This is a genomic window from Streptomyces cyslabdanicus (assembly GCF_052663305.1).
Window position 1 is genome coordinate 1 of sequence record NZ_JBQRUW010000035.1, and the last position, 57,671, is coordinate 57,671.

At 72.3% G+C, this 57,671-nt stretch carries 43 protein-coding genes (1 of these 43 running past the window's edge); 32 read left to right on the top strand and 11 right to left on the bottom strand.

Annotation, left to right across the window (positions count from 1 at the left end):
* The first annotated feature begins 469 nt into the window (after positions 1-469).
* From ACTYVM_RS20515 to fxsT, 9 genes are all read left to right on the top strand, one after another.
* Entirely contained in the window at positions 470-859 is a 390-nt protein-coding gene (locus ACTYVM_RS20515) for a cell division protein SepF (protein ID WP_445527304.1), read from the top strand.
* 49 nt (positions 860-908) lie between these two features.
* Entirely contained in the window at positions 909-1,304 is a 396-nt protein-coding gene (locus tag ACTYVM_RS20520) for a nucleotide pyrophosphohydrolase (RefSeq protein ID WP_445527305.1), read from the top strand.
* 181 nt (positions 1,305-1,485) lie between these two features.
* Complete coding sequence (locus tag ACTYVM_RS20525; protein ID WP_445527369.1) at positions 1,486-1,992, top strand: DUF6099 family protein; 507 nt, start codon at positions 1,486-1,488, stop codon at positions 1,990-1,992.
* 42 nt (positions 1,993-2,034) lie between these two features.
* Positions 2,035-2,958, top strand: a complete 924-nt coding sequence (locus ACTYVM_RS20530) for an LLM class F420-dependent oxidoreductase (RefSeq protein ID WP_445527306.1) — start codon at positions 2,035-2,037, stop codon at positions 2,956-2,958.
* A gap of 238 nt (positions 2,959-3,196) precedes the next feature.
* Entirely contained in the window at positions 3,197-4,681 is a 1,485-nt protein-coding gene (locus ACTYVM_RS20535) for a 3' terminal RNA ribose 2'-O-methyltransferase Hen1 (RefSeq protein ID WP_445527307.1), read from the top strand.
* Positions 4,678-7,302, top strand: a complete 2,625-nt coding sequence (locus tag ACTYVM_RS20540) for a polynucleotide kinase-phosphatase (protein WP_445527308.1) — start codon at positions 4,678-4,680, stop codon at positions 7,300-7,302. Before ACTYVM_RS20535 ends, ACTYVM_RS20540 begins: the two co-directional genes overlap by 4 nt.
* A gap of 184 nt (positions 7,303-7,486) precedes the next feature.
* The gene (locus ACTYVM_RS20545) at positions 7,487-9,034 is read left to right on the top strand and encodes a VMAP-C domain-containing protein (RefSeq protein WP_445527309.1); all 1,548 of its coding nucleotides are present in this window, start codon (positions 7,487-7,489) and stop codon (positions 9,032-9,034) included.
* Complete coding sequence (locus tag ACTYVM_RS20550) at positions 9,031-10,152, top strand: AAA family ATPase (protein ID WP_445527310.1); 1,122 nt, start codon at positions 9,031-9,033, stop codon at positions 10,150-10,152. Before ACTYVM_RS20545 ends, ACTYVM_RS20550 begins: the two co-directional genes overlap by 4 nt.
* Entirely contained in the window at positions 10,153-14,778 is a 4,626-nt protein-coding gene (gene fxsT, locus ACTYVM_RS20555; protein ID WP_445527311.1) for an FxSxx-COOH system tetratricopeptide repeat protein, read from the top strand. It abuts the gene before it with no gap.
* 171 nt (positions 14,779-14,949) lie between these two features.
* Here the strand turns inward: fxsT and ACTYVM_RS20560 are convergent, their stop codons facing one another.
* Positions 14,950-16,275: a cation:proton antiporter gene (locus ACTYVM_RS20560; protein ID WP_445527312.1), complete on the bottom strand. Its 1,326-nt coding sequence runs from the start codon at positions 16,273-16,275 to the stop codon at positions 14,950-14,952.
* A gap of 183 nt (positions 16,276-16,458) precedes the next feature.
* Here ACTYVM_RS20560 and ACTYVM_RS20565 point away from each other — a divergent pair, with 183 nt between their 5' ends.
* The 13 genes from ACTYVM_RS20565 (at position 16,459) to ACTYVM_RS20625 (ending at position 30,495) form a co-directional block, all read left to right on the top strand.
* Positions 16,459-17,652: an RBBP9/YdeN family alpha/beta hydrolase gene (locus ACTYVM_RS20565; protein WP_445527313.1), complete on the top strand. Its 1,194-nt coding sequence runs from the start codon at positions 16,459-16,461 to the stop codon at positions 17,650-17,652.
* Positions 17,649-18,758, top strand: coding sequence for an effector-associated domain 2-containing protein (locus ACTYVM_RS20570; protein ID WP_445527314.1), 1,110 nt, complete (start codon positions 17,649-17,651; stop codon positions 18,756-18,758). Before ACTYVM_RS20565 ends, ACTYVM_RS20570 begins: the two co-directional genes overlap by 4 nt.
* Before the next feature lie 108 nt (positions 18,759-18,866).
* Positions 18,867-19,103 (top strand): hypothetical protein, encoded by a 237-nt coding sequence (locus ACTYVM_RS20575; protein ID WP_445527315.1) that lies wholly within the window; start codon positions 18,867-18,869, stop codon positions 19,101-19,103.
* Positions 19,104-19,176: 73 nt separating this feature from the next.
* The gene (locus tag ACTYVM_RS20580; protein WP_445527316.1) at positions 19,177-20,931 is read left to right on the top strand and encodes an aKG-HExxH-type peptide beta-hydroxylase; all 1,755 of its coding nucleotides are present in this window, start codon (positions 19,177-19,179) and stop codon (positions 20,929-20,931) included.
* 79 nt (positions 20,932-21,010) lie between these two features.
* The gene (locus tag ACTYVM_RS20585; RefSeq protein WP_400026880.1) at positions 21,011-22,234 is read left to right on the top strand and encodes an arginine deiminase; all 1,224 of its coding nucleotides are present in this window, start codon (positions 21,011-21,013) and stop codon (positions 22,232-22,234) included.
* Positions 22,235-22,369: 135 nt separating this feature from the next.
* Positions 22,370-22,966, top strand: a complete 597-nt coding sequence (locus ACTYVM_RS20590) for a helix-turn-helix domain-containing protein (protein WP_445527317.1) — start codon at positions 22,370-22,372, stop codon at positions 22,964-22,966.
* Positions 22,967-23,102: 136 nt separating this feature from the next.
* Positions 23,103-24,224, top strand: a complete 1,122-nt coding sequence (locus tag ACTYVM_RS20595) for an ABC transporter substrate-binding protein (protein ID WP_445527318.1) — start codon at positions 23,103-23,105, stop codon at positions 24,222-24,224.
* A gap of 3 nt (positions 24,225-24,227) precedes the next feature.
* Positions 24,228-25,106, top strand: a complete 879-nt coding sequence (locus ACTYVM_RS20600) for an ABC transporter permease (RefSeq protein ID WP_445527319.1) — start codon at positions 24,228-24,230, stop codon at positions 25,104-25,106.
* Entirely contained in the window at positions 25,103-25,894 is a 792-nt protein-coding gene (locus tag ACTYVM_RS20605) for an ABC transporter permease (protein WP_445527320.1), read from the top strand. Before ACTYVM_RS20600 ends, ACTYVM_RS20605 begins: the two co-directional genes overlap by 4 nt.
* A complete protein-coding gene (locus tag ACTYVM_RS20610) occupies positions 25,884-27,056 on the top strand; it encodes an ABC transporter ATP-binding protein (RefSeq protein WP_445527321.1) in 1,173 nt (390 codons plus the stop codon). Before ACTYVM_RS20605 ends, ACTYVM_RS20610 begins: the two co-directional genes overlap by 11 nt.
* A complete protein-coding gene (locus ACTYVM_RS20615) occupies positions 27,053-28,456 on the top strand; it encodes an NAD(P)/FAD-dependent oxidoreductase (RefSeq protein ID WP_445527322.1) in 1,404 nt (467 codons plus the stop codon). Before ACTYVM_RS20610 ends, ACTYVM_RS20615 begins: the two co-directional genes overlap by 4 nt.
* A 15-nt stretch (positions 28,457-28,471) precedes the next feature.
* On the top strand, positions 28,472-28,852 hold the full coding sequence (locus tag ACTYVM_RS20620) for a cupin domain-containing protein (RefSeq protein ID WP_445527323.1): 381 nt from the start codon (positions 28,472-28,474) through the stop codon (positions 28,850-28,852).
* Positions 28,849-30,495 carry an amidohydrolase gene (locus tag ACTYVM_RS20625; RefSeq protein WP_445527324.1) on the top strand — a complete coding sequence of 549 codons (1,647 nt, stop codon included), beginning with the start codon at positions 28,849-28,851 and terminating at the stop codon, positions 30,493-30,495. The genes ACTYVM_RS20620 and ACTYVM_RS20625 overlap by 4 nt, the downstream gene beginning before the upstream one ends.
* A 9-nt stretch (positions 30,496-30,504) precedes the next feature.
* Here ACTYVM_RS20625 and ACTYVM_RS20630 read toward each other — a convergent pair whose 3' ends face one another.
* The 4 genes from ACTYVM_RS20630 to ACTYVM_RS20645 all read right to left on the bottom strand — a co-directional run bounded on the left by ACTYVM_RS20630 (position 30,505) and on the right by ACTYVM_RS20645 (position 36,547).
* Complete coding sequence (locus tag ACTYVM_RS20630) at positions 30,505-31,725, bottom strand: cytochrome P450 (RefSeq protein WP_445527325.1); 1,221 nt, start codon at positions 31,723-31,725, stop codon at positions 30,505-30,507.
* Positions 31,726-31,756: 31 nt separating this feature from the next.
* Positions 31,757-32,983 carry a cytochrome P450 gene (locus ACTYVM_RS20635; RefSeq protein ID WP_445527326.1) on the bottom strand — a complete coding sequence of 409 codons (1,227 nt, stop codon included), beginning with the start codon at positions 32,981-32,983 and terminating at the stop codon, positions 31,757-31,759.
* Between the two features lie 34 nt (positions 32,984-33,017).
* On the bottom strand, positions 33,018-36,032 hold the full coding sequence (locus ACTYVM_RS20640) for an amino acid adenylation domain-containing protein (RefSeq protein WP_445527327.1): 3,015 nt from the start codon (positions 36,030-36,032) through the stop codon (positions 33,018-33,020).
* 128 nt (positions 36,033-36,160) lie between these two features.
* On the bottom strand, positions 36,161-36,547 hold the full coding sequence (locus ACTYVM_RS20645) for a pyridoxamine 5'-phosphate oxidase family protein (protein ID WP_445527328.1): 387 nt from the start codon (positions 36,545-36,547) through the stop codon (positions 36,161-36,163).
* Positions 36,548-36,852: 305 nt separating this feature from the next.
* On the opposite strand from ACTYVM_RS20645, the gene argF reads away from it, so the two are divergent.
* Entirely contained in the window at positions 36,853-37,860 is a 1,008-nt protein-coding gene (gene argF / locus ACTYVM_RS20650) for an ornithine carbamoyltransferase (RefSeq protein WP_445527329.1), read from the top strand.
* Positions 37,861-37,972: 112 nt separating this feature from the next.
* Complete coding sequence (locus tag ACTYVM_RS20655; protein ID WP_445527330.1) at positions 37,973-39,424, top strand: amino acid permease; 1,452 nt, start codon at positions 37,973-37,975, stop codon at positions 39,422-39,424.
* Here the strand turns inward: ACTYVM_RS20655 and ACTYVM_RS20660 are convergent.
* The gene (locus ACTYVM_RS20660; protein WP_445527331.1) at positions 39,384-39,809 is read right to left on the bottom strand and encodes an ATP-binding protein; all 426 of its coding nucleotides are present in this window, start codon (positions 39,807-39,809) and stop codon (positions 39,384-39,386) included. The genes ACTYVM_RS20655 and ACTYVM_RS20660 overlap by 41 nt on opposite strands.
* Positions 39,810-40,141: 332 nt before the next feature.
* Here ACTYVM_RS20660 and ACTYVM_RS20665 point away from each other — a divergent pair, with 332 nt between their 5' ends.
* Positions 40,142-40,969, top strand: coding sequence for an enoyl-CoA hydratase family protein (locus ACTYVM_RS20665; RefSeq protein WP_445527332.1), 828 nt, complete (start codon positions 40,142-40,144; stop codon positions 40,967-40,969).
* A gap of 18 nt (positions 40,970-40,987) precedes the next feature.
* Positions 40,988-43,255: a bifunctional salicylyl-CoA 5-hydroxylase/oxidoreductase gene (locus tag ACTYVM_RS20670; protein WP_445527370.1), complete on the top strand. Its 2,268-nt coding sequence runs from the start codon at positions 40,988-40,990 to the stop codon at positions 43,253-43,255.
* 38 nt (positions 43,256-43,293) lie between these two features.
* Here ACTYVM_RS20670 and ACTYVM_RS20675 read toward each other — a convergent pair whose 3' ends face one another.
* Both ACTYVM_RS20675 and ACTYVM_RS20680 read right to left on the bottom strand, forming a co-directional pair.
* Complete coding sequence (locus ACTYVM_RS20675; protein ID WP_445527333.1) at positions 43,294-44,115, bottom strand: PaaX family transcriptional regulator; 822 nt, start codon at positions 44,113-44,115, stop codon at positions 43,294-43,296.
* A 157-nt stretch (positions 44,116-44,272) separates the two neighbouring features.
* Positions 44,273-45,904 (bottom strand): AMP-binding protein, encoded by a 1,632-nt coding sequence (locus tag ACTYVM_RS20680; RefSeq protein WP_445527334.1) that lies wholly within the window; start codon positions 45,902-45,904, stop codon positions 44,273-44,275.
* Between the two features lie 123 nt (positions 45,905-46,027).
* Here ACTYVM_RS20680 and ACTYVM_RS20685 point away from each other — a divergent pair, with 123 nt between their 5' ends.
* The 4 genes from ACTYVM_RS20685 to ACTYVM_RS20700 all read left to right on the top strand — a co-directional run bounded on the left by ACTYVM_RS20685 (position 46,028) and on the right by ACTYVM_RS20700 (position 48,945).
* The gene (locus ACTYVM_RS20685) at positions 46,028-47,167 is read left to right on the top strand and encodes an acyl-CoA dehydrogenase family protein (protein ID WP_445527335.1); all 1,140 of its coding nucleotides are present in this window, start codon (positions 46,028-46,030) and stop codon (positions 47,165-47,167) included.
* A gap of 79 nt (positions 47,168-47,246) precedes the next feature.
* Positions 47,247-47,651: a RidA family protein gene (locus tag ACTYVM_RS20690; RefSeq protein WP_445527336.1), complete on the top strand. Its 405-nt coding sequence runs from the start codon at positions 47,247-47,249 to the stop codon at positions 47,649-47,651.
* 125 nt (positions 47,652-47,776) lie between these two features.
* A complete protein-coding gene (locus tag ACTYVM_RS20695) occupies positions 47,777-48,202 on the top strand; it encodes a DUF6299 family protein (protein WP_445527337.1) in 426 nt (141 codons plus the stop codon).
* 194 nt (positions 48,203-48,396) lie between these two features.
* A complete protein-coding gene (locus ACTYVM_RS20700; RefSeq protein WP_445527338.1) occupies positions 48,397-48,945 on the top strand; it encodes a hypothetical protein in 549 nt (182 codons plus the stop codon).
* A 184-nt stretch (positions 48,946-49,129) separates the two neighbouring features.
* Here the strand turns inward: ACTYVM_RS20700 and ACTYVM_RS20705 are convergent, their stop codons facing one another.
* From ACTYVM_RS20705 to ACTYVM_RS20715, 3 genes are all read right to left on the bottom strand, one after another.
* Entirely contained in the window at positions 49,130-49,888 is a 759-nt protein-coding gene (locus ACTYVM_RS20705) for a DUF899 family protein (RefSeq protein WP_445527339.1), read from the bottom strand.
* A gap of 100 nt (positions 49,889-49,988) precedes the next feature.
* Positions 49,989-50,882, bottom strand: coding sequence for a hypothetical protein (locus ACTYVM_RS20710; protein WP_445527340.1), 894 nt, complete (start codon positions 50,880-50,882; stop codon positions 49,989-49,991).
* 313 nt (positions 50,883-51,195) lie between these two features.
* Positions 51,196-52,725, bottom strand: coding sequence for a helix-turn-helix domain-containing protein (locus tag ACTYVM_RS20715; RefSeq protein ID WP_445527341.1), 1,530 nt, complete (start codon positions 52,723-52,725; stop codon positions 51,196-51,198).
* Positions 52,726-53,225: 500 nt separating this feature from the next.
* Between ACTYVM_RS20715 and acnA the strand changes: the two genes are divergently transcribed.
* Positions 53,226-55,943: an aconitate hydratase AcnA gene (gene acnA / locus ACTYVM_RS20720; RefSeq protein ID WP_445527342.1), complete on the top strand. Its 2,718-nt coding sequence runs from the start codon at positions 53,226-53,228 to the stop codon at positions 55,941-55,943.
* 465 nt (positions 55,944-56,408) lie between these two features.
* Positions 56,409-57,671: the 5' end (the start) of a GH92 family glycosyl hydrolase gene (locus ACTYVM_RS20725; RefSeq protein ID WP_445527343.1), read on the top strand. It continues 2,025 nt past the right edge of the window; the window shows 1,263 of its 3,288 coding nt (coding positions 1-1,263); the start codon lies at positions 56,409-56,411; its stop codon lies beyond the right edge, outside the window.

A 57,671-nucleotide genomic window follows, 5' to 3' on the forward strand; every position in this document is an offset into this window, starting at 1 on the left:
CCCCCCCCCCCCCCCCCCCACCGGCGGTTCGCGATCGGCGCGAGCGCGCGCGGAGGCCACCGGAAGCGGGCCTCCGCGCGCTCACCCCTTTGTGGGCGCCGCCAGTCGGACATCCTGATTCGGCACTCGTACGGCCGGTTCCGGGGCGGACACCACCGACAGTGTCCGCCGACCGGGTGCCTCCAGCTGTTGCTCTGCCAAGTGCACGACATACGACGGTAATCAGGTCCGGTGAGCGGCGTGCTGCGCGTGGTGAAGAGCGCGGTGTGAACGCGGTAAGAAGCCTCTTTCGGGAAGGAACCGGTCAGGCGGGGCGCTGCGGACGAACCCTGTCGGTCGAGGCGATGTCCCTTTCGGACACCCTCAGGACCTCTGGTCGCGCACCGTGTCGCTGTTGGGCCGAAAGGGTGACGTGGCGTAAGAATTGGCTGGTGCAGGTGAAGGAAGCGAGACAGGGCGGGGGGAGCCGGTGAACCGTCAGGACGTCACCGATGAGCAGTGGGAGGGGCTCGCCCAGGTGGTTCCGCTGCGGGGCCGCGACGCCTGGCCGTCCGCGGTGGACCACCGCGTGCCCCCGGAAGCGACGACGGAGGCGCGCCGCCGCTTCGTCGTCCTGCGGGTCAACGTGTTCGCGGACGCCCGTGACGTCGCCGAGACCCTGATGGCGGGCATCCCGGTCCTCCTCGACCTCACCGGCGCCGAGGGCGAGGTCGCCAAGCGGGTCCTGGACTTCAGCACCGGCGTCGTCTTCGGCCTGGGCAGCGGGATGCACCGCGTCGACCGCAACGTGTTCCTGCTCACGCCGCCCGGCACCGAGGTGGGCGGACTCGTGCCGGGCGCCGCGGTTCCGGGCAGGTGAGCCCCGGCGCCGCGAAGGTGCGGGAGCCGTGGATGGTAGACCTGGTGGCGTGACTGAGGAATCCGAGCATCCGGATCTGGCGGGGTTGCAGCGGCGGCTGGCGGAGTTCGCCGCGGCGCGCGACTGGCAGCCGTACCACACACCGAAGAACCTGGTCGCCGCGCTCAGCGTGGAGGCCTCCGAACTGGTCGAGATCTTCCAGTGGCTGACCCCGGAGGAGTCGGCCGGCGTCATGGCGGACCCCACGACCGCACACCGCGTGCGCGACGAGATCGCGGACGTTCTCGCGTATCTGCTGCAACTGTGCGAGGTGCTCGGCGTCGATCCGCTGGCGGCACTGGCGGCGAAGATCGACCGGAACGAGCGGCGTTTTCCGGTGCCGGGGAAGTCGGCGGACTCGGGGGACCTGGGAGGCTCGGGGGAATCGACGGAATCGGGGGAGTGAGTGGCGAAGGCCACCCTCCGTCGTCACTCTCCGAAATCGTTCACCCAGCCGAAACCGATTTGTTGTCCGCAGATTTCCGTCTTCCTCTGGCTTTTCGTCCCATGCACCCTCACTCTGGGTAGTGAACAAGGGAGTTCGGGCGGACGTGCGAACAGCACGTCGGGACAGACAGGGGCAGCGCATGGACGCGGTGCGGCTCATCCTGGCGAGCAGGCGTGCCCTGGCGGGGGGCGGCGAGGCCCCCGCCATCCTGGCCGAGGTCTGGCAGGCGCATGCCCTGGCGCAGGCGATCGGCAGCCGCCTCGCCGTCTCCGGACCGCCCGAACTACGGGGCGAGGCACTGGGGCTGACCGAACTGGCGGGCCGGGGCTGCGGGGTCCTCGACGCGCCGGACCTCGATCCGGAGGACTTACGGGCGGCTCGGCTCACCGAACTGGACGACGCCCGGAAGGCGTTGCTGAGCCTGGACGCCCTGCTCGGCGATGCCGGCATCGCGCTCGTCGGCATCGCGAGCTCGGCCGCCGACGAGGCCATGTACTGGCAGTGCATGGAGGCGATCGACGCGGCGGACGAATCCCGGGACCGGATCCGCGAGATGGTGCGGAAACTGGCCGCGCGGGAGGAGGCGCCGCCGGAGCCGGAGGCGATTTCACCCGACCGGGGGCGGGAGGGCGGGGGGCCCCGGTGAGGCCCCCGCGCCCGCGCGTCCGACGGCGTGCAGGATGGGGGCATGGATCTTCGCATCTTCACCGAGCCCCAGCAGGGCGCGACCTACGACACCCTGCTCACCGTGGCCAAGGCGACCGAGGACCTCGGGTTCGACGCCTTCTTCCGCTCCGACCACTTCCTGCACATGGGCGACGTGGACGGCCTGCCCGGACCCACCGACGCATGGATCACCCTCGCCGGACTCGCCCGCGAGACCAGGCGCATCCGGCTCGGCACGCTGATGACGGCCGCCACCTTCCGGCTGCCCGGCGTGCTCGCCGTCCAGGTCGCCCAGGTGGACCGGATGTCCGGCGGCCGGGTCGAACTGGGCCTGGGAGCGGGCTGGTTCGCCGAGGAGCACCAGGCGTACGGCATCCCCTTCCCGAAGGAGAAGTTCGGCCGTCTGGAGGAGCAGCTGGCCATCGTCACGGGGATGTGGGCGACCGAGGTCGGCAAGACCTTCGACTTCCGCGGGACCTACTACGAGCTCACCGGGTCGCCCGCGCTGCCCAAGCCCGCGCAGACGAAGATCCCGGTGCTCGTGGGCGGCCTCGGAGCCACCCGCACGCCGCGGCTCGCCGCGCAGTACGCCGACGAGTTCAACGTCCCGTTCGCCTCGATCGAGGACAGCGAGCGGCAGTTCGGCCGGGTCCGGACCGCCGCGGAGGCGGCCGGCCGGCGCCCCGACGACCTGACGTACTCCAACGCCCTCGTCGTCTGCGTCGGCCGGGACGACCGGGAGGTCGCCCGCCGTGCCGCCGTGATCGGCCGCGAGGTCGACGAACTGAAGGCCAACGGCCTGGCAGGCTCCCCGGCCGAGGTCGTCGACAAGATCGGCCGCTACGCCGCGATCGGCGCGAGCCGGATCTACCTCCAGATCCTCGACCTGTCCGACCTGGACCACCTGGAACTGATCTCCACGCAGGTGCAGTCGCAGCTGTCCTAGCGCCCGGTGCGCCCGGTGCGGTCACTGCGGTCAGTCGGGCCGGCGGCGCGGGCGACACGACACCCCGTCAACGGCGCCCCGGGCCACGGGAGGTGGCCGGTGAATATTGGAAGGCGCTGGTCCGGCCCCCTGTGCGAAGGTGAGGGCGTCGTCCTGCCGAGCCCCCGGGAGCACCGTCCTCGGGGGCTTCGGCGTACCCGGCACCGCAGCCGTCCGTCCAGCCGGAGAGGCCCTCCGCATGTTCCTGACCATCACCACCACCGGTACCCCCGAACACCCGGCGACCGACCTCGGTTTCCTGCTGCACAAGCACCCGGACAACGCCCAGGCGTTCTCCACCTCCTACGGCACCGCGCACGTCCTCTACCCGGAGGCGGATGATCGGCGCTGCACGGCGGCGCTGCTGCTCGAGGTCGACACCGTGGCCCTGGTCCGGCGGAGCAAGGGCAAGGGACGCGGCGGCGCCCCCGACGCGGCGCTCGCGCAGTACGTCAACGACCGCCCCTACGCGGCGTCCTCGCTGCTCGCCGTGGCGCTGAGCGGCGTCTTCTCCAGCGCCCTGCGCGGGGTGTGCCGCGCGCGTCCCGAACTCCCGGCACGGCCCCGCCCGTTGCGGATCGAGGTACCGGCGCTTCCGGCCCGCGGCGGCCCCGCCCTCGTGCAACGTCTGTTCGCCCCGCTCGGCTGGACGGTCACCGCCGAACCGGTCGCGCTGGACGCGGAGTTCCCCGAGTGGGGCGACTCGCGGTACGTGCGGCTCGTGCTGGAGTCGGAGGCGATCACCCTGGCCCAGGCCCTGCGCCACCTCTACGTCCTGCTCCCCGTCCTCGACGACGCCAAGCACTACTGGGTCGCCCCGGACGAGGTGGACAAGCTGCTCCGAGCGGGCGAGGGCTGGCTGCCCGCGCACCCGGAGCAGAAGCTGATCACCAGCCGCTACCTCTCGCGCCGCTGGTCGCTGACCCGGCAGGCGATGGAGCGCCTGGAACTGGTGCGGCTGGCCGAGACCGACGACAGCGGGGTCGAGGAGCTCGACAACGCCGTGGCGGCGGAGACCGAGACGGAGGAGAGGCCGACGCCGCTGGCCGTGCGGCGGCGGGACGCGATCGTCGCCGCGCTGCACGAGCGCGGCGCCGCCCGGGTCCTCGACCTCGGCTGCGGGCAGGGCCAGTTGGTGCAGGCGCTGCTGCGGGACGCGCGGTTCACGGAGATCGTCGGCGTCGACGTGTCGGTACGGGCCCTCGCCATCGCCGCCCGGCGGCTGAAACTGGACCGGATGGGGGAGCGGCAGGCCGCCCGCGTCACGTTGCGGCAGGGCTCGCTCGTCTACACCGACAAGGAGCTGAAGGGCTACGACGCCGCCGTGCTGAGCGAGGTGATCGAGCACCTCGACCTGCCCCGGCTGCCCGCCCTGGAGTACGCGGTGTTCGGCGCGGCCCGCCCCCGCACCGTCCTCGTGACCACCCCGAACGTCGAGTACAACGTCCGCTGGGAGACCCTCCCCGCCGGGCACGTCCGGCACCGCGACCACCGCTTCGAGTGGACCCGCGAGCAGTTCGGCCGGTGGGCGCACGCCGTGGCCGAACGCCGCGGCTACGACGTCGAGTTCCGCCCCGTCGGCCCCGACGACCCCGAGGTCGGACCGCCCACCCAGATGGCGGTGTTCACCCTCAAGGCCACCAAGGACAGCAGAGACGGCGAGAAGGAGGCGAAGGCGGCATGACCGAGACACGGACCGGGACACGGACCGAGACGCAGGCCGGGACACAGAGCGACACACAGACCGGCACACCGGGCGGGACACGGACCCCCACCACACGAGGACGCGTCCTGCCCGTGACCGACCTCTCCCTGGTCGTCCTCGTCGGCGCCTCCGGCTCGGGCAAGTCCACCTTCGCCCGGCGCCACTTCAAGCCCACCGAGGTCCTCTCCTCGGACTTCTGCCGCGGCCTGGTCTCCGACGACGAGAACGACCAGGGCGCCACCCGCGACGCCTTCGACGTGCTGCACTACATCGCCGGCAAGCGCCTCGCGGCCGGCCGCCGTACCGTCGTCGACGCCACCAGCGTGCAGCAGGACGCCCGGCGGCAGCTGATCGACCTGGCGAAGAGCCACGACGTGCTGCCCATCGCCATCGTGCTCGACGTGCCGGAGGAGGTGTGCGCCGAGCGCAACGCGGCCCGCGCCGACCGGGCCGGCATGCCCCGCCGGGTGATCCGCCGGCACACCCGCGAACTGCGGCGCTCGCTGCGGCACCTGGAGCGCGAGGGCTTCCGCAAGGTGCACGTGCTGCGCGGAGCCGAGGAGGTCGAGAACGCGTCGGTCGTCACGGAGAAGCGCTTCAACGACCTCACCCACCTCACCGGCCCGTTCGACATCATCGGCGACATCCACGGCTGCTCCGCCGAACTGGAGTCGCTCCTCGCCAAGTTGGGCTACACCGACGGAACGCACCCCGAGGGCCGTACGGCGGTCTTCGTCGGCGACCTGGTCGACCGCGGCCCGGACAGCCCGGGCGTGCTGCGCCGGGTGATGTCCATGGTGGAGGCGGGCGACGCGCTGTGCGTGCCGGGCAACCACGAGAACAAGTACGGGCGCCACCTCAAGGGCCGCAAGGTCCAGCACACCCACGGACTCGCCGGGACCGTCGCGCAGATGGAGGGGGAGAGCGAGGAGTTCAGGGCGCGGGTACGGGAGTTCATCGACGGCCTGGTCAGCCACTACGTCCTCGACGGCGGCCGGCTGGTGGTCAGCCACGCCGGCCTGCCGGAGAAGTACCACGGCCGCACCTCCGGCCGGGTGCGCTCGCACGCGCTCTACGGCGACACCACCGGGGAGACGGACGAGTTCGGGCTTCCGGTGCGCTATCCGTGGGCGGAGGACTACCGCGGCCGGGCGGCCGTGGTCTACGGCCACACCCCGGTCCCGGAGGCCACCTGGCTCAACAACACGATCTGCCTGGACACCGGCGCGGTGTTCGGCGGCAGGCTGACCGCGCTGCGCTGGCCGGAGCGGGAACTGGTCGACGTACCGGCCGAGCGGGTCTGGTACGAGCCGGCCAGGCCGCTGCGCACCGAGGCGCCGGGCGGGCACGACGGGCGTCCGCTGGACCTCGGTGACGTGCACGGCCGCCGGGCCGTGGAGACCCGGCACGCCGGGCGGGTCGCGGTCCGCGAGGAGAACGCGGCGGCGGCCCTGGAGGTCATGAGCCGCTTCGCGGTCGACCCACGGCTGCTGCCGTACCTGCCGCCCACCATGGCGCCGACGGCGACCTCCGGGGTCGACGGCTACCTGGAGCACCCGCGGGAGGCGTTCGCCCAGTACCGGGAGGACGGGGTGGCCCGGGTCGTGTGCGAGGAGAAGCACATGGGCTCGCGGGCGGTGGCCCTGGTCTGCCGGGACGCGGAGGCGGCGCGCGCCCGGTTCGGCGTGGATGGCCCGACCGGGTCCCTCTACACCCGCACCGGCCGTCCCTTCTTCGACGACCCGTCGGTCACCGAGGAGATACTCGGCCGGCTGCGCACGGCGGTCACCGAGGCGGGCCTGTGGGCGGAGCTGGACACCGACTGGCTGCTGCTCGACGGTGAGCTGATGCCCTGGTCGCTGAAGGCCTCCGGGCTGCTGCGCTCGCAGTACGCGGCGGTCGGCGCGGCCTCCGGCGCGGTGTTCCCGGACGCGCTGGCCGCCCTGGAGGGCGCCGCGGCACGCGGTGCCGACGTGGCGGATCTGCTGGAACGCCAGCGCGGGCGGGCCGCCGACGCGGCCGCGTTCACCGCCGCCTACCGCCGTTACTGCTGGCCGACCGACGGTCTGGACGGTGTCCGCCTGGCACCGTTCCAGATCCTGGCCGTGCAGGGCCGCAGCCTGGCCGGACTGCCGCACGACGGGCAACTGGCGCTGCTCGACCGGCTCGTGGAGCACGACGCCACCGGTCTGCTCCAGACCACCCGGCGCCTGTACGTCGACGTGGCGGAGCCGGAGTCGGTGCGGGCGGGCGTCGACTGGTGGCTGGAGATGACCGGCCGTGGCGGCGAGGGCATGGTCGTCAAGCCGCTGGGCGCGCTGGTGCGCGGCGAGACGGGCCGTCTGGTGCAGCCCGGCATCAAGTGCCGCGGCCGGGAGTACCTGCGGATCATCTACGGTCCCGAGTACACCCGCCCGGACAACCTCGCCCGCCTGCGCCACCGCTTCCTGAACCACAAGCGCTCCCTGGCGGTGCGCGAGTACGCCCTCGGTCTTGAGGCCCTGGACCGCCTGGCCGACGGCGAACCGCTGTGGCGGGTGCACGAGGCGGTGTTCGGCGTGCTCGCACTGGAGTCGGAGCCGGTGGATCCGCGTCTGTGAGGCGGCCGGCCGCGGGGCGGTGGCCGCCGTGCCGGCCGGCGGCTGGTTCCGGCCGGCGCCGCCCCCTGGGCGGGGCCTGGCCGGACAGCTGGATTCCGTTCCCATCCGTCCCTGGTTAACCGCTGGTTGCCGTGCTAGCTTCGCTGGTTGGTCCGGCAAACGTACCGACTCAGGGGGAAAGTCGGTGAAGACAGGCGCGGAGTTCGGCGAGCATGAGGACGATCCCGGGCGTGCGCGAGGCCTTGAGCTGCTCTTACGTCTGACCGACGCGTTGTGCGAACTGGGCTGCATGGAGGACGCGCAGGGACGCGTGCAGTTCGCCGCCGTGCTGGGCGACCAGCTGCACCGGCAGGTCGACGTGCGTGGCGTGCGACTGCGCGAGGACGTGGCGACCCTGGTGCGCGTGGCGCTGAGCGTGTCCGGCGGGGAACACGTGCTGGTGGGCGTGGTCCGCATCCTCGAAGGAGCCGCCGCGGGGGACGAACTCGACCGGCTGATCGCCCCGGCGGCCCCCATTCCGGGGCCCCAGACACCGCCCGGCCCTCTGTCCCGGGACGACGAGAAGAGCGCCCGTATCGCCCTGGCCCGGGGTGGACTCCCCTCGGTCCGGCTGCGTGACGAGCTGGTCGGCGAGCTGGGCGGCCTCGACCTCCCCACCGGGCTCTCGCCCGACCAGTTGTTCACGCATCTCCTGGAGTGGAACGCGCAGCCCGACCAGCTGCCGCCCACGGTGCTCCTGCTGGACCGGGCGGCCCGGCTCGCCGGGACCCCCGACCACCGCGCGGCGCTGGCCGGATGGGTCGACGACTGGGCCGCGCGGTCCGGGCACACGGCCGAGGTGGCGGCGCGTCGCGCCGAACGCGCCACCGTGGTGAACGACCCCGACATTCCGCGCTGTCTGGTCGTCGCGGTCGAGCCGGCCGGGGACGGCACCCTGGACGTTGTCGTACGGACCTGGCTCAACTCCGCGCCCGGCCACTGGAATCCGCAGCCCGCCGAGCCGGTCATCACAACCCTGGAGGGCCTCGGGCCCGCCGTCGAACGCTCGTTGCGGCAGGGCGCCCGCCTGTGGACGGATCAGTACGAGACCGGCAGCAGCGGGGGGCAGCAGCCGCCGTACGTGGAGTTCGTCCTGCCGTACGACCTCCTCAATCACGATGTGGCCGGGCTGACGCTTCGCATCGGTGACGGCAGGCCATTGCCGCTCGGGCTGAGGTACGGGGTGCACCTCCGAAGCCTGGAACGGATGCGCACCGACGACGAGCAGGTCCGCCACCAGTGGCAGGAGCGCTGGCGGATCCTGCGCACGAACGGCGTCACGGTGCACGGCTGGAGCGAACCGGACGGCCGGCGGATCGACGCGTGGCAGACCGCGCTCGCCGGGGAGGCAAGGCATACGGCCGTGGTACTGGACGCCCCGGCCGGCGAGAGCGCGCTGGCAGCGCTCAAGGCGGCCATCGCCGAAGGGATCGGGCTCGCGGTCTGGGACCGCAGAGGAAGCTTCGCCGAGGAGAGGCGCGAAGTGGTGACAGCGGTGTTCGCGTCGGTGCCGGTGCCGGCCAGGATCCCGACGGCCATCCACCGGCTCCGCAGACAGGCAGAACTCAACACACGCGGTCAGCACCTCCTGCTTGGCCGACATATCGGTTTTTTTTGGGACGATCCCACTCGAGTCGTCGACATCCACACCACCGGCACAGGCGATCTCGCCACCGAGGAGGCACCGGCATGAGCGCGAACGAGCAGGCGCACCCGGACGACTGGCGTGTGTTCCATGCGGCCGGCGGGGCGCCGGACAGCCCACCCCGGCTGCCGCCGGCACCCCCCTGGCGCCGCTTCCGCGGCGGCCCGCCCGAGCAGGTGCCCCCGGACGACCATGAGGCCGCGCTGCGCCGTCTGGGCCGCGACGACGACAGCGTGCAACTCGGGCAGGACGAGATCGACATCGTCAACGGGGCCCTGGTCCTGCGCAGGCCCCTGTTGATCACTGGGCCGCCGGGCATCGGCAAATCGACCCTCGCCTATCTGCTCTCCCGGGAACTCGGGCTGGGGCGCGTCCTGGAGTGGAGCATCGTCAGCCGCACGACCCTGCGCGACGGTCTGTACATCCACGACGCCATGGGGCGAGCCCAGGCCATCGCCGCCTGGCAGGCCGGGGTGCGGCACTCGACGGACCCCGCGCGGCGGGACGATGCCGGGGAGGAGCAGCCGGGCGACGCCGACCGCGCCGAGGCCGCCGTCAACACGGCGACCGATGCGACGGAACGTCAACTTCTCCCAAAGCTGGGTGACTTCATCACCCTCGGTCCTCTGGGTACCGCGCTGCTGCCCTACGATCGTCCGCGAGTCCTCCTTGTCGACGAACTCGACAAGAGCGACATCGATCTACCGAACGACCTGCTGCACGTCCTGGAGAACGGAAGCTATGACATCCCCGAGCTGGTGCGCGCCGCCGCTGACGCGGCGTACGTCCACACCAGCGATCCTTCAGGCCGCGCCCTCGTGCGCGGCGGGCATGTCGAGTGTGCGGAGTTCCCGGTCGTGGTGATCACCAGCAACGGGGAGCGCGAGTTCCCGGCCGCCTTCCGTCGCCGTTGCATCCCCCTGGAGATGCGCGCCCCCTCCAGGGAGCGGCTCCTGGGCATGGTCGAGAGGCACTTGGGGATCCGGTCGCCCGGGGCCGAGGAGATGGTGGACCTGTACGTCCAGCGGGTCCAGGCGGGCGGAACCCACTCCGTGGATCAGTTGCTCAACGCTGTCCAGATGACTACGGCGGGTGGTTTTCAGGCCGATGGTGATGGGCGTAAGCTCGTGGAAATGCTCCTCCGCGACCTCGCGAAGGGCCGCTGAATGACCGGCTTCCCCCAGGAGCGCGCATCCGGACCCGGCGACGGCTACCCCGTATCGGGGACGTCGCCTCCTTCGGCGTTCCCCGAGCCCGCCAGGCAAGCGAGCGAGTACGTCGCCGCCGATCGGGCTGTCCGGGGACCAGACCCGTACACCGGCGCGCGGTCGCTCTCCGGGGAACACTCCGGGCCGCACTGGCAGGAACTCGCCGACGCCGTCTGGCTCGCCGCCCACTGGGCCCGGCACAGCCGTCCCGCCACTCAGGAGGGCACGGGCGTGCGAGGTCCCGCCGACGGCCGCACCCACCCGTTCACGACTGGCCCGGAGGCGGCCGGGGACCAACGGGAGCCGGAGTCGTCCCGCACGGCCGTTGACCGGTCCTCCGCCCAGGACGCGGCGCTCGCGGGCGCGGGCTCCCAGGACCGAGGCGGCGTCCCCGGCGTGCGGACCGGGGCCGACGAGCCGACCGTCCGTACCGGACCGCGCGGTGCCGGTGTCCCCTTTCACGCTCCGCCGGCCGTGCCGCCGGACCCGGAGAACCTGTTACCCGACCCCGACGGCTGCCTCACGCTGCACATGGGCCCGCCGCTGCTTCCCGGGGCCGAACAGGCCCACTCGGGCACCGGCCGCCGCACGGCCCTGCTCGCTCGCGCCCTGCACCGGCTGGCCCGCCGCATCCCGTCCCGCGACACCTTGGAACTGGACGAGGAGACCACCGCCGAGCGAGGGGTCGTCGACGGCCTGTGGATGCCCTTCCTGCGGCCCGCCCGCACCTCGGGCTTCGACCTGGTGCTGCTCACCGACAGCGCTCCCACCATGCGGGTCTGGGAGGACACCGTCGTCCGCCTCGCGGAGGCCGCCGAGTACAGCGGAGCCTTCCGGGCCGTGCGCACCGTCGCGGTGGACGTGCCGCGCACTGGTGCCGCCACCCTGCGCCGGGGCACCGGCCGGGCCGCCGCCGACCCCTCCGAGTTGCTCGACGGGCGCGGCGGCCGCGTCTTCCTCGTCGTCACCGACGGACTGGCCCACGGCTGGGCCGCCGCCACCGCTGACGAACTCCTCGGCCGCCTGGCGCACTCCGGCCCGACGGCCTTGGTCCACCTCCTGCCACCCCATCTGCGCCACCGCACCTCGCTGTACCCCTACCAGGCGGTCCTGGAGGGCGGCGGGTTCGGTGCCCCCAATGACAGCCTGGGACACTGGGCGCCGCCCGGCGGCCCCGACCCGCTGCGGCCGCTGCCCGACACCGGCGACGGCTCCGTCCCCGTACCGGTGCTGTCGCTGAAGCCCGGTTCCCTCGCCGCCTGGGCCGACCTCGTCACCTCAGAACGCGGAGTGCGCCGCGAGCTGCCCGTCGTCCTGGCCGGCACCCTCACCAAGGGCTCGCCCGCACCCGGACTGCGCGCTCCGCGCTTCCCCCGCGCGGCCGCCGCCGCGGTCCGCCGCTTCTTCACGCTCGCGACCCCGGCCGCGCGCCGCCTCGCCACCCAACTGGCAGCGGTTCCCTTCGAGTTCGAACTCGTGGAACAACTGCGGCGACGCGCCATGCCGGAGACCGGCCCCGACCATCTCGCCGAGATCCTGATGGGCGGCCTGATCGACTGGGACAGCGGTGGTGAGGGTCGCCCCGAGTTCGCCGACGGCATCCGCGAAGCACTGCTCGCCACCACAACCCGCAGCCAACTTGCCCGTACCGTCAGCCTGGTGGGCGATCTGCCCGCCGCGGGCGAGAGGGGTGTCGCTCTGCGCGCCGCGCTGCGCGACCCCGGTGGGACCAGACTGCCCGACCCGGCGGAGCGCGGGTGGGCGCGCAGTGAACTCGCCGTGATGCGGGCGCTTTCGGGGCCGTACTCCGAACGTGCCAAACGCATCGAACCGAACCTGATCTCCCGGCTCGCGCCCGCACCAACCCGTACGGCCGAACGAGCAGGTGCCGGATTGCTCTCCGGTACGCCCGCTGAGGTGAACCGGTCGGCCGCAGGGGTCTTGGAAGACGGTGGAGAAGGCAGTGATCCAGCGTCGAACGCCCCTGAATCACCTGGAGAGACCGTGGCGAGCCCGGTAACCGAAACGTCCGAACACGAAACCTCGGAGGCCCAGCAGTCCATGCAGCCCACCACGACCGCGAGGCCGGCCGCTCGTATGGTGAACGTTCCCATGCGGAACAACTCGTTCGTCGGCCGCCAGGCGCTGCTCAGTACCGTGGAGGAGCAGCTCGCAGCCCAGGACACGGCCGCCGTGCTGCCCCACGCGCTGCACGGGCTGGGCGGCGTCGGCAAGTCGCAGCTGGCACTCGAGTACGTCTACACCCACCAGCACGACTACAAGGTGATCTGCTGGATCGCCGCCGAGCGGGAGAGTCTCATCCTGACCTCGCTGTCCCAGCTGGCGGCGCAGCTCGGACTCGCCCCGGCAGGACAGGACGGCAGTACTCCCACCGCCAACACCGCGGTGCCCGCCGTCCTGGAGGCGCTGCGTACGGGGGCGCCCTACGACAACTGGCTCCTCGTCTTCGACAACGCCGAGCAGATCGAAGTGGTGCGCAAGTACTTCCCGAGCAACGGGCCCGGCAAGGTGATCGTCACCTCTCGCAACCGCGCCTGGGAACGGGTGGCCACCCCGCTGCCGGTGAACGTCTTCGAGCGCGGGGAGTCGATCGAGCTGCTGCGGAAGCGCTCGCCCGACCTCACCACGCAGGAAGCGGACCGGCTGGCCGACGCCCTCGGTGACCTCCCGCTCGCGGTCGAGCAGGCGGGCGCCTGGCGAGCGGTCTCCGGCATGCAGGTCGACGATTACCTCGACCTGCTCGCGCAGCGCCGCCCGGAGATCCTCGAACTCGACCCGGCCCCCGACTACCCGGTCTCCGTCGCCGCTGCCTGGGACATCTCACTTGATGATGTCCAGGACCGGAACCCGGGTGCCCGGCAGTTGCTGGACATCTGCGCCAGCATGGCGCCCGAGCCCATTCCCCGGTCCATGCTGCGCGGCAGCCGCGGGGTGAGTATCACGCCCGAGGTGGACCCGCTGCTGCGCGAGCCGATCAAACTGAACCGCGCCATCCGCGACCTCACCCAGTTCTCCCTGGTCCGGGTCGACCCACGCTCCAACACGCTGCAGATGCACCGCCTGCTGCAGACGGTGCTCCTGGCCAAGCTGAGCGCCGAGGAACGCCGGGCCATGCGGGAGGCGGCCCACCAGCTGCTGTCCGCGGCCAAGCCGGGCCAGCCCTCCTTGCCCCTCGAATGGCGCGCCTACCAGGAGCTGCTGCCTCACGTGCTCACCTCGCAGGCCGTGACGAGCGCCGACAAATGGGTCCGCGAACTCGTTTTCGAGACCTCGCTGTTCCTCTACTACTGGGGCGACCACGCGGGTGCCGCGGCGCTTGCCCGGCAGGCCTACAACGCCTGGCTCGCGGCCTCCGGAGAGGAGGACATCGACGTCATCCGCGTGGCGAGGCACCTCGCGTTCACGCTGCGCGTGCTCGGCGACATCGCGGAGTCCGTCCCGTTGAACGAGGCGGCGCTTGAGGTCTCCCGCAACGCTGACGTCGAGCTCGAGCATCTGATCGACTCCATCGTGGAACTGGCGGACGCCCGTCGCTACCAGGGGCGCTTCGATGAGGCCCGGGCGTTGGGCGAGGAGGCCACCGGGCTGGCCCGGTCACGGTTCGGCGCGGAGGACACGATCACGCTGCGGGCCACCCACAGCTGGTGCGTCGACCTGCGGTTGTGCGGCCGGTTCAGGGAGGCGCTGCCCCTGGACCAGGAAAACGTGCGGCAGCGCGAACTGCAGTTCGGGGCGGACAGCTTCCTGACCCTCAACGCGCTCAACGGTCTCGCCGCCGACATCCGGGAGAGCGGCGACTACATCGGCGCCCGCGACTTCCAGGAGGACGTGTACCGGCGGGCACGTTCGGCCTTCGGTGAGGAACACCCGCTCACCCTGCGCATTGCCCGCAACCTCGCGGTCTGTCGGCGACGCGCCGGGGCGTTGCGAGAGGCCGCCGAGCTTTCCGAGGAGGCGCTGCAAAGCTTCGTCGCCCGCTACGGGCGGGACCACGCCGACTCGCTGTCCACCGCGAGCAACCTGTCCGTCGACCTGCGACTCACCGGGGACGTCGAGGGCTCCCGGGTGCAGGGCGAGGAGGCTGCTCAGCGCTATGTGGAGCGGCTCGGTCCGGACCACGCGTTCACGCTGCTGACCAAGGCCAATCTGGCCGCCACCATGCGGGCGATCGGCGCCCTGGAGGCCGCCGAGGAACTGGAGGACGAGGCGGAGCGCCGGCTGACGGCGACGGTGGGCGCAGAGCACGTGTTGACGCTGACCGTCGGCATCGGCCGGGCCAATACGGCGTACGCCCGCCTGGACTTCGAGCAGGCCCACCGGATCGACGAGGCCAACTTGCCGCGGCTCGCGGACGTCGCGGGCGAGACTCACCCGCTGACCCTGTCCTGCATGGCGAATCTCTCTCTCGACCTGCGCGGGCTGGGCCGAGGGGCCGAGGCGGAGGAGACGCGGCGCAAGGCGATGGACGCCCTGTCCGGGATCGTCCCTTCCGACCATCCCTGGCTGAAGGCGGCCGACCAGCGTCGCCGCGTGGAGTGCGACATGGCCCCGGTGCCGCTGTAGCAGGCACCACACGCCGCTCGGAGGAGGGGCCCCGGCGTCAGCCTTCCGGCCTGTCGTCCCGGTGCCCGGGCACCAGCCGACCGGACTGCGCATCGCTGTCCGAGGGGTGAGCGCCCGGGTAGTCGTGCTGCGGCGGCTCGGGTGGTGTCGTCCGGGACCGCCGACAGCTCGTCAGCCGACGTTCGTGCCGGGCACGTTCGGTGTGCCGTCGTCCTCCTGAGGATGGTGGGGCACACGGGGGGTGAGGGATTCGTCCGGGAGGGTCGCCCTGGTGACCCTGGGGCGTTCGGCGAGATGGCGGACCATGGTCAGGAGCGGCTGGGTGAGCAGGGTCGTGGCCAGCGCCATCAAGACCAACACCGAGTAGAGGGGCCGGCTCAGCAGACCCGCCTGGAAACCCGCGTTCAGTGCGATCAACTCCGTCAGGCCACGCGTGCTCATCAGCACCCCGACCGTCCGTGCGTCGTCCCGGCCCAGGCCGCCCAGCCTCGCGGCCACCGTTCCGCTACCGGTCTTCGTCGCGATCGCCAGCACCGTGACCACCGCCAGCGTGAGCCAGCCCGTGCCATCCAGGCCGTCCACGGCGACGGCCTGACCGGAGGTGACGAAGAAGAACGGCAGGAGCAGCGAGCTGACCTCGTGCAGGGGCCGCACGAGGTCCGGGTCCAGCGTGCTGCCCCGCTCGCGCGGCACCACGACCCCCGCGAGCAGCGCACCGAAGATGACGTGCAGTCCGAGGGAGTGCGTCACCCAGGCCGAGCCCAGGGCGAAGCCGATGAGCAGGGCGAGCCGTAGCGAGGGCTCCATGTGCGTGCGCCACAGCAGCCGACGCAGCAACGGACGGGCCGCCACCAGCATCAGCGCGACGAAGCTCGCGGCGAGCACCACTCGCCACTGCCATCCGAGCGACTGCTTCCCGTCGTCGTGCATCAGGACCCCGGCCAGTACGGTCCAGCCGACCACGTCGAGCAGCCCGGCCGCAGAGACCGCCACCACCCCGGGTACCGTGCGGGCCAGCCCGTTCTCACGCACAATCGCCGTCAGCACCGGCACCGCGGTTATCGACAGCGCCACGCCCGCGAACACCACCGTGGCCGGGCTGAGGTGACGGGGCATGCCCACATCACGAAACTGCTCCTGGAACAGCAGAGCACAGCCGCTGCCCACGGCCATCGGTACCACGAACGACGCCACCGCCACGATCACGGCCGAACGCGCCCGGCTGCCCAGCAGGTGCAGGTCCAGTTCGTAGCCCACCTCGAACAGGAAGACCACAAGGGCGAACTGCGCGAACCCGGTCAGTGCCGGACCGATCTCCTGAGGGAAGAGCACCTTGCTCGTATCGGGTGCCACACTGCCCAGCAGTGAGGGGCCGAGTGCGATGCCGGCTGCCAACTGCCCCACGATATAGGGCTGTTTGAGCCGTCGCGCCACGTAGCCCGCCGAGTGGGCGGCGACCAGGATCAGAGCCGAGGCTCCCACCAAATGCATGATCATCGCATCAGGGCTCATGGCGTCCCTTAGTTGTCCGCCGGCCACGGTCGGGGCCGGGATGCGGTCCAGGTGCGGGCCTCGCACGTCTGCTCGATCGAGCGCTGATCTCAACCTCCGTATGATACTGGTAACTTGGCGTAGCACTGGCAGTCGTACACACCACAGCACGGGTGTCACGGGGGGCACATGACGGCGGTCGTCTTCATCCACGGCACCGGGGTCCGTGAGCCGGGCTTCTCCGCGCTGGCGGGGCGCGTGGCGGCCGGGCTGAGCGCGCTGCGCGACGGACTTCGCATCGTGCCCTACTACTGGGGCGGCACGCACGGCGCCACGCTCGCCGCGGGCGGGGTGAGCCTGCCGGCCGGGGCGGGCACCACCCGCGGCCTCGCCGAGTCTCCGGGGCAGCCGGACGGCGAGAACGACGAGGACGACGCGGAGGGGACGGCCGCCGCCTGGGCCGCCCTGTATGCCGACCCGTACGCCGAACTCGCCCTGGCCGCGGCGGGCGCCGTGCCCGCCGCCGAACTCCCGCCCGGCTCCGTACCGCCGGAACAAGGGCTCCAGTCCCGGCTGTCCGCGCTCGCCGCCCAAGGTGACGCGCCCGCGGCCGAGCTGGGCCCCGGCCTGGCCCGTGCCGCCGGCCGGCTGGCGGCACACCCGCTTCTTGGCCGCGCCGCCGCCACCGTCGACCCGGGCGACCTCGCGACGCTCGCCGCCCGCAGCCTGACCGCGTGCGTCGTCGCCGACCTGCTCGACGCCGACTCCCCCCTGATCCCGGACGGCGACACCCGTGACGCCGTCACCGCCCGGCTGGCCGAAACGCTCGGCGCGCCGCCCGAGGGTACGGAGCGCGGGCTGCGCTCCCTGCTGCTGCACACAGCGGGCTCGGCCGCCTCGCGTGTCGTCGTGCGCCGCAGGCGCGCCCTCACGGAGGCAGCCCACCCGGCCGCCGGAGACGTCCTGCGCTACCTCAGCCGCGGCGCGGCCGTCCGTGCCGACCTGCGTGCCCTGGTCGCCGGACTGGAGCCGCCCGTCGCCCTGGTCGGACACAGCCTCGGCGGCATCATCGCGCTGGACACGCTGGTCTCCGCCCCGCTGCCCGCGGTCCGTCTGCTCGTCACGGCAGGCTCCCAGGGCCCCTTCCTGTACGAGTCCGGCTCCCTGCCCTCCCTCGATCACCCCGCGCCCCTGCCGCCGCACGTCCCCGACTGGCTGAACCTCTACGACCCCCGCGACCTGCTGGGCTACGTCGGGGCGGGTGTCTTCCCGGGCCGCGTCACCGACGTGGCCGTCGACAGCCGCCAGCCCTTCCCTGCCGCGCACAGCGCCTACTGGGCCAACCGCGCGGTCTACCGGCACATAGTGGAGCGACTGCCGTGACGGGCCCGGCGCCGCTCGCCCCGCGGGTCGACCCGGCTCGTGTGCACGCCCTGATCGTCGGCATCGAGGCCTACGACGCCGGCGTCGCCTGGGACCTGCCGGGCCCGGCCCGTGACGCCGTGCGATTTCACCGGCTGCTGCGCGCGGCGGGGGTTCCCGAGACCCAACTGCACCTCCACCTCGCCCCGTTGCCGCCGTACGAGCCCGACGTGCCGTACTCGGGCGCCGACCACGCCACGCTGCGCCGCCTCCTCGTGCGGGACCTGCCGGCCCGGCAGGGCGACGTCCTGTGGGTGTGGTGGGGCGGGCACGGGGTCCTGGACCGCGCCGGCCACCTCCGGCTGTTCTGCGCGGACGCCACCGTCGCCGACAAACTGGGCATCGATCTGGACTCCGCGCTCACCCGGTACGCCGGGGACGCCGTGCCCGCGTTCGGCGAACAACTGTGGGTGGTCGACGCCTGCGAGACCTTCGAGGAGGCGCTCGGCTTCCGCGAGGCGCTGCCGCCCGATGCCCTGCCCGTCGGGCGGCGCAGCCTCGCCCACCGGCAGACCGTGCTGCGTGCCGCGGGCCGGGGCCTGGCCGCCGCCAACGACCCCGTACGCCGCACCGGGCTCTTCTCCGACGTCCTGCTCGCCCTGCTGGCCGACCGGGCCGGCGTCCTGCCCGCGCCTCCCGAGCCGGACGAACTGTTTTCCGCCGTCCGGGAACGCGTCGCGGCCCTCAGGGGCGAGGGCCGGACTCTGCAACACCCTGAGATCCGGCTGCAGAGCCCCGAACGCACCGAGATCCTGCCCGCGCCCGCACCGGCCCCGCCGCGCCGTCCGGCCGCCTTGCTCCAGCGGGCCGTGGAGGCCCTGCTGGCCTATCCGCTGATGAACGACCCGGCCGAACGGCAGTCGGTGGTCGCCGCGTTGGACCCTTCCATCACGGGGACGCTGGCCCGTCACACCAAGGCCCGCACGGACGCCGTCAACATTCTCAACGGGCTCGCCCGGCGCCGCCCCAAAGCCCTGTGGGACCTGTTCGACATCGTGGTGTCCGTCGATGACGATCCGGAACGCAAGGAGGAACTCGCCCAGGCTTTCCGGGAATTGGCTGCCTAGACAAAGCGGTCGAACAATACCGAAGTGATCGGGTGGCGTGATCGTACGGTTTTCGACATGGGTCGGAATGGCCATGATGGAAAGAAGTACGGGGCATCGAGTGCCACCGTGCGAGAAGGGGGACGCACCTTGGACCAGCCGCCCGCTCCGGATATCGTCGAAGCCGCCGCCCGCGCGCCAGGCGCCGAGGACTGGCAGTCGGATCTGGCGAACCTCGCTGCCCTGCCCCTGACCGCCGTGGACGGTCTCGCCCCGCTGCGCCCCGGCGCACGCCTGCTCGAAGAGGTCCTGCGCGCCCGCGGCAGCTTCAGAGGAGGTGGCGAGCCGACCGGGCGGGCCGAATGACCGCCCGCCCGCGCTGCCGGACGTGCCGTGCCGCGGCTCCGTATGACCACCCCCGACTGGAGGTCACCCGCGCATGTCGAGTGAGCAGCACCAGGCCACCTTCCGCATGCCCGCCGACCTGTTCGCGGAACTGGCCGCCGGCGGCGGCTCCGCGCAGGCCGTCGCCTTCCTCGCACGCGGGGAGCGGGCGCGTCGGCTGCTGCTCCTGCGCACGCTCCTGGACCACGTCGGGGCGCTTCCCACCCCGTTGACCCCCGCGGCCGAGGCATGGCGGGTGCTGAAGGAGGCGGCGGAGCGGGCGCCGGGGCCGGTCGACCGACTGCTCCTCGCCCCGGCGACCGGCGCCTGGATCGCCCACCTGCTGCGCCGCACGCACGGCACCGCGACCGGCCCACCGCTGTGGGTGGAGGCGGGCCACCTCAACGCCCTGGCGATCGCGGCCTCCGTGTGCGCCGGCACCGACGCCGTCCTGCGGGTCGCACTCACCGACGGCGGTCTGTTCCTGCCCGGCCTGGGGCTGGCCCGCCTCCGGGCCGCGCGACAAGAGCCGGCGGTCGGCCTGGCCCGCACCCGCGCGGGAGAACTCACCCTCACGGCTCCGGGACACGACGGCAGCCCCACATCCCTGACCTGCCGTCCGGCCACGGTGCCGCTACGAGGCGGGCCGGGCGCCGAGGCGGTGTCCAGGGACGACCGGGACGGCTGGACGCCCCTGCGCACCCTCACCCACCGCGGCCCCGCCGGAGCCGTCGCCATCCCCCTGGACGACCTCGGGCCCTACCGCGACCTCGACGACCCCCTGCCGCCGGCCCGGCTGACAGCGGCGGAGGCCACGACGTGGCAGCGCCTGTTCGACGAGGCCGCCGCGCTGCTCGCCGTGCCGGGCGGGACCGGAGCCGGGCGGATCGACCCGGCAGCGATCCGGGCCGTCGTGCCGTTCGGCCGCACCGGCCCCGCGCCCTCCGACCCACTGACCACGCTGGTGTCGGCCTCCAGCGGTGACTCCTACGGCGGCATGGTGGTCGCCCGTCCCGCCGCCGCGCTCGCGCTGGCCGAGACACTGGTGCACGAGTTCCAGCACAGCAAGCTCGCCGCCCTGATCCACCTCTTCCCGCTGCTCGACGACGACCGCGAGGAGCGCTACTACGCCCCCTGGCGCGCCGATCCCCGCCACCTCACCGGCCTGCTGCACGGCGCTTACGCGTTCACCGGCGTCGCGGGCTTCTGGCGGGACCGTCTGAACGCCGCCCAGCACCCCGGGCAGGCCGGGACGGCCGGCTATCACTTCGCCCTGCGCCGCACCCAGAGCCGGATGGTCGTGCGCACGCTGCTGACCAGTGGCCGCCTGACCGCCCAGGGCCACGCCCTCGTCTCGGGACTCGCCCGCACCCTGGACGGCTGGCTGCGTGAACCCGTGCCTGCGGCCGCGCTCGGCCGCGCCCGTACGGCCGCGGCCCTGCACCGTACGGAATGGCGGCTGCGCAACGTCGCTGCGCCGGCCCCGTCGCGGCGTTCCGCACAGGGTGCCGGGGCCGGCCCGGCCACGGAGCCCGTGCTCCGGCCCCGTGCGGACCGTACCTTCTGGCCGGACGTACGCACGCTTGCCTTCGCCGTCCGCCCCGCGGTTCCCCGCACCCCCGACGAGTACCTCGCGGCCGGCGACCCGGCGACGGCTCTCGCCGGATACACCGACGCGCTCGCCCGGGATCCGGCCGAACCGCACAACTTGGCTGGCTGGATCGTCGCCCGCGCCGCCCTCGGCCGGGACCGTGCGGCCCGCCGGATGCTGGCCCGGCCGGAACTGCTCCAGCCGTCACCCACCGGCTGAGCGGCACCACGCGCACAGCAGGGCGCGGGAAACGGAGGCCGGGAGGGTGAAAGCGGACTTCGTTGGCCAGGATGGAAGCATGGGATTCCATGTCGACTCCGAGGCCGGGCGGCTGCGCCGCGTCATCCTGCACCGACCCGATCTCGAGCTCAAAAGGCTCACCCCCAGCAACAAGGACGCCCTCCTCTTCGACGACGTGCTGTGGGTGCGCCGGGCGCGTGCCGAGCACGACGGGTTCGCCGACGTGCTGCGCGACCGCGGGGTCGCCGTGCACCTCTTCGGCGATCTGCTGACCGAGGCGATGGAGATCCCGTCGGCCCGCTCGCTCGTCCTGGACCGCGTCTTCGACGAGAAGGAGTACGGACCGCTCGCCACCGATCACCTGCGGGCGGCCTTCGAGACCCTCTCCGCCGCAGAACTGGTCGAGGCTCTCGTCGGCGGCATGACCAAGCGGGAGTTCCTGGCCGCCCACGCGGAGCCGACGTCGGTGCGCTTCCACGCCATGGAGCTGGACGACTTCCTGCTCGGCCCGCTGCCCAACCACCTCTTCACCCGCGACACCTCCGCCTGGATCTACGACGGCGTGTCCATCAACGCCATGCGCTGGCCTGCCCGGCAGCGCGAGACCGTCCACTTCGAGGCGATCTACCGCTACCACCCCCTGTTCCAAGGCGAGACCTTCCACGTGTGGTCCGAGGGGCAGGCGGACTACCCGTCCACCATCGAGGGCGGGGACGTGCTCGTGATCGGCAACGGCGCCGTGCTCATCGGCATGAGCGAGCGCACCACGCCGCAGGCCGTGGAGATGCTCGCGCACAAGCTGTTCGCCGCCGGATCGGCCCGGACGATCGTCGCGCTCGACATGCCCAAGCGGCGTGCCGTGATGCACCTCGACACCGTGATGACCATGATCGACGGCGACACCTTCACCCAGTACGCCGGGCTCGGCATGCTCCGCTCGTACACCATCGAACCCGGCTCCAGCGACAAGGAGTTGAAGGTCACCGACCATCCCGCGGAGCACATGCACCGCGCGATCGCGGCCGCGCTGGGGCTCAGCGAGATCCGGGTCCTGACCGCCACCCAGGACGTGCACGCGGCCGAGCGTGAGCAGTGGGACGACGGCTGCAACGTGCTCGCCGTCGAGCCCGGCGTCGTCGTCGCCTACGAGCGCAACGCCACCACCAACACCCACCTGCGCAAGCAGGGCATCGAGGTCATCGAGATCCGCGGCAGCGAACTGGGCCGGGGCAGGGGCGGCCCGCGCTGCATGAGCTGCCCGGTCGAGCGGGACGCCGTCTGACGCCGTCCAGTCCGTGACGGGATCACGTTCCGGTGACGTCGCAAGGAGAGGGTTGTGTGCCTGGTCACCTGAGCGTACGGTCCGTATCACGTCAGCGAACAAAGTGTTCGCTGAAGACGCATCAGGTGTTCACTCATGACTGATCGCTCATTGCCGGACCCCTCCGACGCCGACGCCGCCGCCGACGCGGCGTTGGGGGTCCGTGTCCGGGAGTACCGGACGATGCGGCGGATGTCCCTGCGGGCCCTGGGGGAGGCCGCCCAGGCCAGCCCCGGGTTCCTCAGCCAGCTGGAACGCGGGCAGGCGAACGCCTCCATCGGCATGTTGCGGCGGATCGCCGCGGCGCTCGGCCTCACCGTGGCCGACCTGTTCGACCAGGACAGCGCGCCGGGTCCGAGGGTGGTGCGGCGGGCCGACCGTCCGATGCTGCAGACCGCCCCGGGGAGCCGCAAGTTCCTCATCTCGCAGCGCCCGCTCAGTCATCTGGAGGTGTACGCGGGCGAGTTCGACCCGGGGACCTCCACGGGAGACGACGCCTACACCCATGGCGACTCCCAGGAGATCCTTCTGGTGGTCAGGGGAGCCGTGCGGGTCGAACTCGACGGTCAGGCCCACGACCTGGCGGCCGGTGACAGCATCGAATACCGCTCCTCGGTGCCGCACCGTGTGGTCAACAGTCACGAGGAGCCCGCCGAAATCCTCTGGATCATCAGCCCGCCGACTCCGGACTGATCCCCTCCCGCCGCACCCCTCCCCCTCACCCACCCCGCAGCGCGCCACGCGCCCCTTCGTTCTGCCGTTCTTCCGTTCGGCGCTGTGTGCCCTTTGAGCCCCAGTGTCTCTTCGCCGTCCCTTCTCGGAGACAGTAATGCCCGGAATATCACGTAAAGTCCTCGGGTGTGCCGCTGCCGCCGGCGCCCTGCTGCTGACCCTCACCGGCTGCGCCGGTACCGGCCCGGCCGCCGCCGACGTCGACCTCGGCCCCGGACCGGCCGTGGCCGGCCAGGTGAAGAAGGGCGCGCTCGACGGCGTCACCCTCACCTTCGCCTCCTACGGCGGCATCTACCAGGACGGTCAGGAGACCGCCGCCGTCAAGCCGTTCGCCACCGAGTCGGGGGCGAAGGTGCTCTCGGACGGTCCCACCGACTACACCAAGGTCAAGGCCCAGGTCGACGCCAAGAACATCACCTGGGACGTGGTGGACGCCGACACGCTCTGGGCCAAGCGCCAGTGCGGCAAGATGTTCATGCCGCTCGACAAGGACATCGTCGACACCTCCAAGCTGCCCAAGGGCACGGAGGACAAGTGCTCCGTACCGGCCATGAGTTACGGCGTCGTCCTGATGTACGACAAGAAGAAGTTCGGCGACAACCCGCCGAAGGACTGGGCGGACTTCCTCGACACCAAGAAGTACCCCGGCAAGCGCGCGATCCCCGGCTTCGCCTCGGACGCGGCCCCCGGAGCGCTGGAAGCGGCGCTGATCTCCGACGGGGTCGCTCCCGACCGGCTGTACCCGCTGGACGTCGACCGGGCCCTGAAGAAGCTGACGAGCGTCCGCTCCTCGCTGGTCTTCTGGGACACCGGCGCCCGCTCCCAGCAACTACTGGAGTCCGGTGAGGTCTCCATGGCGATGGTGTGGTCCGGCCGCGCCTACTCGGCGGTCAAGAACGGCGCCCACTTCGCCCCGCAGTGGAACCAGTTCCTGCCGGTCTCCGATTCCCTCGCCGTGCCCGTCGGCGCCAGGAACCCCAAGGCCGCCATGGCGCTCATCAACTACTACCTGGGCGCCGACCAGCAGGCCAAGCTCACCGAGCTGACGTCGTACTCGCCGATCAACACCGACGCCAAGCCCAAGCTCGACACGCTCGCCACGCAGTACCTGACCACCACGCCGGAGCGGCAGGCGCAGGCGCTCGACATCGACAACACCTGGTGGGCGAAGAACCAGGAGCAGATCATCCAGAAGTGGTCCGACTGGCTGGCGCGGTAACCCATGACCGCCCTGATCGAGATCGCCTCCCCGGCCACCGGCGGCCGGCCCCGCAAGGGCGCCGGCGGCCGGTGGGGATGGCTGCTGCTGCCCGCGCTGGTCCTGCTGGCCGTGCTCTTCCTGGTGCCGCTGGGCCTGATGGCCTGGCGCAGCGTCAGCGAGCCGACGCCCGGCGCGGGCAACTACTCCTGGTTCTTCACCAGCGACGTCGCCCTCGCCACGCTGGTCCGCACCCTGACCGTCGGCGCCGTCGTCACCCTGGTGACCCTCGTGCTCTCCTACCCGTACGCCTACCTGATGACCGTCGTCGGCGCGCGGGCGCGGATCTGGCTCACCCTGCTGGTGCTGCTGCCCTTCTGGACCAGCCTGATGGTGCGCACCTTCGCGTGGGTGGTGCTGCTCCAGGACAGCGGCGTGGTCAACCAGGTCCTCGGCAGCGTGGGCCTCGGCCCGCTCCAGCTCATCCGCACGCCCACCGGCGTGGTGATCGGCATGTCGCAGGTGCTGATGCCGTTCATGGTGCTGCCGCTGTACGCGGTGATGAGCGGCATCGACCGCCGGCTCCTGGACGCCGCGCAGGGCATGGGGGCGCGCCCCTCCGTCGCGTTCCTGCGGGTGTTCGTGCCGCTGTCGCTGCCCGGGGTGGGCGCCGGCGCGCTGACCGTGTTCATCACCTCGCTCGGCTTCTACATCACCCCGGCCCTGCTGGGCTCGCCCGACCAGGCGCTGATCTCGCAGCAGATCTTCACCCAGGTCAACGGGCTGCTCGCCTGGGGCCGCGGCGGAGCGATGGGCGTGGTGCTGCTGGCGGTGACGCTGGTCCTGCTCGGGCTGGTCGGCGTCGTCCTGCGCTTCACCCGCAAGCGAGGAGGTGCCCGATGAGGACCGTACCCGCGCGGATCGCGCTGTGGGCGTTCAGCGCGCTGGTGGGCCTGTGGCTCATCGCGCCGACGCTCGTGGTGATCCCGCTGAGCTTCACCGACAAGGCGTCCCTGGTGTTCCCGCCGACCGGCTGGTCCACCCGCTGGTACACCAACTTCTTCACCGACCCCCGGTGGACCGAGGCACTGCTCTCCTCGCTCCAGGTCGGCGCCCTGGTCGCGGTGGTGGCCACCGTCCTGGGCACCGCCGCCGCAATCGCGCTCACCCGGTCGGGCTCACGCTGGGTGAAGGCGTCGTACGGGCTGCTGCTGGCCCCCATGATCGTGCCGACCGTGGTGGTCGCCATCGGCGTGTACGCGCTCTTCCTCCAGTACAACCTGCTGGGCACCCTGCTCGGCTTCGTCACCGCCCACACCGTGCTGGCCCTGCCGTTCGTGATCATCCCGGTGACGGCGAGCCTGCGCGGCTTCGACCGGCGCCTGGAGGACGCCGCACTGATCTGCGGCGCCACCCGGTGGGGCGCCATCCGGCAGGTGACCCTGCCGCTGATCGCCCCGGGCGTCGTCTCCGGTGCCCTGTTCGCCTTCGTCACCAGCTTCGACGAGGTCGTGGTCTCGCTGTTCATCCAGAGCCCCTACCTGCAGACCCTGCCGGTCAGGATGTTCGCCAGCGTGACCCGGGACACCGACCCCACCATCGCCGCGGCCGCCACCCTGATCATCGTCTTCACCACGGTGCTCGTGCTGGCCGCCACCTTCGCCACCGCCAGGAGGAACCGTGTCCGCTGAGACCAGCCTCATCAAGGCGCGCGGAGCCCGTATCGAACTGGCGCAGGTGCGCAAGGAGTACGCGGACTCCGTCGCCGTCGACGACGTCTCCCTGGTCATCGAACCGGGCGAGTTCATGACCCTGCTGGGCCCCAGCGGCTCCGGCAAGACCACCACCCTCAACATCGTCGCCGGGTTCACCGCCGCCACCTCCGGCACGCTGACCATCGGCGGCAAGCAGATGCAGGACCTGCCGCCGCACCGGCGCGACATCGGCATGGTCTTCCAGCACTACGCGCTCTTCCCGCACATGACCGTCGCGGAGAACGTCGCCTTCCCGCTCAAGCAGCGCAAGGTGCCGAAGGCCCGCCGCGCCGAGATGGTCGAGGCGGCCCTTCAGACGGTGCGGCTCGGCGGCTACGGCCACCGCAGGCCCCGCGAGCTGTCCGGCGGCCAGCAGCAGCGGGTCGCCCTGGCCCGGGCCGTGGTCTACGAGCCGAGCGTGCTGCTGATGGACGAGCCGCTCGGCGCGCTCGACAAGAAGCTGCGGGAATCGCTCCAGCTGGAGATCAAGCGGGTGCACCAGGAGGTCGGCTCCACCTTCGTCTTCGTCACCCACGACCAGGAGGAGGCGCTGGTCCTGTCGGACCGCATCGCCGTCTTCGACGACGGCGGCATCCAGCAGGTCGGCACCGCGAGCGAACTCTACGAACGGCCCCGCAGCCTCTTCGTGGCCGAGTTCCTCGGCGAGTCCTCCACCGTACGGGGACGCGTCGAGCCGGACGGCGACGACTCCTGCCTGCGCGTCGGCGACCGCACCGTACGCGTCGCCGGACGGCTGCCCGGGGGCGGCGCGGCCGCCGTCGTGGTCCGCCCCGAGCACCTGCGCGTGCAGTCGGCCGCCGAACCCGTCGCCGCCGGGGCCAACGCGCTGCCCGCCCGCGTCACCCAGGAGATCTACCTGGGCTCCGGCCGCAAGCTCGAACTCGCCCTGCCCGACGGCACCGTGCTGCTGGCCCGCGAGCAGGCCGACCGGCTGTCCGGCGTCCGTCACGGCGACGAGGTCACCGTGGTCTGGGACGTCGAACGCGGCGTCCTGCTCGACGACCCCTCCGGCACCACCCACCCACCCACGTCCGGCGACCGGGTCCCGGTCGCCGCAGCGGAAGAGAGCGGACGATGAGCACCACCCCCGCCACCAGCCCCACCTTCGTCAACGGCGACGTCTCCTTCTGGTTCCGGGAGAGCGGCGTCCCCGCCCGCCGCCCCGCCCTGCCCGGCGACCTGGACGTCGACGTCGCCCTCGTCGGCGGCGGCTACACCTCCCTGTGGACGGCCTACTACCTGAAGAAGGCCCAGCCCGACCTCCGGATCGCCGTCCTGGAGAAGGAGTTCGCCGGCTTCGGCGCCTCCGGCCGCAACGGCGGCTGGCTCAGCGCCGAGCCGCCCGGCCAGATGCGCCGCTACGCCAAGTCGCACGGCAAGGAGCCGGCCGTCGCCATGCAGCGGGAGATGTTCTCCTCCGTCGACGAGGTCATCCGCGTCGCCGCCGAGGAGGGCATCGACGCCGACATCCAGAAGGACGGACTGCTGCACGTCGCCACCAACGCCGCCCAGGAGCGGCGGCTGCGCGAAGGGCTGCCGACGCTGCGCGCCGAGGGCTGGGGCGAGGACGACCTGGTCGAACTCGACGCGGACCAGCTCGCCCAAAGGGTCCGCGTGGCCGGTGCCCGCTACGCCCAGTGGAGCCCGCACTGCGCCCGCATCCAGCCCGCCAAGCTGGTGCGGGGCCTGGCCGACGTGGTGGAGCGGATGGGCGTCGCGATCTACGAGGGTACCGAGGTCACCGAGATCCGCCCGCGGGAAGCGGTCACCCCCCACGGCACCGTCCGCGCGTCGTACGTCATCCGGGCGCTGGAGGGGTTCACCGCCGGGCTGCGCGGCCACCGGCGGGTCTGGCTGCCGATGAACAGCAGCATGATCGTCACCGAGTCGCTGCCCGCCTCCGTGTGGGACGAGATCGGCTGGCGCGGCGCCGAACTGATCGGGGACGAGGCCAACTCGTACTGCTACATCCAGCGCACCACCGACGGCCGCATCGCCATCGGCGGGCGCGGCATCCCGTACATGTTCGGCTCCCACGTCGACCAGCGCGGCGAGACCCGGGACGCGACGCAGGCGCAGCTCCTGGCCATCCTCAGGCAGCACTTCCCGGCCACCGAGGGCGTCGCGATCGACCACACGTGGTCCGGTGTGCTGGGCGTGCCGCGCGACTGGTGCGCCACCGTCCACCTGGACCCCGACACCGGCCTCGGCTGGGCGGGCGGCTACGTCGGGCACGGCGTGACCACCACCAACCTCGCCGGACGCACCCTGCGCGACGTGATCCTCGGTGAGAAGACCGACCTCGCCCGGCTGCCCTGGGTCGGCCGCAAGGTGCGCGGCTGGGAGCCGGAGCCGCTGCGCTGGCTCGGCGTGCGCAGCCTCTACGTCGCCTACCGCGCCGCCGACCGGCACGAGAACTCCGGTCTGGAGCGCACCTCCGTCATCGCACGCGTCGCCAACGTCATCAGCGGACGCTGAAAGGAGCGGACCACGATGGACACCACCTCTCTCGTCCCCGCTGTCGCCTTCCTCGCCGACGCGGCGGGCGCCGACCTGCCCCCCGCGACGCCCAAGCCCACCAGCACCACCGGCCAGAAGGAGACCACCCGCACCCTGTGGCAGTCGCCCGACGGGCTGGTCGAGGTCGGCGTCTGGGAGTGCGACCCCGGCCACTTCACCGCCACCCGCGAGGGCTACGACGAGGTCTGCCAGGTGCTGACCGGATCCGCCACCGTCCGTACCGAGGGCGGTGCGGACGTCGAGCTGGGGCCCGGCGCCACCCTGGCGATGCCGGCCGGCTGGCGCGGCACCTGGCAGGTCCACGAGGACCTCCGCAAGGTGTACGTGGTGCGCTCCCACGGGGCCGGCGCATGACCCTCGTCCTGCACGGCGGCCGGGTGTGGACCGGCGACCCGCGGCGCCCCGAGGCCACGGCCGTCGCCGTGTCCGGCGGCCGGTTCACGGCCGTCGGCACCGACGCCGAGGTGCGCCGGGCCGTCGACCGCCCGTCCGAGACGTTCGACCTGGCCGGCCGGACCGTGGTGCCCGGCCTCCAGGACGCGCACATCCACCCGGTCTGGGGCGCCCTGGAGGCGCTGCGCTGCGACCTCACCGGCGCCGCCGACGCCGAGGGCTGCCTCTCGGCCGTCCGGGAGTACGCGGCCGCCCACCCCGGCCGGCCGTGGATCCTCGGCGGCGGCTGGAGCATGGACTGCTTCCCCGGCGGCTGGCCCACCCGGGAGCCGCTGGACGCGGTCGTACCGGACCGGCCCGTCTTCCTGCCCAACGCCGACCACCACTCCGCGTGGGTCAACTCGGCGGCACTGGAACGCGCCGGGATCGACGCGGCCACCCCGGACCCGCCGGCCGGGCGGATCGAGCGCGACGCCGCCGGCCGGCCCACCGGGGTGCTGCACGAGAGCGCCATGGACCTGGTGGCCCGGCTGCTCCCGCCGGACACCGTCGAGGACCAGCTCGCTGCGCTGAGTCACGCGCAGACCCATCTCTTCCGGTACGGGATCACCGGCTGGCAGGACGCCATCGTCGGCGCCTACGGCGGGGCCGGCGACACGCTCGCGGCCTACCGGCGGGCCGACGCGGAGGGGCTGCTGAGGGCCCGGGTCACCGGCGCCCTGTGGTGGGACCGCGACCGGGGTCTCGACCAGCTCGACGACCTGGTGGCGCGGCGCGGCGAGCCCGGCCGCCGCTTCCGGGCCGGCGCGGTGAAGGTGATGCAGGACGGCGTGCTGGAGAACGGCACCGGCGCCCTGCTGGAGCCGTACCTGGACTCCTGCGGGTGCGCCACCGGCAACCTCGGCCACTCCAACGTGCCCGCCGCGCTGCTCGCCGAGGCGGTGACCCGGCTGGACGCCGCCGGGTTCCAGGTGCACTTCCACGCGATCGGCGACCGGGCGGTGCGCGAGTGCCTGGACGCGGTCGAGGCCGCGGCCGGGACCAACGGGGCCCGCGAGCGGCGCCACCACATCGCCCATGTGCAGCTGGTCGACGACGCGGACATCGCCCGCTTCGCCGCGCTGGGGGTGGCGGCCAACGTCCAGTCGCTGTGGGCGACCCACCACCAGCAGACCGACGAGCTGACCAACCCGCTGCTCGGCGAGGCACGGGCCGGGCGGCAGTACCCCTTCCGCCGGCTGCTCGACAGCGGCGCCCGGCTCGCCGGGGGCAGCGACTGGCCGGTCACCACCGCCGACCCCTGGCAGGCCATGCACGTCGCCGTGCACCGCACCGAACCGCCCGGCTCGGCGTACGCCGGATGGCCGGGCGCCGACCAGCCGTTCGTGCCCCACGAACGGCTGGAGCTGGCCGACATCCTGCGCGCCTACACGGCCGGTTCCGCCTGGGTGAACGGCAACGACGACGAAGTCGGCCTGCTGCGCGAGGGCAGGGCGGCCGACCTCGCCGTCCTCGACCGCGACCTCTTCGCCCCGGACACGGACGTGGCCGGCACCCGCGCCGTGCTCACCCTGGTCGCGGGGGAGGCCGTCCACGCCGAGTGAGCGGCCGGCTCACCAGGTGACCGGGAGGGTGAGGGGCGACTTGCTCGGTGAGTCGTCCTCCCAGATGGGGTCGTGGCCCTCGGCCAGGCGCAGGTTCGGGAGCCGGTCGAACAGTGCCTCCAGGCACACGGTCATCTGGGCGCGGGCCAGGTGGGCGCCGATGCAGTGGTGCGCCCCGCGGCCGAAGGTGAGGTGGGGGTTGTCCGCGCGGCACAGGTCGAGCCCGTCGGCGTCGCTGAACACGCGCTCGTCGCGGTTGGCCGCGGCGAGCACGGGCAGCACGGCGTCGCCGGCGCGGATGGTCCGGCCGTGCAGCTCGATGTCCTCGACGGCCTGGAGGACGACGACGCCGTTCATCACCGGCACATAGCGCAGGAGTTCCTCCACCGCGTCCGGCATGAGGGCGCGGTGGTCGCGCAGGTGCGCGTACGCGCCGGGCAGGGTCAGCAGGGTCAGCACCGCGTCGGCCAGGAACATGGTGCTCGTGCGGTAGCCCGCGACCAGCATGGACAGTCCGAAGCTCACCGCGCTCTCGTGGTCCAGGGCGCCGCGCTCGCACGCCTGGACCAGCAGGGTGAGCATGTCGTCGCCGGGCTCGCGCCGCTTCTGGTCGAGCAACGCGGTGATGTACTCGCGCAGTTGGGAGGTGGCCTCGCGGCCCTCCGCCAGTGTGAGGATGGCCCCGAGCGCGGCGTCCGCCCTGGGCAGGAAGTAGTCGCTGTCCTCGTAGGGGATGCCGACGAGATCGCACATCACCATGACGGGGAAGGGCTCGAGGAACCGGACGACCAGATCACCGGGCCGGTCGCTGTCGACGAACGGATCGAGCAGCCGGTCGGCCGACCGCCGCACGCGCGGCAGCCGGCTCCGCACGGACCGGACGCTGAACGGCCCGCTCAGGGCCCTGCGCAGCGCGGCGTGCCGGGGGCCCTCCAGTTCCATCATCGTGATCAGGCCCGGCTCGTCACCGGGCACATGGCCGGGGCGGGGCGGCCAGTCGGTGATGCTCGGCCTGATCAGCCGGGCGTCGGCGATCAGTTCCCTGACGTCCTCGTAGCGGGTGGCGTACCAGGCGGTGGCGCCCATCGGCAGCCTGACCCTGGCCAGGGGGCACTCCCGGCGCAGCCGGTGGTACTCCTCGGGCGGGCCCATGGTGCCCGGGGGCGGGAGGGGCAGCTCGATAACGGGCACGCCGGGCGCGTCGACGACGGGTTCCGGTGTGGTGTTCACGGGAGACCTCCCCTGGTGCCTGCGGGCGGGCTCACCAGCCGACCGGGAGGGTCAGCGGTGACTTGGTGACGGACTGGTCGTCCCAGACGGGCTGTTGCCCCTCGGCCGGGCGCAGTCGCGGGAAGCGGTCGAGCAACGCCTCGAGTCCGACGGTCAGTTCGGCGCGCGCCAGGTGGGCGCCGACGCAGTTGTGGGTTCCCCGGCCGAAGGAGAGGTGGGGGTTGTCCGCGCGGCACAGGTCGAGCCGGGCCGCGTCGGCGAACACGCTCCCGTCGCGGTTGGCGGAGGCCAGCACGGGGATGACGGCCTCGCCCCGCCGCACGGTCTGCCCGCCCACCTCGATGTCCTCGGTGGCCAGCAGCAGCACGGTGCCGTTCATCACCGGCATGTACCGCAGGAGTTCCTCCACCGCGCCGGGCATGAGGTCGCGGCGGTCGCGCAGCCGGGCCCACTGGTCCGGCCGGCCCAGAAGGGTGTGCACCGAGTCGGCCAGGAAGAAGGAGCTGATCCCGAAGCCGACCGTGAGCATGGAGAGGCCGAAGGCCGTCACCTCCTCGTCGGTCAGCGTCCCGTCCTCGCACTGGCGGACCAGCGGGGTCAGGACGTCGTCGCCGGGCCGGCTCCGCTTCCGCGCGATCAGCTCGGCCACGTACGCGCGCAGCAGGTCGGTGACCCTGCGTCCCTCCTCGGCGGTCACCATGCCGCCGAGGGCCGCGTCCAGGACCGGCAGGAACCAGTCCCGGTCCTGCCAGGGGATCCCCACGAGGTCGCACAGCACGAGCAGCGGGAACGGGTCGGTGAATCCGGCCACCAGGTCGCCGGGAGGGCCGCCTTCCTCGAACTCGGCCAGCAGCCGTTCGGCGAGTGCGCGGATGCGCGGCAGCCGGGCCCGGACGGCTCCGGAGCTGAACGCCGAGGCCACGGACCTGCGCAGCGCCAGGTGCCGGGGGCCGTCCAGTTCCGCCATGGTGACCAGGCGCGGCCCGTCGTCGTCGGTGGACGGGACGGGGCGGGGCGGCCAGTCGTTGATCGTCGGCCTGATCAGCCGGGGGTCGGCGAGCAGCGCCCGGACGTCCTCGTACCGGGTGACGTACCAGGCGGTCGCGTCCATCAGCAGTCCGACCCTGGCCACGGGACGGCTCTCGCGCAGCCGCGCACACGTCTCGGGCGGCCCCATGGTGCCCGGTGGCGGGAGCGGGAAGTCCAGGACGTCCGCCCCGGGTCCTGGCGCCCGGGTGCCGGGTGACTGTGGGGTCATGCTGGCTCCTCCGGCGTGGGCTACGGGTGTTCGGCTACGGGCGCTCGATGTAGCCGGTGGCGTAGAAGTACTCCAGGTAGCGGTCCAGCAGTTCCGCGTCGACGGGCGGGCAGCGCAGGCCCGTGCCGGCCAGGTCGTGCTCGACGTTGGCCCGCCCCACGGACGGGAAGGTGCCCTCGAAGTACATCTCCTTGACGGACATGTCCGCCTGCTTGCAGCGGTCCACGCACAGGGAGACGAACGGGGCGGTGGGGCTCGTGGGGTGCCGTGCGACATGGCGGACGAGTTCGTCCACCCACTCCTCGTAGGGGAGCCGCCGGATCCGGTGGCCGCCCGCGTCCATCCGGTCGAGCATGTCGCGCAGGCTCGCCGGGCGGGGGTTGGTGAGGTGGTAGGTCCGGTGGGTGGTGCGGTGCGCGGTGGCGATGTGCACCACCGCCTCGGTCAGGAAGTCCACCGGGACGAAGTCCAGCGGCAGCGGGATGTCGGGGGCGAGACCGGTCTCGGTGATCGTCTTGAACAGCGAGCAGATCGCGGTGTCGGTGTTGCACGCGCCGGTGCGCCGGTCACCGGTGATCTCGTACGGCCGGTGCACCGCCACCGGCAGGCCCTGGCCGGCGGCCTCGCGCAGCACCTCCTCGGCCACCCACTTGCTCTCGGCGTAGCCCATGGTGAGCCGGTCGGCGTGGTCGAGCGGCAGGTCCTCGTCGACGTGCCGCACACCGGCGGTGCCGAAGCCGGCCAGCACCGCGATGGTGGAGAAGAAGTGCACGGGCACGGCACGTTCGGCCGCCAGGCCGACGAGCTGCCGGGTGCCCTCCACGTTGGCGCCGCGCAACGCCTCGTACGGGTAGAGGAAGTTGACCTGGGCGGCGGCGTGGAGCACCAGGTCGAGGGAGTCGGCCAGCTCCTCGGCGCGGCCCGGCTCCAGGCCGAGGCCGGGCTCGGCGAGGTCCGCGGGGAAGCACACGACACGGTCGGCGGCGTCCGTGCCGGCGAGGCCGAAGCGGGCCAGGTTCCGCATCACCTTCTGCCGGGCGTGCGCGGCGTCCCGGCCGCGTACCGGGCAGTGCACGCGGGCGCCGGTGCGACGCAGCAGCCGGTCGAGCAGGAAGGCGCCGAGGAAGCCGGAGGCGCCGGTCAGCAGCACCTCCCGGGGGTGGTGCCAGTCCGGTTCCGGACCGCGCGGCGACGGCAGGGCGAAGCCCAGCCGCGCCTCCACGCAGAAGTCGACGGTGCCGGCGTCGGCGTCGGGGGCCGCCCGGGTCCGCCGGTCCTCGACCGAGGTGAGGGCGGCGACTTCGGCGGTGAAGTCCTCCAGGGTGGGGGAGCGCAGCAGACTGTGGACCAGGGTGCGGCCGTTGCGGGCGTCCAGGCCGAAGGCGGCCAGCGTGCGGGTGACGGCCTCGGCCGCGAGCAGGGAGTCGCCGCCGAGGTCGAAGAAGCTGTCCCCGGGCGCCGGACGCACGCCCAGCACCACCTGCCACACCCGCGCCGTCGACTCCTGCGGGCCCGGTTCCGGGCGCCGCCCGGGCGCCGGGGCGGTGGCCGCGCCCGTGGCCGCCAGCAGGCGCAGCCGGCGGCGGTCGACCTTGCCCCCCGAGGTCACGGGGAACCGCCCGACCTCCACCAGCCGGGCAGGCACCGCGGCCGCGGGCAGCCACGCGGTGAGACCCGCGCGGATGCGATCCAGCGGCAGCGCACGGCCGGGCCGGGCCGGAGTCACGTACCCGATCAGGGTGTCGCCCTCCAGTTCGACGACGGCCTCGCCGACCGCGTCGTCCGCCCGCAGCCGCGCCTCCACCTCGTCGGGCTCGATGCGGTGGCCGCGCAGTTTGATCTGCCGGTCCACCCGTGCCCGGTACTCGAGGATGCCGTCCGCGCGCCGGACCACCCGGTCACCGGTGCGGTACAGCCGCGTACCGGGCTCGAAGCGGTTGTCCACGAAGCGCTCGGCGGTCAGCGCGGGATCGCCGAGGTAGCCCAGTGCGAGCCCGTCCCCGCCGACGAGGAGTTCGCCCTCCTCGCCGACGTCCGCGAGGGTGCCGTCCGCCCGTACGACGTAGCAGGTGGAGTTCTCCAGCGGCCGGCCGATCGGCACCGCCGTCGCGCCGGGCGGCAGTCCGTCCACCAGGTGCGCGGTGGAGACGACGCTGTTCTCGGTCGGACCGTAGAAGTTGACCACGGTGGTGTCCGGGCAGGCCGCCACGATCGCGCGGGCCAGCTCCGGGTCCATCGCCTCGCCGCCGGCCGAGGCGAACCGCAGGGACCGCAGGGCCGACGGCCTGGTGCGCCCGATGTGGTGGAACACCCCGGTGGTCAGATAGGCGATGCTGACCCGTTCGGACAGCAGCCGGGACTCCAGGGCGGCCGGGGACAGCAGTTCCTCCTGGTCGGCGATCACCACGCAGGCCCCGGCGAGCAGCGGGGACCAGATCTCGATCGTGGAGGCGTCCGAGGACAGGCCGTAGGCGTGCAGCACGCGCTCACCGGGGCGCGGCCGCTGCCACACCAGGTCGGAGGCGGCCAGCCGGACCACGCCGCAGTGCGGGACCGCCACGGGTTTGGGACGGCCGGTCGAGCCGGAGGTGAACATCACGTACGCGCAGTCCCCGGGACGCGCCTCGCTCCTCGGGAGCGCGGCCGGCGCGGCCGGCGCCGACCCGTCCAGGGCGATGCGGGTGCGCACCCGCCGGATGCGGCACACACTGCCGGGCAGCGTCACCACGGTGTGCACCCCGGCGTCCTCCGCCATCGCCTGGAGCCGCCCGGGCGGGGAGGCGTCGTCGAGCGGGACGTACGCCGCACCGGTCTTGAGGATGCCCAGGAAGGCGACCAGCGCCTCCGGCGACCGGCCCCCGCACACGCCGACCCCGTCGCCGCGCCGCACCCCGGAGGCGAGCAGCCGGGCGGCCAGCGCGTCGGAGCGGTCCTTCAGCTCGCCGTAGCTCATGCCGCGGCCGTGCTGTACGGAGGCGGTCGCCCGCGGGCGCAGTGCGGCCTGGGCGTCGAACAGCTCGTGCAGACAGCGATCGCGCGGGTGCCGCATTGCCTCCGCGTTCCACGCCGGCGCTGCCGGAAGCCTCATCGAGTCAGTGACCATGGGATGTCCCGTCTGTGCCGCACGTGAACCACCTGCCGCACGGAGGACTAGAGGACCAACGGAGGAGTGGTGGACTAGCCGTCGAACTCCGCGGCGAAGGCGGAGAAGTCGGCCGTCCTCCACCGCTCGGGCCGCATGCGGATGAGGATGTCGTCGACCAGTTGCCCCTGGTTGGCGGCCAGGTACGCCGTCGCGGTGTCCGCGTCCAGATAGCGGTGGGCCAGCGCCTCGTGCTCGGCCGGGGGCACCGGGTCCTCGACGCCCACGACCGGCCCCTCCACGCTCACATAGCGGTACGGGGCCGACTCGTCCTGCACGCAGAGGCTGAACCGGCCGGCCTCGCGGACGAGGCGGGCCTTCAGCGTCTTGCGCCCGGTCTCGATCGTCACCGGCCCACCGGGCCGGTAGGAGTACCAGAGTGGGACCAGCAAGGGGCCGCCCTTGTCACGAGGATCGTTCACCCCCAGGATTCCCACGTGGAGACCTGCGAGGAACTCTTCCCGGGCTTCGACCGACATCCTGAGATCCACGGCTACCACCTCGATCGGGCAGAGAGTCGCGCCTGGCATCCTCGGGTGACACGGACGCCCTGCGGGTCCCGGCGGCCGGGCCGGCGCAGGAGTGCGGGACCGGGCCACGACTCCCAGAGTTCAACAGACCGGGACGGTTCGCATCCCGGACCCGGCGAGATTCCGTATATAAATGTGGAACATCGTATAGACTTCCATGGTTCGCCTCCCTTCCACCCGTCCCCAGGAGCTTCCCGATGGTGCACGTCCCGACCGGCTTCGCCGGCCGCCACTTCCTCAAGGAGCTGGACTTCACCGCGGAGGAGTTCCGCGGCCTGGTGGAGCTGGCCGCCGAGCTCAAGGCCGCCAAGCGGGCCGGCACCGAGACGCGGTACCTGCGGGGCCGCAACATCGCGCTGATCTTCGAGAAGACCTCGACGCGCACCCGCTGCGCGTTCGAGGTGGCCACCGCCGACCAGGGCGCCTCGACGACGTACCTCGATCCCTCCGGCTCGCAGATCGGGCACAAGGAGTCCGTGAAGGACACCGCCCGCGTCCTCGGCCGCATGTTCGACGCGATCGAGTACCGGGGCGACAGCCAGGACACCGTCGAGGAGCTCGCCGCACACGCCGGCGTCCCCGTCTACAACGGGCTCACCGACGACTGGCACCCCACGCAGATGCTCGCCGACGTGCTCACCATGACCGAGCACTGCGCCAGGCCGCTGCCGGAGACCGCCTTCGCCTACCTCGGCGACGCCCGCTTCAACATGGGCAACTCCTACCTGGTCACCGGAGCCCTGCTCGGCATGGACGTACGGCTCGTCGCCCCCAAGAGCTACTGGCCCGCCCAGGGGATCGTCGACCGGGCCCGCGAGCTGGCCGCCTCCAGCGGCGCGCGCATCACCCTCACCGAGTCCCTGGAGGAGGGCGTGCGCGGCGCCGACTTCGTCGCTACCGACGTCTGGGTCTCCATGGGGGAGCCCAAGGAGGCCTGGGACGAGCGGATCGAGGCCCTGGCCCCGTACGCGGTGACGATGGACGTGCTGCGCGCCACCGGCAACCCGGACGTGAGGTTCCTGCACTGCCTGCCCGCCTTCCACGACCTCGGCACCGAGGTCGGCCGTGAGATCCACGAGCGCCACGGCCGCACCTCCCTGGAGGTGACCGACGAGGTCTTCGAGTCGGCCCACTCGGTCGTCTTCGACGAGGCGGAGAACCGGCTGCACACCATCAAGGCGATCATGGTCGCCACCCTGGCCTGACCCCCGCAACGCCCGTATGTCCGACGGCCGGCCGCGGAACCACCCCCTTCCGCGGCCGTCGTGACCCCCACCCGGGTCGCCCCGTACCACCAGAAACGAGCACCACCCCCGCATGTCCGCTCCCCGCATCAAGTCCCCGGCCCTCCTCGTCGCCGAGTCCGGCGCCGACCGCGCGGGCCACGGCCTCAAGCGCACGATGGGCCTGTTCCAGCTCGTCTGCTTCGGCATCGGCGCGATCGTCGGCACCGGCATCTTCGTCGGCCTGTCCGACTCGGTCGCCCAGGCCGGTCCCGCCGTCGTCGTCTCCTTCGTGCTGGCCGCGATCACCTGCGTGTTCACCGCCTTCTCGTTCGCCGAGCTCGGCGGCGCGATCCCCGTCTCCGGATCCTCGTACTCCTTCGCCTACGCGGGCATCGGCGAGACCACCGCCTTCCTCGTCGGCTGGTGCCTGCTCCTCGAGTACGGCATCTCCATCTCCGCCGTCGCCGTCGGCTGGAGCCAGTACGTCAACGAGCTGCTGCACAGCCTCACCGGATGGCAGCTGCCGGCCGCCCTGTCCGCAGGACCCGGCGACGGCGGGATCGTCAACGTCCCGGCCGTCCTCGTCATCGCCATGGCCTGCCTGCTGCTGGTGCGCGGAGTGCGCGAGAGCGCCCGGGCGACCGCCGCGATGGCCGTGCTCAAGCTCGCCATCCTCGTCGCCTTCTGCGCCATCGGCTTCTCCGCCTTCCGGCACGGCAACCTCACCCCGTTCTCGCCGGCCGGCATCGGCGGCATCGGCGCGGGCACCACCGCCGCGTTCTTCTCCTTCATCGGCTTCGACGCGATCACCACCGCCGGCGAGGAGGCCAGGAACCCGCGCCGGCACATCCCCGTCGCGATCCTCGTCTGCATCGGCCTGGTCACCCTGCTGTACTGCGCGGTCGCGCTCGCCGCGATCGGCGCCATCGGCGGTGACCAGGTCGGCGGCCGGCCCGCGGCCCTGTCGTACGTCGTCAACACGGTCACCGGCTCCACGGTCGGCGGCGCCGTGATCGCCTTCGGCGCGGTCGTCGCCATCGCCTCCGTGGTGCTGACCGTGACGTACGCCCAGTCCCGCATCCTGATGTCGATGTCCCGCGACGGCCTCGTGCCGCCCGTCCTGCAGAGGGTCTCGCCGCGCACCTCGGTACCCGTCGCCGGCACCCTGATCGTCGGCGTGGTCTTCGCGATCCCCGCGGCGTTTGCGTCGCTGGACGTCGTGGTCAACCTGTGCACCATCGGCACACTTGCCATCATGGGCGTCGTCAACATCGCCGTGATCACGCTGCGCCGCCGCGAGCCGGGCCTCGCCCGCACCTTCCGGGTGCCGCTCTACCCGGTGCTGCCGGTGCTCGGCGTCGGCTGCTCCCTGTACCTGATGTACGAGACCGGCTGGACGACCTGGATCCAGTTCGCCGGCTTCCTCGTGGTCGGCCTGCTGGTGTACGCCGGCTACGGGCGCCGGCACTCCCGGCTGGCGGCGCGGGCCGAGGGAGCGCAGGTCACGCCGGGCGCGGCCGAGGCGGAGCCGCGGACAGTCTGAACCACACCGCCTTGCCCGAGGCGGTCCGGCGGTGCCCGCAGGCGGAGCTGAGGGCGCGGATCAGCAGCAGGCCCCGCCCGTGCTCCTGCCAGGGGTCCGGGGCCGCGAGGCCCGGCCGGGTCAGGGCGCCGGGCGGGTCCGGGTCCGGGTCGTGCACCTCGACGTGGCAGCCGGTCGGCAGCAGCTCCACCACCAGCTCTATCGGACCCCGGCCCGCGGCGTGCTCCACCGCGTTCGCGACGAGTTCCGCGGTGAGCAGCTCCGCGGTGTCGCTGTCGGCCGTGTCCTCCAGCTCGGTCAGCGCCGCACGGACCAGGGCGCGGGCCACCGGCACGGCGGCCGCCGAGTGCGGCAGCGCGACGCGCCAGGACGGGTGGGGCGGCACGAAGTGCCTCCGGGAGGGGCGGTGGCCGGGCGACGGGTGGGCCGGGGCCGAAGGGGGCTCGGGCAAGGTGGGTCCGTTTCGGGGCGGGGGGCGCCCCGGTGATCAGCACCAGGTTGTCCCGCTTTCGACGAGGGGAATGGTACGGGGGCCCGCCACGCGATCTTGAGGCGGCCTCGGCTCCGGGACCGCCGGTGCCGCGCACGCACATGTATCGCGCACTCGTGACGACAGTCATGAACAGGTGATAACTTCGGTGGGGTGAGCCGAGCCGTCGCGGCAGCGGCCCGCCGCGGCGGCGGTGCGTGGCAGTCCCCCCGAGGAGGCCCTACGTCATGAGTCCCTTCACCGGCTCCACCGAGCGCACCTCCCACTGGCGCCATCTGCGCGTCGAGCGCGCCGACGGCGTCGCCACGGTCACCCTCGCCCGCCCCGACAAGCTCAACGCGCTCACCTTTGGCGCCTACGCCGACCTGCGCGACCTGCTCGCCGAACTGTCCCGCGAGCGGGCCGTGCGCGCCCTGGTACTGGCCGGCGAGGGCCGCGGCTTCTGCTCAGGCGGCGACGTGGACGAGATCATCGGCGCCACCCTGAGCATGAACACCTCCGACCTGGTCGACTTCAACCGGATGACCGGGCAGGTCGTGCGGGCCGTACGGGAGTGCCCCTTCCCGGTGATCGCGGCGGTGCACGGGGTGGCGGCCGGGGCGGGAGCGGTCCTGGCGCTGGCCGCGGACTTCCGGGTCGCGGACCCCACCGCCCGGTTCGCCTTCCTCTTCACCCGCGTCGGCCTGTCCGGCGGCGACATGGGCGCCGCCTATCTGCTGCCCCGCGTGGTCGGGCTCGGCCACGCCACGCGGCTGCTGATGCTCGGCGAGCCGGTCCGGGCGGCCGAGGCCGAGCGGATCGGCCTGATCAGCCACCTCACCGACGAGGGCAGCGCCGACGAGGCCGCACGGGCCCTGGCCCGCCGGCTGGCCGACGGCCCCGCCCTGGCCCACGCCCAGACCAAGGCCCTGCTCACCGCCGAACTGGACATGCCCCTGTCCGCCGCGGTCGAACTGGACGCCTCCACCCAGGCCCTGCTGATGAACGGCGAGGACTACGCCGAGTTCCACGCGGCCTTCACCGAGAAGCGCCCGCCGAAGTGGCGGGGGAGGTGACCGCCGGTGGCCGGTGCCATGAGGGTCGCGGTCATCGGCGGCGGACCCGGCGGCCTGTACGCCGCGGCCCTGCTGAAACGGCTCGAACCGGCCCGTGAGATCACCGTCTGGGAGCGCAACGCGCCCGACGACACCTTCGGGTTCGGCGTCGTGCTCTCCGACGAGACGCTCGGCGGCATCGAACACGCCGACCCGGTGGTCTACGAGGCCCTGCGCCGGGAGTTCGTGCGCTGGGACGACATCGACATCGTGCACCGGGGCGTGAGGCACACCTCCGGCGGCCACGGCTTCGCCGCGCTCGGCAGACGGCGGCTGCTGCGCATCCTGCACGACCGCTGCCGCGCACTCGGCGTCGACCTGCGCTTTCGCACCGAGGCACCGGACCCCGAGCGCCTGACACGGACGTACGACCTGGTCGTCGCCGCCGACGGCGTGCACAGCGCCACCCGCGAGGCCTACGCCCACGTCCTGCGACCCCGGGTGACCGGCCACCGCTGCCGCTACATCTGGCTGGCCGCCGACCACGCCCTCGACGCCTTCCGCTTCGAGATCGCCGAGACCGAGCACGGCGCGATGCAACTGCACGGCTATCCGTATGCGCCGGACGCCTCGACCGTGATCGTCGAGCTGCGCGAGGAGGTGTGGCACGCGGCCGGCTTCGACCTCATGGACGAACAGGAGTCCGTCGAGCGCTGCGCCAAGATCTTCGCGGACGCGCTCGGCGGGCGGCCGCTGCGCTCCAACAAGTCCGCGTGGACCACCTTCCGCACGGTCGTCACCGAGCACTGGTCGCACGGCAACCTCGTGCTGCTCGGCGACGCCGCCCACACCGCCCACTTCTCGATCGGCTCCGGCACCAAGCTCGCCGTCGAGGACGCCCTCGCGCTCGCCGCCTGCCTGGACGAACAGCCGTCGCCGGCCGAGGCACTCGCGGCCTACGAGGAGGAGCGCAAACCGGTCGTCGCCTCCACCCAGCGCGCGGCCCGGGCCAGCCTGGAGTGGTTCGAGAACCTGGACCGCTACCTCGACCAGCCGCCCCGCCAGTTCGCCTTCAACCTGCTCACCCGCAGCCGCCGCGTCACCCACGGCAACCTCCGGCTGCGCGATCCCCGCTTCACCGACGCCGTGGAGCGCGAGTTCGGCTGCCCGCCCGGGACGCCGCCCATGTTCACCCCGTTCCGGCTGCGCGGACTGACCCTGCGCAACCGGGTCGTCGTCTCGCCCATGGACATGTACTCGGCCACCGACGGCGTCCCCGGCGACTTCCACCTCGTCCACCTGGGCGCCCGGGCGCTCGGCGGCGCGGGCCTGGTGATGACCGAGATGGTCTGCGTCGCCCCCGAGGGCCGGATCACCCCGGGCTGCGCCGGCCTGTGGACCGCGGGACAGGCCGAGGCCTGGCGGCGGATCACCGACTTCGTGCACGGACAGGCCCCGGACACCGCGATCGGCGTGCAGCTCGGCCACAGCGGGCGCAAGGGCTCGACCCGGCTGATGTGGGAGGGCATCGACGAACCGCTGCCGGAGGGCAACTGGCCGCTGGTGGCCGCCTCCCCGCTGCCGTACCGGCCGGACAGCCAGATCCCGCGCCCGCTCACCCGGGCCCAGCTCACCGACGTCCGCGAGCAGTTCACCGCCGCCGCGCGGCGTGCCGCCCGGGCCGGCTTCGACCTGCTCGAACTGCACTGCGCCCACGGCTATCTGCTCTCCGGGTTCCTCTCCCCGCTGACCAACCGGCGCACCGACGCCTACGGCGGCTCACTGGACAAGCGGCTGCGCTTCCCGCTGGAGGTCTTCGACGCCGTACGCGGAGTGTGGCCCGAGGATCGCCCGATGACCGTGCGGATCTCCGCCAGCGACTGGGCCGAGGGCGGCACGAGTGCCGCCGAGGCCGTGGAGATCGCCCGCGCCTTCGCCGCGCACGGCGCCGACGCGATCGACGTGTCGACCGGACAGGTGGTCGCCGACGAACACCCCGAGTTCGGACGGTCGTACCAGACGCCCTTCGCCGACCGGATCCGCCACGAGGTGGGCGTACCGGTGATCGCGGTCGGCGCGATCTCCTCCTGGGACGACGTCAACTCCCTGATCCTGGCCGGGCGTACGGACCTGTGCGCGCTGGCCCGCCCGCACCTGTACGACCCGCACTGGACCCTGCACGCCGCCGCCGAGCAGGGCTACGCGGGCCCGGCCACCGTCTGGCCCGCGCCCTACCGGGCGGGCAGCCGCCGCCCGCAGACCGGCCGTACCGACGCGCCCAAGCCCCGCCTGCAACTGGGCGGTTGAGCGCTGCCGGAGCCTCAAGGCCGCGGAGCCACGGAGCCTCAGAGCCCGGCGAACCCGGCGCCCGCGTCCCGCAGCCGCTCGTGCAGCCCCCGGAAGACGGCGGCCGAGCGGGCACCGGGCCAGTCGGCGGGCAGCAGCCGCGCGGGCAGTCCCGGATCGGCGTAGGGCAGATGGCGCCAGGAGTCCAGGGCGAGGAGGTAGTCGCGGTAGGCCGCCTCCGGCGGGGTGTCCGCACGCTTCTCCCAGGCACGCAGCACGCGCGCGTGCCGGTCGAGGAACGCCTCGTGCTGCGCGGCGATCGCGGCCAGGTCCCACCACCGCCCGACCGCCTGAGCGGTCGGCGTGAAGCCCAGGTGCTCGCCGCGGAAGAAGTCCACGTACGGGTCCAGGCCCAGCCGCCGCAGCGTGTGCCGGGTCTCCTCGTACAGGCGGGCCGGGGCGATCCACACGCCGGGCGCCGCCGTGCCGAAGCCGAGCCCCGCCAGTCGGGAACGCAGCACGTGCCGCTTGTTGCGCTCCGACTCCGGTACGGAGAAGACGGCGAGCACCCAGTCCTCGTCACCGGGGTGTGCCGTGGCATAGATGCGGCGGTCGCCGTCCTCGAGCAACTGCCGGGCCTCCGCGGACAGTTCGTACCCCGCCGCGGCCTGTGCCGTACGGGCGGGCAGCAGCAGCCCGCGCCGCTTGAGCCGCGACACCGAGGAGCGCACGGACGGCGCGTCCACCCCCACGGCGGCCAGCAGCCGGATCAGCTCGGCGACGGGCACGGGGCCGGGCACGAAGCGGCCGTACGCGCCGTAGAGCGTGACGATGAGGGACCTCGGGGCGTGTAGCGCCTGCTGCTCGGACACGTTGATCATTTTAGGTCGTCGGTATCACTGCTGGTCACCGTCACGGCTGGTCACCGACGGGGCCGCGTGCGGTCACCGCCGAGTACCGGCACCGCCGTGCGGTCGCCGCCGTTGTCCGTCACTGCGTTTCGCCGGCACGGCCGTTGACCGTCACCGCGGTTCGCCGTCACCGCTGGACGCCGTCGGCGCGCAGCCGGAACCGCTGGAGCTTGCCGGTGGCCGTGCGCGGCAGCGCGTCCAGGAAGACGATCTCGCGCGGGCACTTGTACGGCGCCAGCTCCGACTTGAGGTAAGCGCGCAGCGCCTCCGGGTCCCGCCCCGCGCCCTGCCGCAGGACGGCGTAGGCGACCACGACCTGCCCGCGCAACTCGTCGGGCCGCCCGACGACCGCCGCCTCCACCACGTCCGGGTGGCGCAGCAGGGCGTCCTCGACCTCAGGACCGGCGATGTTGTACCCGGCCGAGATGATCATGTCGTCGGCGCGGGCCACGTACCGGAAGTAGCCGTCGGGCTCGCGGACGTAGGTGTCGCCGGTGACGTTCCAGCCGTCCCGCACGTACACGCGCTGCCGCGGGTCGGCGAGGTAGCGGCAGCCGACCGGCCCCTGGACGGCGAGCAGCCCCGGCACTCCGTCCGGCACCGGCTCGCCGTGCTCGTCCTGCACGCGCGCGTGCCACCCCGGCACGGGCACCCCGGTCGTACCGGGCCGGATGTCGTCGTCCGCCGCGGAGATGAAGATGTGCAGCAGCTCGGTGGCGCCGATGCCGTTGACGATGCGCAGCCCGGTCCGCTCGTGCCAGGCGTGCCAGGTGGCCGCGGGCAGGTTCTCCCCGGCGGACACACAGCGCCGCAGCGAGGAGACGTCGTGGGAGTCGAGCGCGTCGAGCATCGCGCGGTAGGCGGTGGGGGCGGTGAAGAGCACGGACACCCGGTGCTCGGCGATCGCGGACAACAGCTCCCGCGGATGGGCCTGTTCGAGCAGGAGGGCGCAGGCGCCGGCGCGCATCGGGAAGACCACGAGCCCGCCGAGCCCGAAGGTGAAACCGAGCGGGGGACTGCCCGCGAACACGTCGTCCGCGCGCGGTCGGAGCACATGGCGGGAGAAGGTGTCCGCGACGGCCAGCACGTCCCGGTGGAAGTGGACGCAGCCCTTGGGCCGCCCGGTGGTCCCCGAGGTGAACGCGATGAGCGCGACGTCGTCGGCGGCGGTGTCCACGGCCCGGTACGGCACACCCGGCGCCGGACGGCGCAGCAGGTCGTCGGGGGCGTCACCCCCGTACGTCGTGACGACGAGCCCCGGTACCTCCGCCTTGGCCAGGTCGTCGACCGCCCGGACGTCGCACAGCGCGTGCCGGACCCGGGCGATCTCGCACATCGTGCGCAGCTCGTGCGGACGCTGGTGGGCCAGCACGGTGACGGCGACCGCGCCCGCCTTGAGCACGGCCAGCCAGCAGGCCGCCAGCCAGGGGGTGGTGGGGCCGCGCAGCAGCACCCGGTTGCCCGGGACCACACCGAGGTCGCCGGTCAGCACGTGCGCGATGCGGTCGACGCGGGCGCGCAGGTCGCCGTAGGTCCACGTCCGACCGGCGGCGGTACGGAACGCCGGGCGCCCGGCGTCGGGACGGTCCAGCAGCTCGGCGGCGCAGTTGAGCCGGTCGGGGTAGCGCAGTTCCGGCAGCTCGAAGCGGAGCTCGGGCCACTGGTCCGGGGGCGGCAGGTGGTCGCGCGCGAAGGTGTCGACATGCGCCGAGGCGGTCTGCCGCGCGGTGCCGTCCCTGCCGGAGTCCAAGGTGTCCACGGCCGTTCGCCCCCTTGTCGTGGTGGGCTCGCACAAGGAGCGTATCGTGTTGGTGACGGCAGTCAATGCCACGCGATACGGTGGAGGTGCCCCGGTCGGCCGCGAGGGAGAGGGGACCCGCGAATGCCCGCATTCTCGCTCGAACCGGAACAGGCGGCCTGGTGCGCCGAGTTGCGCGCCCTGGCCGCCGACCGGCTGCGCCCGCTCGCCGAGAAGGGAGAGCCGGGCCGCGTCAACCGCGCGCTCCTCACCGAACTGGGCCGACTCGGCCTGCTGGAGCGCCTGTTCAGCTCCGGCGCCCTCGAGCTGTGCCTCATGCGCGAGTCCCTGGCCCACTCCTGCACCGAGGCCGAGACCGCCCTCGCCCTCCAGGGCCTCGGCGCCCACCCCGTCCACGCCCACGGCACCCCCGCCCAGCGCGCCCACTGGCTGCCGCGGGTGACGGACGGCGACGCGGTCGCGGCCTTCGCCCTGAGCGAGCCCGGCGCGGGCTCGGACGCGGCGGCGCTGGCGCTGGCCGCCCGCCCGGACGGCCCCTCCCGCTGGCGGCTCACCGGCGAGAAGTGCTGGATCTCCAACGCCCCCGAGGCCGACTTCTACACCGTCTTCGCGCGCACCACCCCGGACGCGGGCGCCCGGGGCGTGACCGCGTTCCTGGTGCCCGCCGACCGCCCCGGCCTCACCGGCACCGCGCTGGACATGCTCTCCCCGCACCCCATCGGCTCGCTCGACTTCGACGGCGTGCCCGTCACGGCCGAGGACGTGATCGGTGAGAGGGACCGCGGCTTCCGGGTGGCCATGGGCACCCTCAACCTGTTCCGCCCCAGCGTCGGCGCCTTCGCCGTGGGCATGGCGCAGGCAGCGCTGGACGCCACCCTCGCCCACACCGCCCGCCGGGACGCCTTCGGCGGCAAGCTGAGGGACCTCCAGACGGTCGCCCACCAGGTCGCCGAGATGGCCCTGCGCACGGAGGCGGCCCGCCTGATGGTGTACGCGGCGGCGACGGCGTACGACAAGGGAGCCCCCGGCGTCCCCGGACGCGCCGCCATGGCGAAGCTGCTCGCCACCGAGACCGCGCAGTACGTCGTCGACACGGCCGTCCAACTCCACGGCGCTCGCGCCCTGCGCCGCGGCCACCTGCTCGAACACCTCTACCGCGAGGTGCGGGCTCCCCGGGTCTACGAGGGGGCGAGCGAGGTGCAACGGGGGATCATCGCGAAGGAGCTGTACGCGGGGCTGGGCGAGCAGGGGGAGGGTCGGTGACCGACTTCTGCGACCGTCGAACCGCGTACGCGCCCGGAGGCCCGGTGACCGTCGAACCGCGTACGCCCGTGGAGGCCCTGTGACCGCCGACCGTGTGAACCCGCCCGCGCTGTCCCCGCCCACCGGCTTCTCGCACGCGGTGGTCGCCACCGGCTCACGGCTGGTGTTCCTGGCGGGCCAGACGGCACTGGACGCCGACGGCAAGGTGGTCGGCGAGACTCTGCCCGAGCAGTTCGAGCGGGCGCTGACCAACCTGCTGACCGCGCTCACGGCGGCCGGCGGCACCGCCTCGGACCTGGCCCGGGTGACGGTGTACACCACGGATGTCACCGGCTACCGCGACTACGCCGCCGAACTCGGCCGGGTGTGGCGCCGGTTGGCGGGCCGCGACTACCCCGCGATGGCGGTGGTCGGGATCGTACGGCTGTGGGACGAGCGTGCCCTGGTGGAACTGGACGGCTTCGCCGTACTGGGCGAGGGCTGATCGGGGCACGTCGGCCAAGTGGTCGACCGGCACGCGCCGCCGAAGAGTGAGGGTCACGGCCGCCGTCAAGGGCACCGGGTACGAGTGGAAGCTCCTGTTCCAGAGCCACCCCGGGAGGTTCTTCCATGCCCCTGCGTCCCGCACTCGGCGCCCTCGGCGCGGCGGCGGCAGCCGTGCTCGCGCTGAGCACACCCGCCACCGCCGCTCCGGGCGACAACGTGACCATCGGCCGGACGGCCCATCTGTCGGCGGACGGCACCATCATCGTCTCCGGCACCTACCGCTGCTTCGACACACGCGGCCCGGTCTTCGTCGGCGCCGCCATCAGCCAGGCACCCTCGACCACCCGCTACGGCATCGGCGGCACCCGCGCCGTGTGCGACGGCGCCTACCACCGCTGGTACAACTCGGGCACCGTGACGGCGGACCGGCTCACCCGCGGCCCGGCCCGCGTGGAGGTCGCCCTGGTGGAACTGCGCCCCCACGGGAACCTGCCGCTGCCGGACATCCACGCCACACGCCACCGCACCGTGGCGCTCGTCAAGGACTGATCCCGCACCGGGCTGCCCGGTACCTGCGGGTGCGGGGCAGCCCGGACACGCCGGCCTCGCCAAGGTCGTCTCGTTTGTGACCTGCGACGACGGAAGTCTCCCGGCCCTTGTAACCAGGGCGCCATGAACTGCGTCCTGCCTTGAGGATGCGGGGCCAGGGGGCTTCGCAGTTCAGACGAACAGGGGGGATGAGGGTGTCCAACTCTTGTCCGAAGGACGGCCCGGAGACGGCCTGGCAGCGGTCGGCCGAGAGGAAGAAGGAAGGTCGTTCCACGTGGGGGTTCGGCGGCCTGCTCGCCGTCGTCGTGATCGGCGCCGCTGTCTCCGGCTGCGGGAGCGACGACAAGAGCGACAAGAGCGACGGGGCCGACCCGGCCGCGAGCGCACCGGCTTCGCCGTCGGCCAAGGAGTCCGAGGAGGCGCCCGCCGCCACAACTGCGGCGGATCCCGCACCCACGCAGAAGGCCGAGCCGACCACGGTGCTCACCCTCACGGGCTCCGGCACCAAGGACACGAAGGCGTTCAAGGTCGGCGACGAGTGGACGCTGTCCTACACGTTCGACTGCACCAAGGCCATGGCCGCCGTCGGCGGCAAGGGCAACTTCATTGTCTTCGACAAGGAGGACAAGCTCGTCAACGAGATGGACAAGACCGGCAAGAGCAGCAGTACGCAGCACACCTCAGGAAACCGTCGGCTTCAGATCATCAGCGAGTGTGACTGGACCGTGAAGGTCACCACCTAATTCTCCCTGATACTGCACCTGTTGGGGCCGTTCGCCCACCGCAGACATATCCCGAAGGCGCCGCCGCACCCCGCCCGGACCCGCATCGACGCGGGCCGGACGGGGCGCGGCGGCAGCCGTGTGGCCGGTTCGCAGGGCACGCAGGGCCCTGACGACGCCGCCACGACGGCCGTCGGGCGCGGGTTCACGAGCAGCAGCCTGAGCCGCCTGTGCTGGGCTGCCCGCCGTGGAGGTCGTCGTCGTGGCCGGCGGCGATCCGTGCCCATTGCGCGGTCGGCCGGCCGTCCTTGCGGAACTGCTGGCCACGCGTCTCGAACGGCTGCGGCCAGCCGGGCGGGGAGTCCTCCCAGGTCTCCTGCCGTCCGTAGACGGTCATGTCGAGGATGCCGTAGGAGGGCGCCATGGGTTCGACGCCGCGGCCGGTGGTCCAGTACGTCTCAAAGACGCGGTCCCCGTCGCGGAGGTAGATCGCTTTCATCCCGAAGCCGCGGCCGGCGAGGAGCCGTTCGTGAGACTCGGCGGGCACGGAGTACCAGGGCATGTCCCAGCCCATGAAGCGGCGGTAGCGGTCGGACTCCTCGTAGGGGCCCTGGCAGAAGACGGCGAAGGTGATGTCACGCTGGTGCAGATGGGACAGTTCGCGGACCTGGCCGGTGAAGAAGGTGCAGCCCTCGCACTGGTCGGCGGCGGGGTGGCCGTCGTGCCACATGTGATACGACACGAACAGTTGGGTGCGGTCCTCGAAGACGTCGATCAGGGGAACGACTCCGTTGCCTCCTGCGAGCGGAGTCGACGGGTCCACCTCGGTCATGGGCAGCCGCCGCCGTGCGGCAGCGATCGCGTCGCCCTCTCGGGTGTGCTCCTTCTCCCGGGCGCGCAGGGTGTCGATGGCGGCCAGCCACTCCCGGCGGGAGACGACCGGCGGCTTGTTCTCAGCAGTCATGTCCGTACTGACCCGGCAGCCCGCAAGAACTCATCGGCGGAGCCCGAGCTGCTGCCCGCGCGGGTCCCTTTCGGCCGAGGTGTTCTCGGCCGCGCGGTTGTCACCCCGCCTTCGCGGGGTCAATCCCGTACAGGGTGGAAGCGGCCACGGCCTGCTCCACGCCACAGGCCTTCTGCTCGTCGGCCGGGGCGGCCCACAGCGGTATCAAGCGCGACGCGGCGGACGACGATTCCATACGCAGGTAGTGGCAGACATCGTTGATGCGCAGAGCGAGGACGTACACGTCACCGCCCTCAGCCCTACCGGACATCGTGCTCACGGTGTCCTCGGCGGCGATCAGCCGCTTGTCCTTGAGGAAGTCCAGGGCGCCCTCCGGAGTATGCGCATAGCCCGCGGTCGCCATCTGCCGGTACGCGTACGCGCCGGTGGGCTGCCGCGCGAGGAGCGCGCCCATCTGCGCCGTCAGGCTGCCGGGCTTGCCGTCGGTCCGCGAAGCCGGGCAGGTCATGGCGGACTGGGTCACGCTGTGGGGGCCGAAACTGAACGTGTAGCGGTAGCAGCGGACGGGATAGGCGTCCGTGGCGACGGTCTCCCCGCCGGGCGGCACCAGTCCCAACATCACCTTCGCGGTGTGGACGTTACCGTCGGTCGGACCCTGCCCCGTGCTGACGCCGAGCAGTGCTCCGCCGTGCGCCTCGACCTGGGCGACGAGCGTGCCCTCGGTGAACTGCCCCCCGTAGGTCTGGCCGCCCGAGTAGAAGCCCGCGTTCACGTCTCCCCGTAGGTCCTCGGCAAGCCTGGCGGCCTGTGCGTCGACGGCGGATGTGTCCGGAGCGGTGATCCACTGGTAGAGCCGGGTGCCGGCCACTCCCGTGGCCCAGGCGACGAGTGCGGTCACCGTGAAGAGCAGGGCCCGCGACAGGGCACCGCGCTCCCGGGCCTGCCCGCAACCGGACTGCCGGTCCTGCTGAGCCCCCACAGTGTGCGTCGTCATGTCTTTTCCCCCGTCGGCAGGACGTCTCGAAAGGCTTCGCTGCCGCCGAATCCTGCCAGTTGCCCCGCGACACCTGTGCGTGGGCACATGGTGGGAGCACCGCTTTCCAGACCAACGCGCATCCGGTGGCCGTGCCTGGTCGCAGCTCGGTCAACGGAACGGCTCGGGGCGAATGAACGCCGTCGACAGCGCACCACCCCGGTGACGTGGGCGACGGCGATCGACCGGCGCCGCCGCGAGTACGTGAAATGCCCGGTCGCCGCCACAACCGTCGCGGTGACCGGGCTCACGGACCTGATCGAGGCGCCGTCGCTCAGATGTCCCGGAACGTCTCGATCTGCGCCCCGATCGAGTTCAGCCGCTCGGCGAGGTCCTCGTAGCCGCGGTTGATGACGTACACGTTGCGCAGCACCGACGTGCCCTCGGCGGCCATCATGGCCAGCAGGACGACCACGGCGGGGCGCAGGGCCGGCGGGCACATCATCTCGGCGGCGCGCCAGCGGGTCGGGCCCTCGACCAGGACCCGGTGCGGGTCGAGGAGTTGCAGGCGGCCACCCAGGCGGTTCAGGTCCGTCAGGTAGATCGCCCGGTTGTCGTAGACCCAGTCGTGGATCAGGGTCTTGCCCTGAGCGGAGGCCGCGATGGCCGCGAAGAACGGGACGTTGTCGATGTTCAGGCCGGGGAACGGCATCGGGTGGATCTTGTCGATCGGCGCCTCCAGCTTGGAGGGCCGGACGGTGAGGTCCACCAGCCGGGTGCGGCCGTTGTCGGCGAAGTACTCGGGCGTGCGGTCGTGGTCGAGGCCCATCTCCTCCAGGACCGCCAGCTCGATCTCCAGGAACTCGATCGGCACCCGGCGCACCGTCAGCTCCGACTCGGTGACGACGGCGGCGGCCACCAGGCTCATCGCCTCCACCGGGTCCTCGGAGGGGGAGTAGTCGACGTCGACGTCGATGTCCGGCACGCCGTGCACGGTGAGCGTGGTGGTGCCGATGCCCTCGACCCTGACGCCGAGCACCTCGAGGAAGAAGCACAGGTCCTGGACCATGTAGTTGGAGGAGGCGTTGCGGATGACGGTCACGCCGTTGTGGCGGGCGGCGGCCAGCAGCGCGTTCTCGGTCACGGTGTCGCCGCGCTCGGTCAGCACGATCGGGCGGTCCGGGCGGACGGCGTGGTCGACCACGGCGTGGTACTGGCCCTCGGTGGCGGTGATGTCGAGGCCGAACCGGCGCAGCGCGATCATGTGCGGCTCGATGGTCCGCGTGCCGAGGTCGCAACCGCCCGCGTACGGCAGCTTGAAGTGGTCCATCCAGTGCAGCAGCGGCCCGAGGAACATGATGATGGACCGCGTACGGCGGGCGGCCTCGGCGTCGATGGCGTCCAGGTCGAGGTCGGCCGACGGCACGATCTCCAGGTCGGTGCCGTCGTTGATCCAGCGGGTGCGCACGCCGATGGAGTTCAGCACCTCCAGCAGGCGGTACACCTCCTCGATCCGGGCCACCCGGCGCAGTACCGTGCGCCCCTTGTTGAGCAGCGAGGCGCACAGCAGCGCCACGCACGCGTTCTTGCTCGTCTTCACGTCGATCGCGCCGGAGAGCCGGCGGCCGCCCACCACCCGCAGGTGCATGGGGCCCGCGTAGCCCAGCGAGACGATCTCGCTGTCCAGGGCCTCGCCGATGCGGGCAATCATCTCAAGGCTGATGTTCTGGTTGCCGCGCTCGACGCGATTGACGGCGCTCTGGCTGGTGCCGAGCGCCTCGGCCAGCTGTGCTTGCGTCCAGCCCCGGTGCTGCCTGGCGTCACGGATGAGCTTGCCGATGCGTACGAGGTAGTCGTCTGCCATGAGGTTGAGGTTATCTCAGATATGAGATGGCGCCTCTTGGGGGGTCCATTCGAGTGATGGGCCGTCAGTGAGGCTCTGCCCAACGGGTTCGACGCCGCCCGAAAGGTTCGGGTATTTCGGTTCTGCCCATCGGTGTACCGCCGTGGAGGGTGGGTGGGGGCGCGAGGGCGTGCGGCGGTGTGTGGCGGCGCGCGGGCGGTATGCGGCGCTGCGCGGGTGGCGCGCCGACGGCAGGTGGTGCTGTTCAGGTGGCGTACGCGCAGTACGTGAACAGTATGCGGCGCCGGGCGGGCGGCGCTCGTCGGTCACCCCGGTCGATCCGCGCATGACCATCCGGCCCCCATGTATTAGAGTTATCTCGACATCGAGATATCTGCCGGGGTGCACCACAGCCGCCACTCAGTAAGGGTGACCTAACTTAGCCTTACCTTACTGGATCGCTCGAGTTGCCGTGGCGGCAGGATCGTGGTGGTACGCGCACATGAATGAAGGAGACTGTCGTGTCGGCGAACAGCTTCGACGCCCGCAGCACGCTGCAGGTGGGCGACGAGTCGTACGAGATCTTCCGGCTTGACAAGGTCGAGGGCTCGGCCCGACTGCCTTACAGCCTGAAGGTGCTGCTGGAGAACCTGCTCCGCACCGAGGACGGCGCGAACATCACCGCCGACCACATCCGTGCCCTCGGCGGCTGGGACTCCCAGGCCAAGCCGTCGCAGGAGATCCAGTTCACGCCGGCCCGCGTGATCATGCAGGACTTCACCGGCGTGCCCTGTGTCGTCGACCTCGCCACCATGCGCGAGGCCGTCAAGGAGCTCGGCGGCGACCCGGCGAAGATCAACCCGCTGGCCCCGGCCGAGCTGGTCATCGACCACTCCGTCATCGCCGACAAGTTCGGCACCAACGACGCCTTCAAGCAGAACGTCGAGCTGGAGTACGGCCGCAACAAGGAGCGCTACCAGTTCCTGCGCTGGGGCCAGACCGCCTTCGACGAGTTCAAGGTCGTCCCGCCGGGCACCGGCATCGTCCACCAGGTCAACATCGAGCACCTGGCCCGCGTCGTCATGGTCCGCGACGGCAAGGCCTACCCCGACACCCTGGTCGGCACCGACTCGCACACCACCATGGTCAACGGCCTCGGCGTCCTCGGCTGGGGCGTCGGCGGCATCGAGGCCGAGGCCGCCATGCTCGGCCAGCCGGTCTCCATGCTGATCCCGCGCGTCGTCGGCTTCAAGCTCACCGGCGAGCTGGCCGCCGGCACCACCGCCACCGACCTGGTGCTGACCATCACCGAGATGCTGCGCAAGCACGGCGTGGTCGGCAAGTTCGTCGAGTTCTACGGCGAGGGCGTGGCTGCGACGAGCCTGGCCAACCGCGCCACCATCGGCAACATGTCGCCGGAGTTCGGCTCCACCGCCGCGATCTTCCCGATCGACGACGAGACCATCAACTACATGCGCCTGACCGGCCGCACCGAGCAGCAGCTCGCGCTCGTCGAGGCGTACGCCAAGCAGCAGGGCCTCTGGCTGGACCCGAGCGCCGAGCCGGACTACTCCGAGAAGCTCGAGCTGGACCTGTCCACCGTCGTGCCGTCCATCGCCGGCCCGAAGCGCCCGCAGGACCGCATCATCCTGGCCAACGCCGCCGAGCAGTTCAAGCAGGACGTCCGCAACTACGTCGACACCGTCGACGAGGCGGGCGTGGAGTCCTTCCCGGCCTCCGACGCCCCGGCCGTCCACCCCAACGGCGCCCCGTCCAACCCGGTCCCGGTCACCGCCCCCGACGGCACCACCTACGAGCTGGACCACGGCGCGGTCACCGTCGCGGCCATCACCTCGTGCACCAACACCTCCAACCCGTACGTCATGGTCGCCGCCGCGCTGGTGGCCAAGAAGGCGGTGGAGAAGGGCCTGACCCGCAAGCCGTGGGTCAAGACCACGCTGGCGCCGGGCTCCAAGGTCGTCATGGACTACTACGACAAGGCCGGCCTGACCCCGTACCTGGACAAGCTGGGCTTCAACCTCGTCGGCTACGGCTGCACCACCTGCATCGGCAACTCCGGCCCGCTGCCGGAGGAGGTCTCCAAGGCCGTCAACGAGCACGACCTCGCGGTCACCTCGGTCCTCTCCGGCAACCGCAACTTCGAGGGCCGGATCAACCCCGACGTCAAGATGAACTACCTGGCGTCCCCGCCGCTGGTCGTCGCCTACGCCATCGCCGGCTCCATGAAGGTGGACATCACCGAGGACGCGCTCGGTGTCGACCAGGACGGCAACCCGGTCCACCTGAAGGACATCTGGCCGACCGAGGCCGAGGTCAACGACGTCGTGGCCAACGCCATCGGCGAGGACATGTTCTCCAAGTCCTACTCCGACGTGTTCGCCGGCGACGCCCAGTGGCAGTCGCTGCCGATCCCGACCGGCAACACCTTCGAGTGGGACGCCGAGTCCACCTACGTCCGCAAGCCCCCGTACTTCGAGGGCATGGGCATGGACCCGGCCCCGGTCGAGGACATCGCCGGCGCCCGGGTGCTCGCCAAGCTGGGCGACTCGGTCACCACCGACCACATCTCCCCGGCCGGTGCCATCAAGGCCGACACCCCGGCGGGCCAGTACCTCACCGAGCACGGCGTGCAGCGTCGCGACTTCAACTCCTACGGTTCCCGCCGCGGCAACCACGAGGTGATGATCCGCGGCACGTTCGCCAACATCCGCCTGCGCAACCAGATCGCGCCGGGGACGGAAGGCGGCTACACCCGCGACTTCACCGAGGACGGCGCTCCGGTCTCCTTCATCTACGACGCCTCGCGCAACTACATCGAGCAGGGCATCCCGCTGGTCGTCCTGGCCGGCAAGGAGTACGGCTCCGGCTCGTCCCGCGACTGGGCCGCGAAGGGCACCGCGCTGCTCGGCGTCAAGGCCGTCGTCGCCGAGTCCTACGAGCGCATCCACCGCTCGAACCTCATCGGCATGGGCGTCCTGCCGCTCCAGTTCCCGGAGGGCCAGTCGGCCGCCTCCCTCGGTCTGACCGGCGAGGAGACCTTCTCCATCACCGGTGTCACCGAGCTCAACGACGGCCGCACGCCGAGCACGATGAAGGTCACCACCGACACCGGTGTCGAGTTCGACGCGGTCGTCCGCATCGACACCCCCGGTGAGGCCGACTACTACCGCAACGGCGGCATCATGCAGTACGTGCTGCGCAGCCTGATCCGCAAGTAACCAATCAGGCAGGGCAGTTGGGCCGCATCCCCGGCAACGGGGGTGCGGCCCCGCCCTTTTGGCGCCGGACGTGTCCCGGTCGCGTGCCAGGACGTGCGCCGGACGTGCGTCAGGCGTTTACAGCAGCCGCCGTCCGCGCTAGCTTCACTCACCAGTGAGGTGGGAGCGCTCCCACGGCGACGGACCGGAACCCGTCACTCGGAGTTCTCCCACCTCACCCACCGGTGACGCCGGCTTGTGCGACACCCTGGTGCGACAACGTTGTCGTGATTGGTCTGTACATGACTGTACTGCGTGTGCCGACAACGATGTCAATGCCCGTGTCCAGGACTTCGCCCGCGTAAGCACGGGGCGCGCCTGCGCACCGGTACGCGGTCTTCCGTGAGACCACCGGCGCACGCTACTGTCCCTGAGGCTTGTGCGACCCGTGGTGCGCGACCCGTCCGGAGGAGGAGGGGCCGCGTCATGCGATTCCGTCCGACATCATCCCTGCTGCTGGCCGCGGTGCTCGCGGTCGGCGGTGCCACCCCCGCCCTTGCGGCGACCACCGCACCGCCCGGTTCCTCACACGGTCTGGTCACGGATCCGACCGGGTACGTCGATCCGCTGATCGGCACCAGGAACGGAGGCAACGTCTTCCCCGGTGCCGTCACACCGTTCGGGATGCTCTCCTTCAGCCCGGAGAACACCAACGGCGACGCCACGAGGACGGCCGCGCCCGGCGGCTACCAGTACGACGCCACCCGCATCCGCGGCTTCAGCCTCACCCACATGTCCGGCACCGGCTGCGCGGGCGGCAGCGGTGACATCCCGTTCTTCCCGTACGCCGGAGAGGTCACCTCCTCGCCCGCCGCCGACACCAAGGACGCCGTCTACGCCTCGGGCTTCAGCCACACCGACGAGCACGCGGAGCCCGGCCACTACACGGTGGGCCTCGCCTCCGGCGTCACCGCCGACCTCACGGCGACGGAGCGCACCGGCTCGGCCCGCTTCACCTACCCGCAGGGCAAACCCGCCTCCCTGCTGATCCGGACCGCCAACTCCGAGGTGGGCTCGACCGATTCGTCGATCACCATCGACCCGGCCAAGCGCACCGTCTCCGGGTCCGTCACCTCCGGCAACTTCTGCGGCTACCTCGACCCCGAGGGCCGCCGCGCCTACTACACCCTGTACTTCACCGCCCGCTTCGACCGGGCCTTCAAGGCGACCGGCACCTGGCAGGACGACAAGCTGAGCCCGGGCTCGACCTCGGCGAGCGGCGGTGCCGGAGGCTTCTCCAGCGGCGGCAGGCCCGTGGCGGGCAAGGGCGCCGGAGGCTATGTGGAGTTCGCGCCGGGCACCGGCCCGGTCGGCGTCAAGGTCGGCATCTCCTACGTCAGCCGGGCCGGCGCCGAGGCGAACCTGGCCGCGGAGAACCCGCCCCAGCGCTCCTTCGACTCGGTCAAGGACGCCGCCCGCCGCGCCTGGCGGGAGCGACTGGGCGCGATCCGCGTCGGCGGCGGCACCGATGACGAGCGCACCACCTTCTACACCGCGCTCTACCACTCCCTGATGCACCCCAACGTCATCAGCGACGCCGACCGCAGATACCGCGGCGCCGACGACAAGGTGCACACCGTGGGCCGCGGCCACCAGGCCCAGTACGGCACCTTCTCCGGCTGGGACCAGTACCGCGACCAGGTGCAACTGCTGACCCTGCTCAGCCCGGACACCGGCTCGGACGTGGCC

Bases quoted from the DNA above. Each gene is read 5' to 3' on its own strand.
- fxsT (WP_445527311.1), top strand. From the start codon at position 10,153: ATGACCGGCTTCCCCCAGGAGCGCGCATCCGGACCCGGCGACGGCTAC.
- ACTYVM_RS20705 (WP_445527339.1), bottom strand. From the start codon at position 49,888: ATGACTGCTGAGAACAAGCCGCCGGTCGTCTCCCGCCGGGAGTGGCTG.
- ACTYVM_RS20675 (WP_445527333.1), bottom strand. From the start codon at position 44,115: ATGATCAACGTGTCCGAGCAGCAGGCGCTACACGCCCCGAGGTCCCTC.
- ACTYVM_RS20715 (WP_445527341.1), bottom strand. From the start codon at position 52,725: ATGGCAGACGACTACCTCGTACGCATCGGCAAGCTCATCCGTGACGCC.
- ACTYVM_RS20550 (WP_445527310.1), top strand. From the start codon at position 9,031: ATGAGCGCGAACGAGCAGGCGCACCCGGACGACTGGCGTGTGTTCCAT.
- ACTYVM_RS20685 (WP_445527335.1), top strand. From the start codon at position 46,028: ATGCCCGCATTCTCGCTCGAACCGGAACAGGCGGCCTGGTGCGCCGAG.
- ACTYVM_RS20600 (WP_445527319.1), top strand. From the start codon at position 24,228: ATGACCGCCCTGATCGAGATCGCCTCCCCGGCCACCGGCGGCCGGCCC.
- ACTYVM_RS20665 (WP_445527332.1), top strand. From the start codon at position 40,142: ATGAGTCCCTTCACCGGCTCCACCGAGCGCACCTCCCACTGGCGCCAT.
- ACTYVM_RS20605 (WP_445527320.1), top strand. From the start codon at position 25,103: ATGAGGACCGTACCCGCGCGGATCGCGCTGTGGGCGTTCAGCGCGCTG.
- ACTYVM_RS20590 (WP_445527317.1), top strand. From the start codon at position 22,370: ATGACTGATCGCTCATTGCCGGACCCCTCCGACGCCGACGCCGCCGCC.
- ACTYVM_RS20655 (WP_445527330.1), top strand. From the start codon at position 37,973: ATGTCCGCTCCCCGCATCAAGTCCCCGGCCCTCCTCGTCGCCGAGTCC.
- ACTYVM_RS20695 (WP_445527337.1), top strand. From the start codon at position 47,777: ATGCCCCTGCGTCCCGCACTCGGCGCCCTCGGCGCGGCGGCGGCAGCC.
- ACTYVM_RS20615 (WP_445527322.1), top strand. From the start codon at position 27,053: ATGAGCACCACCCCCGCCACCAGCCCCACCTTCGTCAACGGCGACGTC.
- argF (WP_445527329.1), top strand. From the start codon at position 36,853: ATGGTGCACGTCCCGACCGGCTTCGCCGGCCGCCACTTCCTCAAGGAG.
- ACTYVM_RS20565 (WP_445527313.1), top strand. From the start codon at position 16,459: ATGACGGCGGTCGTCTTCATCCACGGCACCGGGGTCCGTGAGCCGGGC.
- ACTYVM_RS20595 (WP_445527318.1), top strand. From the start codon at position 23,103: ATGCCCGGAATATCACGTAAAGTCCTCGGGTGTGCCGCTGCCGCCGGC.
- ACTYVM_RS20530 (WP_445527306.1), top strand. From the start codon at position 2,035: ATGGATCTTCGCATCTTCACCGAGCCCCAGCAGGGCGCGACCTACGAC.
- ACTYVM_RS20580 (WP_445527316.1), top strand. From the start codon at position 19,177: ATGTCGAGTGAGCAGCACCAGGCCACCTTCCGCATGCCCGCCGACCTG.
- ACTYVM_RS20585 (WP_400026880.1), top strand. From the start codon at position 21,011: ATGGGATTCCATGTCGACTCCGAGGCCGGGCGGCTGCGCCGCGTCATC.
- ACTYVM_RS20535 (WP_445527307.1), top strand. From the start codon at position 3,197: ATGTTCCTGACCATCACCACCACCGGTACCCCCGAACACCCGGCGACC.
- ACTYVM_RS20620 (WP_445527323.1), top strand. From the start codon at position 28,472: ATGGACACCACCTCTCTCGTCCCCGCTGTCGCCTTCCTCGCCGACGCG.
- ACTYVM_RS20635 (WP_445527326.1), bottom strand. From the start codon at position 32,983: ATGACCCCACAGTCACCCGGCACCCGGGCGCCAGGACCCGGGGCGGAC.
- ACTYVM_RS20540 (WP_445527308.1), top strand. From the start codon at position 4,678: ATGACCGAGACACGGACCGGGACACGGACCGAGACGCAGGCCGGGACA.
- ACTYVM_RS20625 (WP_445527324.1), top strand. From the start codon at position 28,849: ATGACCCTCGTCCTGCACGGCGGCCGGGTGTGGACCGGCGACCCGCGG.
- ACTYVM_RS20525 (WP_445527369.1), top strand. From the start codon at position 1,486: ATGGACGCGGTGCGGCTCATCCTGGCGAGCAGGCGTGCCCTGGCGGGG.
- ACTYVM_RS20670 (WP_445527370.1), top strand. From the start codon at position 40,988: ATGAGGGTCGCGGTCATCGGCGGCGGACCCGGCGGCCTGTACGCCGCG.
- ACTYVM_RS20560 (WP_445527312.1), bottom strand. From the start codon at position 16,275: ATGATCATGCATTTGGTGGGAGCCTCGGCTCTGATCCTGGTCGCCGCC.
- ACTYVM_RS20640 (WP_445527327.1), bottom strand. From the start codon at position 36,032: ATGCGGCACCCGCGCGATCGCTGTCTGCACGAGCTGTTCGACGCCCAG.
- ACTYVM_RS20710 (WP_445527340.1), bottom strand. From the start codon at position 50,882: ATGACGACGCACACTGTGGGGGCTCAGCAGGACCGGCAGTCCGGTTGC.